Consider the following 42,417-nt stretch of genomic DNA (forward strand, 5'->3'; position numbering starts at 1 on the left):
CCGGCAGCGCCGCAGGCGTCGGCGGAGCGGCCGGCGTGGGCGCAGGCGCAGGTCCCTGCGCCGGCGCCTTGGCCGCCACCAGCGGCGCGCCGCTGGCGACCGCCACGGCCTGCGTGACCTCGCCTTCGGCCATGGCGACGATCTCGACGCCCTCGGGAATCGCACGGTGGTTCAGCACGATGGCCTCGGCACCCAAGGCCTCGCGGACCCGGCGCAAGGCTTCTCGGCTGGTCGCCGCAACGAATTTGCGGGCCGTGGTCCGCACGTCTGTAGACATGTTCAAACTCTTCCTCCGATAGTGGCGGTGATCTTGATGTTGCGAGAGTCAGGGATCTCCGCATGGGAGAGCACCTTGAGTTGCGGCAGGCTGCGGCGCAGGAAGCGCGACAGCAGCACGCGCAATCCATGCTGGACGACCAGCACCGGTGCCAGCCCCATCTGTTCCTGCCGCACGATCGCGGCTTGCGCCTGCCGCAGCAGGTTGTCGGCCAGGCCGGGCTCGATGCCGCTGCTGCTGGTCATGGCCTGCTGCAGCACGCTGTCGAGCGAGCCGTCGAGTCCGATCACCTGCAGCTCGGTATTGCCCGGGAACAGCTGCTGGGTGATCGCGCGGCCGAGGGCCAGCCGAACCAGCGTCGTGAGTTCGATGGCGTCCTTGACCGACGGCGCGTGCTCGGCCAGCACGTCGAGGATGGTGCGCATGTCGCGGATCGGCACTTCCTCCTCGAGCAGGTTCTGCAGCACCTTGTGCAGCGTGCTCAGCGAGATCAGCTTCGGCACCAGGTCCTCGGTCAGCTTCGGCGCCGTCTTGGCGATCTGGTCGAGCAGCTGCTGCACTTCCTGGCGGCCCAGCAGCTCCGCCGCGTGGGTCTGGATCAAATGGTTCAGGTGGGTCGCCATCACGGTGCAGGCATCGACCACCGTGTAGCCGTGGATCTGCGCCTGCTGGCGCAGGCTGCCGTCGATCCACACCGCCGGCAGCCCGAAGGCCGGGTCCTGCGTCGGCGTGCCGGGCAGGCTGCCCGTGACCTGGCCCGGATTGATCGCCATCCACTGGTTCGGGAAGGCCTCGCCGCGGCCGATCTCGACGCCCTTCAGGCTGATGACATAGGTGTTCGGCTTGATCTCGAGGTTGTCGCGGATGTGGACCACCGGCACCAGGAAGCCGATCTCCTGCGCGATCTTCTTGCGGATGCTCTTGATGCGGCCCAGCAGCTCGCCCTGCTGCGACTGGTCCACCAGCGGGATCAGCCGGTAGCCGACCTCCATGCCGAGCGGATCGACCAGCGCGATGTCGTCCCAGCTGGCTTCGGCGGTCTCGGCTGCCGGCGGCAGCGAGGCCTGGGCGGCGGCGGCCTGCGCCGCCGCCTGCTGCGGCTTGCGCTTGAGCAGCCCGCGACCGAGCCATGCCAAGCCGCCCGCGACCAGCAGGAAGGCCACATTCGGCATGCCCGGGATCATGCCCATCAGGCCGACGATGCCGGCGGTCAGGAACAGCACCTGGGGATTCGAGAACAGCTGGCCGGTGAGCTGCCGGCCGACATCCTCGTCGGTCGCCACGCGCGAGACGATCACGCCGGCGGCGGTGGAGATCACCAGCGCCGGGATCTGCGCCACCAGGCCGTCGCCGATGGCCAGCAGCGTGTAGGTGGTGCCCGCGGTCTTGAAGTCGAGCCCGTGCTGCACCACGCCGACCACCAGGCCGCCGATGATGTTGATGACCATGATCAGCAGGCCCGCCACCGCGTCGCCGCGCACGAACTTGCTGGCACCGTCCATCGAGCCGTAGAAGTCGGCTTCCTGCGCGACTTCGGTGCGGCGCTTGCGGGCCACGTCCTCGCCGATCAGGCCGGCATTGAGGTCGGCGTCGATCGCCATCTGCTTGCCGGGCATGGCATCGAGCATGAAGCGCGCGCCGACCTCGGCGATGCGCCCCGCACCCTTGGTGATCACCATGAAGTTGATCAGCACCAGGATGATGAAGACCATCACGCCGACCGCGAAGTTGCCGCCGACCAGGAAGTGGCCGAAGGCCTCGATCACCTTGCCCGCGGCATCGGGCCCGGTGTGGCCGTGCATCAGCACCACGCGGGTGGAGGCCACGTTGAGCGACAGCCGCAGCAGGGTCGAGAACAGCAGCACCGCCGGGAAGGCCGCGAAGTCGAGCGCCTTCATGGTGTACATGCTGACCAGCAGCACCATCACCGACAGCGCGATGTTGAAGGTGAACAGCAGGTCGAGCAGGAAGGGCGGCAGCGGCAGCACCATCATGCTCAGGATCATGATGATGAGGATCGGGCCGGCCAGTCCCTTGAACTGGCTGCCGGAGAAGAACTGCGTCGGCAGACGCATCAGGTGGGTCATCGCGTTCACAGGAGTACCTTCGTGCTGCGCGCTGCGCTCATGCGGCCACGGTGTATTGAAGTTCTTCGGGCACGGCGACGTCGGTCGGCGTGCGCGGCGCCTCGCCGCCTTCGGACTTCCAGCGCTTGAGCTGGTAGACCCAGGCCAGCACCTCCGCCACGGCGGTGTAGAGGCCCGAGGGAATCTCGTCGCCGAGGCGCGTGTGCTTGTAGAGCGCCCGGGTGAGCGGCGGCGCCTCCAGGATCGCGACCTTGTGGGCGGCCGCGATCTCGCGGATGCGCTCGGCCACCAGGTCCGTGCCCTTGGCCACCACGCGCGGCGCACGCATGTCGCCGTCGATGTACTTGAGGGCCACCGCGAAGTGCGTCGGGTTGGTCACCACGATGTCGGCCTTGGGCACCTCGGCCATCATCCGGCGCTTGGCGATCGCCTGCTGCTGGCGACGGATCTGCGCCTTGATGTGCGGATCGCCCTCGCTCTCCTTGTGCTCCTGGCGAACGTCCTCGCGCGACATGCGCAGCTTCTTGTAATACGTCCACAGCTGCCAGGGCACGTCGACCAGCGCCACCAGCAGCAGCGCGGCCGCGATCAGCGCACAGCTGCGTGCCACCAGCATGATGGTGTGGGGCAAGGCGGTCGATTCGGGCTGGCCCATCAGCGCCATCACGGCCTCGAGCTCGTCCGTGATCACCAGGTAGGCGACGCCGCCGATCAGCAGCGACTTGGCCAGCGCCTTGAACAGCTCGGCCAGCGACTGGGTCGAGAACATGCGGGCGATGCCGGCCAGCGGATCGAGCTTGCCGAAGTTCGGAGAGACCGCCTTGCCCGACAGCAGCCAGCCGCCGAGCATCATGGGCGCCGCCACGGCGGCCAGCACCATCATCGCGAACAGCGGCGCCATGGCGAGCAGGGCCTCCAGCGCCATCCACCCGGTGCGCGCCAGCATCTGCGAGGGTTCGAAGGCGATGCCGCGCTCGAACTGCAGGCCGCGGCGCATGGCGGCGCTCAGGGTGCCGCCGAGCGACCCGGCGGTGAACCAGAGGCCGCCGATGGCCGTGCCCAGCATCACCAGCGTGGTCAGCTCGCGGGAGCGGGCCACATTGCCTTCCTCGCGCGCCTTCTCGAGGCGCCGCTCGGAGGCGGGTTCCGTTTTTTCGAGATCGCTTTCCTCAGCCATTCATGCTCCTGGAGCAGCAGGCGAGGAACGCCTGCACATGACTGATTATTCGATTCGAAGGGCCGGAACAATCGCCCGATCAAGAGCGCTATCGCCCTCCTTCTCGCTGAATCGGAGCCTCAGAAGCCCAGGCTCTCCAGCAGGTCGTCCACCTGCGACTGGTCGGCCAACGCATCCGGGTTCCCGGCCACGATCTGCGGACCGTTCTGCAGGCTGTTGTTGACGATTTCCTGCCGCTTCTCGAGCGGCGTGTTGTCGATCAGGACCTGGAGCAGCTCGGTCTCCATGTCGTTGACCACTTCCATCATCTTCTTGATGACCTGCCCGGTCAGGTCCTGGAAGTCCTGCGCCATCAGGATCTCCATGAGCTGGGTGTTGATCGCGTTGGCTTTCTGCGGCACCTGCTGCAGATAGCCGCGCGTGTCCATCACGAGCGCGCGCGCATGGTCGAGCTCGACCGGATTCTCGAACCATTCGTCCCAGCGCTTGCTCAGGCCCTTGGCGTCGCTGGCCAGCTCTTCCTGCAGCGGCTGCGCGACATCGATGGCGTTGAGCGCGCGGTGTGCCGCCCGCTCGGTGGTTGCGGCCACGTAGGCCAGCCGGTCGCGGGCGTCGGGAATCGCCTGCGCGGCCTTGGCGACCTCCTTGTCGAGGCCCAGTTCGCGAAGGCCTTCGCGCAACTGACGCGTCAACTGCCCGATGCGGCCCAGCAACTCTTCAGCGGTGTTCCCCTGTTCGGCGTCGAACGCGTTCTTGCTCATGGCGCCTCACCCCTTCGCGAGTTTCTCGAAGATCTTGGTGATCTTCTCTTCGAGGGTGGCCGCCGTGAAGGGCTTGACCACATAGCCGTTCGCGCCGGCCTGGGCCGCCGCGACGATGTTCTCCTTCTTGGCCTCGGCCGTGACCATCAGCACCGGCAGCTTGCCGAGCTCGGGGTCGGCGCGGATGGTCTGCAGCATGGTCAGGCCGTCCATGTTGGGCATGTTCCAGTCCGACACCACGAAGCCGAAGTTGCCGCCGCGCAGCTTCTCGATGCCGGCGGCACCGTCCTCCGCCTCGTCGACGTTGAGGAACTCGAGCTCCTTCAACAGGTTGCGCACGATGCGGCGCATGGTCGGAAAATCGTCCACGACCAGGATCTTGATGCTCTTGTCAATCACGTTTCTCTCCACTCAAACAGTTCGTTGTCAAACCCGATTCGTGCGCGCACCGAAGGTGCGCAGGTGCGCCAGCACACGGCGCGCCATTTCTCCCAGCGGCGCCACCTCGTCGGCCGCGCCGAGCGCGATGGCCTCCTTCGGCATGCCGAAGACCACGCAGCTCGCCTCGTCCTGGGCCAGGGTGTGGGCGCCGGCGCGCTTCATGCGCAGCAGGCCCTCGGCGCCGTCCTTGCCCATGCCCGTGAGGATCATTCCGATCGCGTTCTTGCCGGCGTGCTTGGCCGCCGAATCGAACAGCACGTCGATCGAGGGGCGGTGCCGGTTCACCGGCGGCTCCTGGTCGAGATGGGCCACGTAGTTGGCGCCGCTGCGCGCCAGCGACAGGTGGAAGCCGCCCGGCGCGATGTAGGCGTAGCCCGGCAGCACGCGTTCGCCGTGCTCGGCCTCCTTGACGGTGATGCGGCACAGGCCGTCGAGCCGCTGCGCGAAGGAGCGCGTGAAGCCGGCCGGCATGTGCTGCGCGATCAGGATCCCCGGCGAGTCCGGCGGCAGCGGCTGCAGCACCTCGCGGATCGCCTCGGTGCCGCCGGTGGAGGCGCCGATGATGATCAGCTTCTCGGTGCTCAGCAGCGGGCTGCGCAGCAGCGCCTCCGGCGCACCATCGCCTGCCGGCCGGGCCGATGCGGCATGCTTCGACGGCAGCAGCCGCGCGCTGGCGGCGGTGCGGATCTTGGAGGCGATCAGCTCGGTGTAGTTGAGCAGGCCGTCGCGCACGCCCAGTCGCGGCTTGGTCACGAAGTCGATCGCGCCGAGTTCCAGCGCGCGCAGCGCGATCTCCGAGCCGCGCTCGGTCAGCGAGGACACCATGACCACCGGCATCGGCCGCAGCCGCATCAGTTTCTCGAGGAACTCGAGGCCGTCCATGCGCGGCATCTCGACGTCCAGCGTCAGCACGTCCGGATTGGTGACCTTGATGAGGTCGCGCCCCACCAGCGGATCGGCCGCCGTGCCGACGACGGTCATGTCGGGCTGGCTGTTGATGATTTCGGTCATCACGCTGCGTATCAGTGCCGAGTCGTCGACGCACAGCACCTTGATCTTGTTTGCGCTCACCAGCTTCCTTTGCTTTTTGCCAGCAGCTGGGTCGCGCCCGCTGGACTGTTGGATTTGCGCAGGCCGAACGCCGGGCGCTGGGCGGCCAGCGTGCGCAGCAACTCGCCCTCCTCGCGCTGGATCGCCTGCACGTCGTTCTGTCCCCGCAGCTTGCGAACCACGGCCTTGCCGCTCGCGGGCATGAAGCAGACGCGGCGCGCGTGCTGGCCGCGCAGGTCCTGGGCCGCCACACTGATGCCCTCGGCCTTCAGGTAGCGCAGCACGAAATCGGAGTTGCGGTCGCCGATGTTGAGCGTGGTCATGTTGGCCAGCACCGCGGCGCCACCGAACACCTTGGCCTGCAGCCGCTCGCGCCGCGCACCGGCACGGATCAGCTCGCGGATCAGGACGTCCATCGCGTAGGCGCCGTAGCGCATCGACTCGGCGGCGTCCCGGTCGACCGAATCGCCCTCATCGGGCAGCATGAAGTGGTTCATGCCGGCGACGCCGTTGTCGGTGTCGAGCATGCAGGCCGACACGCAGGAGCCCAGCACCGTGGTCAGCACGGTGTCGGTGGTGGTCACGAAATACTCGGAAGGCAGCAGCTTGACCGCCATGCTGCCGACGTCGCGGTCGAAATAGTGATGGCTCGCCAGCGACCCCGGCACCCCTGCGCTCATGAGGATCCCGCCTTGCCTTTCACCCGTGCCAGTTCATACACCGTCTGGCCGAGCGGCTTGAAGGTCTGGTTGACCAGCGAGGCGTTCTCCGAATGGCCTGCGAACAGCAGCCCGTTGGTCTTCAGCAGCGGCGCGAAGCGGTCGAGCACCTTCTTCTGGGTCGGCTTGTCGAAATAGATCATCACGTTGCGGCAGAAGATCGCATCCACCGGCTCCTTGACCGACCAGGAGGGATCGAGCAGGTTGAGGCGCGAGAACTTCACCAGTTGCGCGACCTCCGGCCGGATGCGCACCTTGCCGGCATTCGATCCGGTTCCCTTGTTGAAGAAGCGCCGCAGCCGCTCGGGCGACAGCCGCCCGACCTGCTCGGCGGTGAAGACCCCCGCCTGGGCCTTGGCCAGCACGGCAGTGTCGATGTCGGTCGAGATCACGCGCGCCGCGTTGGCCTTGTCGCCGAGCGCCTCGATCAGCGTGATCGCGATCGAATACGGCTCCTCGCCGGTCGAGGCCGCCGAGCACCAGATCGTGACCGGCTCGCGCGCCTTGCGCACGTGCTCGGCCAGCACCGGGAAGTGATGGGCCTCGCGGAAGAAGGAGGTCAGGTTGGTGGTCAGCGAGTTGATGAAGGACTGCCACTCTTCGCCGTCCTGGCGAGATTCCAGCAGTTCGAGGTACGAGGAGAACTCCGGCAGCCGCAGCTCGCGCAGCCGGCGCGACAGCCGGCTGTAGACCATCTGCCGCTTCTGCTCGCCCAGCGCGATGCCGGCGCGCCGATGGATCAGCGCGCGGACCTTCGAGAAGTCGTTGTCGGTAAATAGGAATTCGGTGTTCACGGCGGGCTTCGGTGCGAGCGTCTCAATGTACATAGCGAGCCTCTTCTCCAATGGTTCGATCAACGGGACAAATACCTTGCTGCTCGCGCCTCATTCAGCTTCCGCCTTCGTGGACGTCGACTTCCTGCGACCAGACCATCGCCGCGAGATGCGCCGCGTTGACCTGACCGGCGCTCACGAAGAGCGCTTCCGACAAGCGCGCCGCCTCGGCGCCGTCGGTCTCGCAGGCCTCGGCCAGGGCCAGGAACGGCGCATAGACCCCTTCGCGGCGCAGGATCGCCTGCTGGACCGCTCCCGGCAACTGCACCTTGGCGAGCACCTGCTCCATCGGCACGCCGAGCAGCTGGTCGATCAGCGAGAACATGCCGACCACGAACAGGTTGTCGGCCTCGCCCGGCGGCAGCATCCGCTGCCCCATCAGCTCGACGAAACGGCCGCGCGTGATCGCCTTCTTGGTCATGAACGGCGCGCTGGCCCGGTTGCTCGTGGCCAGCAGCAGCGACAGCCAGCGGAACAAGGGCGCATAGCCGAGCATCGCCACCGCGTGGCGCAGCGAGTGGATCTCGACGCCGGCGCCGATGGCGGGCGAGTTGATGTGACGCAACAGCCGGTAGGTCAGCGCGGCATCGCGCTTGAGCGCCGATTCGATGCTGCGCACGTTCTCGTTGCGCTGGATCATGTGCATCAGGCGCACGATCAGCACCGACTCGGGCTGCAGCGCATCGGCGCCCTCTCGCACCGGCGGATTCCTGAGCGCGCCATCGACGAACAGGTCCACGCGAAGATCGGCACAGGCCGCGGCCTGCTGCCAGCTGTCGACGCGGGTCGCCACCAGTTGCAGCGGCGCAAGACCCGGTTCCTGACGCCCGCGCACGCGCAACACGCGCTGCGCGTCGCCGTCGCCGATGTCGAGATGGGTGATGATCTCCCGCAGCTCGGGATCGGCCGGCAGCGCGTCGGCGCCCTTCAGCATGAAGCCGAAACCCTGCTCGCGCAGGAAGAGCAGCATCGAACGCGTATCGGCGTCGCTGAGATCGGACATGCCCATGCACAGCACCACGTTCTCCGGCGGCAGCGACTGCAGCGCCGGCTGGAACAGCGCATCGACCGTGACGTCGAGGAACAGCACCAGGCGACCGAGCCGCCAGCCGGTGCGCGGCGGATTCAGGTGCCTGCAGATGTTGTCGAGCAGCGCGTCGAACTGGCTCGACGCGTCGGGCACCGGCTCGGCGCCGGGCGTTGCGAGCCAGGCCATGCGATAGCCCCTGACGCGTTGCTGGGCGTCGAGCTGAAGGGCATAGCGCACATAGCCGCAGGCTTCCTGCGACGCCGAAAGCCCCTCCTCCGGCTCGCCGGCATCGCTGGCGTCGGCTCGCCTGCCGTCGTTGGCGGCGCTGGCCGCGGAACCCGCATCGGGGCGTCGAAAGAAATCAAAGCGCATTGCAAATGTCTCCGTCTGAAGCTTGGATCAAGCGTTCCTGACTACAGGATGTCCGGGCATTGCATGGGCGGGCTCAGGCGGCGGTCGTCGCCGGCCGGGCCGCGCCCGCCAGCACGGCGCTGCTCGCGGCCTGCGCGCGCTGGATGCGCGGCATGGCGGCGACGTCGATGATGAACGCCACGCTGCCGTCGCCCAGGATCGTCGCCGCCGAGATGCCGGGCACCTTGCGGTAGTTGGTCTCGAGGTTCTTCACCACCACCTGGTGCTGTCCCAGGAGCTCGTCCACCAGCAGCGCGAAGCGCGCATCGTCGGCCTGCACGATGACCAGGATGCCCTGGGTCGGGTTCACCTGCGCACCGGAAACGTCGAACACGCGATGCAGTTCGATCAGCGGCAGGTATTCGCCGCGGACCTTGATGACATGGCCTTCGCTGGTGATCGAATGCAGGTGCTCCGCAAGCGGCTGAAGCGACTCGATCACGTAGCTCAGCGGCAGGATGTAGGCCTCGCTGCCGACCTTGACCGACATGCCGTTGAGGATCGCCAGGGTCAGCGGCAGCACGATCCGAGTGGTGGTGCCGCGCCCGCCGCGCGACTGGATCTCGACGTGGCCGCCCATCTCCTGGATGTTGCGCTTGACCACGTCCATGCCGACGCCGCGGCCCGAGATGTCGGTGACCTGGTCGGCGGTCGAGAAGCCCGGCGCGAAGATCAGTTGCCAGACTTCCTCGTCCGGCATCGTCTCGCTCACCGGCAGGTCCTGCTGCAGGGCCTTGGCCAGGATCTTCTCGCGGTTCAGGCCGGCGCCGTCGTCGCTGACCTCGATCACGATGTTGCCGCCATGGTGCTGCGCCGACAGCAGGAGCTGGCCGGTGGCTTCCTTGCCTTTCGCGAGCCGGATGTCGGGCGTCTCGATGCCGTGGTCGAGGCTGTTGCGCACCAGGTGCGTGAGCGGGTCGATGATCCGCTCGATCAGTCCCTTGTCGAGCTCGGTCTCCTTGCCGAAGGTGTCCAGCCGGACCTGCTTGCCGAGCTTGGCGCTGACGTCGCGGATCACGCGCGGGAAGCGGCTGAAAACGTAGTCCATGGGCATCATGCGGATCGACATCACCGACTCCTGCATGTCGCGCGCGTTGCGCTCCAGGTGGCCCAGGCCGCTCAGGAAGCGCTCGTAGATGACCGGGTCGAGCATCGTGGCGGCCTGGGTCAGCATCGACTGCGTGATGACCAGCTCGCCCACGAGGTTGATCAATTGGTCGACCTTCTCGACGTCGACGCGGATCGAGCTCGATTCCTTAGCGGCGGCTGCAGGCTGGGCCGCGGCCGCCGGCGCCGCCGAGTTCGGCTTGGCACTGGCCTCGGCGGCCGGCGCCGGCGCGGCGACGGGCGCAGCCGACGGTGGCGCCACGGCGGCGTCGGCCGCTTCGCGCGAGATGTCGATCTGCGACTCGTCGATCACGAAGCAGCAGACGGCGATGATGTCCTCCGGTTCGCAGGTGGTCTCCAGCATCACGGTGAGCTGGTCGTTGCTGCGGGTGCGCGAGGCGACGTTGCCGAGATTGCCGAGTTCGCCGACGAGCAGTTCGCATTCGCTGTCCGACAGGCGGGCGAAGCGAATGCGCAGTGCGCCGGAGGGCGAGGATGCGGCGGCAGGCGCGGGTGCAGGTGCGGCGGCCGCGACCGGCGCCGCAGCGGGTGCCGGCGACGCTGCGCCCTCGCCGCTCTCGCGCGCCAGCTGCTGCAGCACGGCGCAGATCTGCGCGACGCGTTCGGCTTCAGGCTCTTTGCCCGCCTGGTAGGCAGTGAGTTGTTCTTGCAARGCGTCCTTCGTTTCCAAAAAGGCATCGATCATCGGACCGCTCAGTCGCAACTGGCCATGGCGTGCCCGGTCCAAAAGGGTCTCCAGTACGTGCGTCGTCTCCGTCAGCGCGGTGAAGCCGAAGGTGGCGGCTCCGCCCTTGATCGAATGCGCCGCACGGAAGATCGCGTTGAGCTGCTCGCTGTCCGGCGACGCGACGTCGATTTCGAGGAGCAGCTGCTCCATCTGTGCGAGAAGCTCGATCGCTTCGACAAAGAAGGCTTGGGAAAACTGGCTGAGGTCCATCTGTGTGTTCCGATGCCGGCGCAGAACGCCGGCGCTGGGTCTGTCGTTGGTTACTGCGTCGGGGCCGCGGGTTTGAATGAGGTCGGCTTCATCTCGCTGCTGCTACCCGATGCGCGAGCCTTCAGCGCGCTGGCGCGCATCGCCGAGCCGTCGCCGCTGTTCTCGCGCTCGATGCGGTCCTGGGTCTGGCGGTTCAGCAGGATGATGCTGATGCGCCGATTGATCGGGTTGCGCGGATCGGCGTTGTCCAGGTGCATGCTGTCGGAGAGGCCGACCACGCGCAGCACCTTGGACTCGGCCATGCCGCCGATCACCAGTTCGCGCCGCGAGGCATTGGCCCGGTCGGCCGAGAGTTCCCAGTTGCCGTAGGCCTTGTCGCCGTTGGTGTAGACGATGGCGTCGGTGTGGCCCGACAGCGTCATCTTGTTCGGCAGCTCGTTGAGCTTCGGCCCGAGTTCGCGCAGGATGGCCCGCATGTGCGGCACCACGCGCGCGCTGGCGAGGTCGAACATCGGCCGGTTCTCGCTGTCGACCAGCTGCAGCCGCAAGCCCTCGGTCGTGATGTCGATCAGGATCTGCGAACGGAACTGCTTGAAGACCGGGCTGTTCTCGATCAGCGTGTCGAGCTTCTGCTTCATGTCGGCGAGCCTTTGCGCGTCCAGCTCTTCCTCGCTCGGGTCGGCCTTTTTGACCTCGCCTTCGGCCTGCATGACGTCGGCGCCGCCGCCCGGGATCACGCTGCTGCTCAGGCTGCTCTTCTCGCCGCCGGAGAGCGCCATCTTGAGCGGCATCCGGAAGTGCTCGGCGATGCCCGCGCGTTGCTTCGGCGTCGAGATCGACAACAGCCACATGACCAGGAAGAAGGCCATCATCGCGGTCATGAAGTCGGCATAGGCGATCTTCCAGGCGCCGCCGTGGTGGCCGCCCCCATGGGCCGCCACCCGCTTGATGACGACGCGGTGCTTCTCTGCGCTCATGGTCGCTGCCCCGGGAACTCAGCGTGCCTTGACTTCCCGAACATGGTCATCCAGTTCGGTGAAGGAAGGACGTTCGGTCGAGAACAGCACCTTGCGGCCGAACTCGACCGCGAGCTGGGGCGCGTAGCCGTTCAGGCTGGCCAGCAGCGTGACCTTGGCGCACTGGTAGACCTTCATCGCCTCTTCGACCTTCTGGCCGATCAGCGAGGCCAGCGGCGCCACGAAGCCGTAGGCCAGCAGCACGCCGAGGAAGGTGCCGACCAGCGCGTGCGCGATCAGGGCGCCCATCACGTCGGGCGGCAGGTTGGCGGAGGCCAGCGCGTGGACCACGCCCATCACCGCGGCCACGATGCCCAGTGCGGGCAGCGCGTCGGCGACACCGGCCAGGCTGTGCTGGGGCACCTCGGCCTCGTGGCGGATGGTCTCGATCTCGTGGTCCATCAGGGCCTCGATCTCGAAAGGGTCGGTGTTGCCGCTGATCACCAGGCGCAGGTAGTCGCAGAGGAACTCCATCAACTCGCTGTCGGCCATCAGCGCCGGGTAGCGCCCGAAGATCTCGCTCTGCGCCGGGTTCTCGACATCGGACTCGAGCTTCATCATGCCGTCCTTGCGCGCCTTGGCGAGCAGCTCGTACAGCAGCGCCAGCAGGTCCATGTAGAGCTGGCGGTTGTGCTTGGAGGAACGCAGCAGCAGCGGCAGTTCCTTCATCGTCGCCTTGATCGTCTTGCCGTTGTTGCCCGCGATGAAGGCGCCCAGCGCGGAGCCGCCGATCATCAGCAGTTCGACGGGCTGGAACAGGACGCCGAAATGCCCACCCATCAGGGCGTAGCCGCCGAAAACGGCCCCAATCACTACCAGATATCCAACCAGCACCAGCACGCGCGTCCCCTTTTGCCCGCAGGCATCAAATCAAGATCGAAGAGTTGAAAGAAATTGCCGGTTTCAATGGGCTCCGTTGGCGCTCAGCGCGGTATGCACGCCCAGAGCGGGAGGCGGCGAGACCCGCGGCGCCTGGACGGTTTCGTCGTCGCGTTTCGGGGCGCGCGCCTTGCCGGCCCGGGACGGCGGGCGGCACAGCACGCACACGTAGCCGTGCTTGTGGTCATGCGCATGGGCAACGAAATGGCCGCCGCAGCGGCTGCACGTGCTCAGTTGCAGCATGTCGCTGTCGAAGAACCGGACCATCGTGTAGGCCCGCGTGAAGTCGAGCACGATTTCGCCGCCATGGGCCCCGATCTGCTCCGTGTAGAGGCGATAGGCCTTGATCAGTGCCTGCAAGCCGGTCTCGTTGGCCTCGAGCAGCATGAACCGGTACAGGTTGTAGAACATCGACGAATGGATGTTGGCCAGCCAGGTCATGTACCAGTCGGTAGAAAACGGCAGCAGGCCCTTTGGCGGCGAAACGCCCTTGAGTTCCTTGTAGAGGCGGATGAGCCGCTCGCGGCTCAGTCCGACCTCCGCTTCCAGGAATTGCAGGCGGGCACCGAGCCCGATGAGTTCAACCGCCAGCTGAACCTGGCGGACCTCGCCGAGAACGCTCTTGGCGGTCACCCGGGCACCTTCGCGCGGCAGCGCTTCGGCATTCGCCTTCGGAGCGGCCGGCCGGCTCATTCGATCACCTCCGCGCTGCGCGCTGCGGTATTCGCCTTGGGAGCGGCCCGGCGGCTCATTCGATCACCTCCGCGCTGCGCGCTGCGGTATTCGCCTTGGGAGCGGCCCGGCGGCTCATGCCAGGGCATCCGTGTCACGCGGCTGAAGCTGGCGTGCGGCCATCAGGATCGACATGTGCGCTTGCTGCAGCGAGGTGTCCTTGCCCTCCCCGAACACGGCGAACATGGGGTGGTCATCGAGACGGAAGCTGCAGAGCAGGAAATTGGATGTCGCCAATTTGACAATCTGCGTCAAAGACATGTTGGCCAGCAAATCGGCCAATTCACGCCCGACGCCGAGGCGGTACATTGCCGCGGCACGATCCTGTTTGGCAAGCTTTTGAGCGAGCAGCATATAAGCCAGGTTGATGTCGCCGATCTCTTTCGAGATGTGGCTTGCCGCATCCCCATCAGTATCGATTTCCACTCTGAACTCCAATCAATCAATGTGTATATTAAACACAAAATCTAACAATTTGAAATAATTCTTTTATGGATTCAATGAATTCCGAGCACCATCCACCGCCTCGCAGGCAAATCTCTTGGAGCAATTTCCTGTCGAAAACCGAAATCTTCTCATCTGCGATTCAGACGATTTCGCACCTGAAAAAACAATGTTCCGAGCAAAACCAGCTACAAGGACAGTGCCTCAGACTCCGCAAAAAAATCAATCACTTGAAGATCCACCTTTCGATCGAATTCGCTCCTGCAGCGCCTTCGCCTTCAAGTCTTCAATCGACCGCGACAACCACCTGAAAAGAGAAGCGAAGAATGCAGTTGATTCTTTCGGTGACCACTTTGCGGAGGACCGCCGACATGCATTTCTCCATACCTCATTCCATCAAGTATCCAGTCTATACACAATTTTTAACAACTTCATCAGGCTGTAGAAGAGCGTTTCCAGAAAGTGAGACTTTTCTGACATCCCCCCAAACGACTCGCGCGCTCGAAATCAAAAGTAACCCAAACTGTTTACAGCCCAAATCGGCGCATGAGTTCCATTGAATGCTTAATAAAGTACTAACATTGCCACCGAACTACAAAGTATTCATTTCCTCAAAATCCGATTCAATCCAATGAAGAGTCATTGATATTTAAACGAAAGAGTTCATTCACCATCAGGACGAACGTGACATATTTCATGGCGGGCCCGGCGGCGCCTCGGCGCGGCTTTCGAGACCATGGATCCAACTCATGACTTCCGCCACTGCGAGATAGAGTTGCGGCGGAATCTGCCGGTCGAGGTCGACCTGCATCAGCAACTTGACCAGGCCCGCCGATGCATGGACATAGAGACCGTTGTCCCTCGCCTCGCGCATGATCGATTCGGCCACCACGCCGTAGCCCTTGGCCACGACCACGGGAGCGCGCGTCTTGTCGGCATAGGACAGCGCCACAGCGCTTTGCCGATCGTCCATCGGGGTGCTCACGATGCGCCCTCCCCACCGTCCGCCGGCACCTTCTCCATCGGCGCCACCTGAAGCTCCTGCACCCGAAGGCCGGCGGCTTCCAGCCGCTGCACCAGCGAGCGGCCGTCGGCGTGCAGCACCGACACCGTGCCGGGCTCGCTGGCCGCCAGCCGCGCCTGCAGACCCGGGCCCGCAAGACTCAGGCGAACGTCCACCTGTCCGAGCCGCGGCAGGCTCATCGACACCCGGGTCGACCAGCGTTGCGGGTTGTCCTCGACGGCCGGATCGGCGTCGGGCTCGCCGGCGTCCTTCTCGACCGACCAGTCCATCGGGACCCCCGGCCAAGCCTCGCCGTGCCAGCGGAACACGGCGGTCGCCAGCAGGTCGAGTTGCTGGTGCACCAGGCTCACGGCCTGCGGATGGATGACCTCGGCGGCCGGAGTGGCCGGCCTGGCGACGGCCACGGGATGCGCAGGGCGGACTTCCTCGGCTTTGTCGGAGGCCCCGTCCGCCTCGCTCCCCGTCACCGGGCGCGCGGCCTCGCCGCGTCCGTAGGTGGCTTGCAGCCTGGCGGCATCCGCCGGTGCCGCGGCAGCGGCGGTGCCGATGGACGGCGCCCCATCCGTCCGTGCGGCAGGAGGCGCCACCGGAGAAGCGGCCGCCGCCGGCGACGCGGATTCGCCTCGCCCGGTCGCGGCGGCGGGCACTTCAGTCGCCGGCGCCCCTGCGGCGAGGGCGGGCGCAAGCGGCGACGACGTGGTCGCAGCGCCCGGCGCCGCCGCCGCAGGCGCAAGCGCTTCGACGGCGCGCTGCGCGGCCAGCGGCGTGGCCCACTGCGCCTGCGGCTCCTGCATCAGTTGCGCCAGCGGCCGGCTGCCGGATGCGAATTCGACCAGATGGGACTCGTAAAACAGGCCGCTGTGATCGACGGTCTGCGCCAGCGCGCGCGCAAGCTCGGGCACCGAAGGTGCCTGCCGCGACGGCCAGGCGGGCGCAACGCCGCGCACCGGTCCGGGATCGGATTCGAGATCGGCCAGCACCGCGCTGATGACGCGCGCCGCCACCGACAGTTCGGCCTCCCGCTCCAGAGGCTGCTGCGGCGCCGCTGCGGCCGGCAGGCTCGTCGGCCCTCCGGGCAGCACGCGGTCGAGGGCGGCCTTCGACGGCAGGCGGACGTCGTTCTCGACCTTCAGCACTTGCGCCACCGCACCAGGCGAGCCGATCTCGGCTTCGGCCTTGATCGCGAGCACGTCCAGCCGCGGCGAAGCCTTGACGGCAAGCAGCGCATCGATCAGTCCGGTGAGTCCACTCATGGGCAGCTCCTGGGCTTCAGTGCGGCGGCCCGTAGGCCTTGCCCAGGCTGCGCTGCTGTTGCAGGTGGCCCATGTGGGCGATCAACCGCTCGATCTGCGGCTTGACCAGCCCGCAGACCTCGTCCTGGTCGGCGCGGATCCGCTCGATCAGGCGCAGCGCTTCCTCGAACTGGCTCGCATCCAGTGCCTCCAGCGGCACCAGCACCTTGAGCCGCTCGACGATCGCCGCGCATTGCTCCTCCAGCGCGGGAAGGCGGCCCCACTCCTTGGAGCGGGCCAGTTCCGCCATGCGTGCGACGCCCGAGGCCAGTTGCCCGTAGCAATGCACGACTTCACTCCTGGTCGCCATGGTGTCCCCTGTGTTGGTCGGCGGCCGCGTCAAGCGCGCCCCGGGCCGGCGTCGATCCCGCGCCAGGCCGATGCAATGTCTTCGAGAAGGCCATCGGCTTCGTCGAGCGCCCGCGTGTCGTTGCGCAGGTTGGCATGGAGAAGCCTCTGGATGATGTAGCCGTAGAGCGCCGACAGGTTGGCCACCAGGGCCTCGCCTTCGGGGCCCGCGGCCTTGGCGTCGAGTGCGGCCTTGAGGCCGTTGTCGACGATGTCGATCGCCTTGGAGATGGCGTTTCCCTTGGGCCCGATGTCGCCGTTCGACATGTGGTGGCGGGCCATGCCGATGGTCGATTTGGCGCCATCGAACAGCATGCAGATGAGCTGGTGCGGCGAGGCGCTCATGGCGCCGATCTCCACGCCGACGCGGGCATAGGCGCCGGCGCCGGTCCTGGCAGTGTGCGGGGTGTACATCGGCATCTTTCGGTGGGTTGCGTCAGTTGCTGCTGGCATTCATCGCGTCGAACTGCTGCGTAAGGTAGGTCATGGTGCTCTTCATGCTGTTGATCAGCACGTCGAGCTGGTTGAACTGCTTGCGGTAGCGGTCCACGGTGTCGTTGACCCGGGTTTGCATCGCGTTGTACTGATCGTCGAGCTCCTTGATCGTCGAAGTCACGCCGTCGGTGGCCACCTTGAGGGAGCCGCCGGTCTTGGTGAGATCGTCGACGAGGGCATCCAGCTGCTTGCCGTAGCCCGCCGTGCTTCCGGTCGCGCTCGCGAAGAGCTTCGAGACCCCTTCCAGGTTGGTGTCGAGCGCCTTGTCCAGCTTGGTCGTGTCCACCGCCAGCGTGCCGTCCTTCTGGAACCCGACACCGATCTCGGTCAGCACCTTGAAGTCGTTGGCGCCGCCGGCCTGCGGCGTCGTGAGCGCCTGGCGGATCCGGGTCTGCAGGTTGCGCAAGGTCGAGTCGCCCATCAGCGCGGCACCGGTCTTGGTGTCGGCGTCGTAGGCGGTCAGGCTGCTCGCGGTGCTCTGGAGGCTGTTGTAGGCCTTGACGAAATCATTGATGGCGGTCTTCACCGAGGCCGTGTTGGCCTTCATCGAGAGACCGGTCGTGCCGGTTTGAACCAGCGTCAGCGTCGTGCCCTGGATCGCTTCCTTGACCGTGTTGCTCGCACTGGTGATCGCAATGCCGTTGACGCTGAGCTTGGCGTTCTGCGCCGCGATGGTCTGCTGCAGGTTCTGCGTGCCGGCCGGATCGTTGTTCAGCAGGCTCTGCAGCGCAGGGTCGCCATCGACCGAGATCCGCATGCTCGAGGTCTCGCCGGTTTGCGTCGAGACCAGCACCAGGCGATTCGGCGTGCCGCTGCCGTCGTTGACGATGCTGGCCGTGACGCCGGCATCGGCCGCGTTGATCGCATCGCGGATGCCACCCAGCGTGTTGTTGGTGGGATCGATGGTGATCGACTTCGCGGCGCGCGACGCATCGGGAGCAAAAGCCGCGCCGCTGTACTTGCCGGTGGCCGCGTCCAGCGTCCCCCCGCTGATGGTGCCGAAGTCGATCGTGATCTTGCCGTTGCCGATCGCGGTGGTGGTGCTGGCCTGCCCCGCCGTGATCGCCGACTGCGCCTGGGCCAGCTGCGACACGGTGATGCTGTAGTTGCCGGCGGCGCTGGCATCGGTCGACGAGGCGGCCAGGATGCCGCTCACCGTGGGCGTTCCCGTGACGGTCTGGAACAGCGCCGGGTCGCCCAACTTCTTGGCGGCGGTCTGCAGGACACCCAGCGCGCTTTGCAGCGTTCCGTAGGCGGACAGCTTGCTGGTATAGCTCTTCGCCTTGGCATCCAGGGCCACCAGGGGCTGGCTTTCCGCCGTCTGGAGCTGGGTCAGGAGCGTCGCCAGATCGAGGTTGGAACCGACGCCCAGGCTGCTGATCGTTGCCATCTTGTTGCTTTCTTGAATTGCGTAGGGAAAGAGGTGGGTGCTTCAGGCCTGATGGCTCACCAGCAGCCCGGGCACCTTGCCCATGACCTTCGCGATGCGGACCACTTCCTCGGTCGGAATCTGGCGGATCACCTCGCCATTGGTCTGGTCGACCACCTTCACGATGACCTTGTCGGTGTCCTTGTCGATCTCGAACTGCAGGCTGATCGAACGGCTCTCGAGCGAGGCGTTGACTTCGCGCACCGCCGTCTCGATCTGCGCAGGCGTCGCCTGCTCCACCGCGCCCGCGGCCGTCTCGGCCGCCGCGGCCGTGGTACCCGCGACGGGACCGGCGAGCAGTTGCGTCCATGGCGTTTCTTTCGCGGGAATGGCTGGCAGCGGGTTCGACATGATTTCAATCTTGGTTGCGGGGTTCGCTGTGCTCTGCGGCCTCGCCATGAGGCATGGCCGCAGAGGACAACGCAGGCGGCGGGGCCTGCGGTGGCCAGGCCCTCCCTTGCAGGAGGGGCCCGGCATTCCTTTCCTTTTCTGTTCTCTTCTGATTAACGCAGGAGGGACAGCACGCCTTGCGTGGTCTGGTTGGCCTGGGCCAGCACCGAGGTGCCGGCTTGCTGCAGGATCTGGGCGCGCGTCATGTTCGACACTTCCACCGCGTAGTCCGCGTCTTCGATGCGCGAGCGCGACGAGGACAGGTTGGTGACGGTGGTGCCGAGGTTGGCGATCGTCGAGTCGAAACGGTTCTGCACCGCACCCAGCGAACTGCGCAGCTTGTCGACCTTCGACAGGGCGGCGTCGATGGCGGCGAGCGGATCGACCGTCTTCGTCGAGTTGCTGACGGCTTGCGTCGTGACCTTGCCCGGATTGGCGGAGTCCGCATAGACCACGCTGCCGGCCGAATCGGTGACCACGCCGTTGGCGTTCAGGTTGACGTTCTCGGCTGCGACAGTGGTCAGGCCGGCGACGCCCATGAAGGCACCCGTCACCGCACCGCCGGCGGCTGCCACCGCGTAGGCCACCGTGGCGCCTGCGCCGTCGATGTCGATCGAACCGGCACCGGCGTTGATCAGGGCCGAGACCTGGCCCGCCGTTGCACCTTCGTTGGCCACCGTGAAGGTGTTCGCGCCTGCGGCCGCGCCCGTCGCGTTGGCCGTGTACTTGGCGCCGGTGCTGGCGATCGTGATCGAGTCGCCCGCGGTCGTCATGCCGTTGGTCGAATCGAGCAGGTTGGTCAGCGTGGCCGCCACCGTGGCGCCGCTGCCGGTCTTGGTCAGGTTGTTCGAGGCATCGAGGTACAGCGTGGAACCATCGGCCGCATCGGTCAGGTTGCCGTTGCTGTCGATCTTGACGTCCGTCGAGTAGCTGCCGAGCTTGACCGTCGCGGTCACGCTGGTACCGGCGGCCGGCGTCAGCGAAGTCAGGGTGTTCGCCTGGGTGCGTGCGGCTTCAGCGGCCGTGTAGCTCTTGGTCGACGCGTTGTAGGTGTAGGTCGCCGCGCCGGTGATGCTCACGGTGCCAGTGTCCTGCATCTTCGCCAGCACGTCGTCCGCCATGGCGCCGTTGGCCGCCGCGGTCAGGGTGCGCGAGTAGGCAGTGACGCCGTTCGTCGTCGCGCCAGCCGCGAAACCCGCCACCAGCAGGTCGCTTGCACCGGCCTGCTTGTTCTTCGAACCGGTGCCATCGACGTTGAAGCCATCGAGACCCAGGGTCTTCGCGCTGATTTCCTGCAGGTCGATGTCGATCGTCTCGCCGTCATTGGCACCGACCTGGACGGTCAGCTTGCCGGCGTCGGCCGAGAGGACCTTCACGCCGTTGAACTGGGTCTGTTCCGAGACGCGGTTGATTTCGTCGAGGCGCTGGGTGATTTCAGCCTGGATCGAGGACAGGTCGCTGTCCGAGTTCGTGCCGTTGGCGGCTTGCACCGACAGTTCGCGAACGCGCTGCAGGTTGTTGTTGACTTCGGTCAGAGCGCCTTCGGTCGTCTGAGCGATCGAGATGCCGTCGTTGGCGTTGCGGGTCGCTTGCGTCAGGCCCTTGATGTTGGCCGTGAAACGGTTCGCGATGGCCTGGCCGGCGGCGTCGTCCTTGGCGCTGTTGATGCGCATACCGGAAGACAGGCGCTCGATCGCGGTGTTCAGCGACGATTGCGACTTGTTGAGGTTGTTCTGCGTGAGCAGCGAGAGACTGTTGGTATTGATGACTTGCGCCATGCTCGACTCCTGTTTGACAAAGGTTGTGGACTTCCGGCCTCTGGCCGTAACGCTGGACCTGCTCTCGCCGTGAGACTCAGGCCACCGTTGGATCAGTTATCGGCACACCCCTTGAAACCTTTAGGGTGGCATTGAAAAACCCCCAGGTTGGCTCACTTCGTGTAGCCGCCCACCCCCTTTCAGGGGGCGCAGCCAGCGGCCCGGCAAAGCCGGTTCCGCGGCTGCCCACGAAGGGGCGCGCTGCGCGCAGCCGCTGACGAGCCACGTCCTTCCCTCGGCCGGCGCAGCCAGGCCCGTTGGTGAAACACCGCGGAACCGGCTTCGCCGGGCCGCTGGTGTTGCCCCCGGCAGGGGGTGGGCGCCCGGACACGAAGTGCCGGGCAACCTGGGGGCGAGCCACAGTCAAGCCGGCAGGCTCATGACCTCTTGATATGCGGAGACCAGCCGGTTGCGTACCTGCAGCCCGGTCTGGAACGCCACGTTGGCCTTCTGCAGGTCGACCATGACGTCGTTCAGCGCGATGCCCGGCTTGCCGAGCTCGAAGGACTCGGCCTGGCCGTAGGCCTTGGTCTGCGCGCCGCTGATGTTGTCCAGCGAGCGCTTGAGCTCGGCGGCGAAGCCACCGGTCTCGGTGGGTGCGGCGGCGGCGGGCGAGAAGCCGGCCTGCACGGCGGTGGCCCGCATCTGTTGCAGGACGGATTCGATGGCGGTGATCGACATTGGCTTTCCTCTGTTTACTTTGGTGTTGCTATAGAAGCGCCCAGGCGCTCCGTCGTCCTTTCAGCGTAGCAAGGGAAGACCCCGATACAAGCCGCCAACAGACGGCAAAAGCCCCCGCTGTTCGGTCTATCGAATTTGTTACGGCTGCTCACAATCAACCGCGAAACGACAAGCCCGCTGACGACTTCAACGGCCTACGGCATGACCTCTGAACAACAACCTCACTCCCTCCGCATGACGACGCACCTGCCCGGCGCACCGGCCATGGCGAGGATCCGCGCATGAGTTCGACGGCACCGGCGATCGCTGCGCCCGCGGCGTCCTCGCTCCCCCCGCTGCTCGAGCGCCTGCGGGCCCAGCCGAAGCTGCCGATCGTCATCGGCGCCGCGGCGCTGGTGACCGCCGTGGCCGCGTTCACGCTGATGAACCGCGGGCCCGACTACAAGGTGCTCTACACCAACGTCTCGGACCGCGACGGCGGCGCGATCATCGCCTCGCTGCAGCAGATGAACGTGCCCTACAAGTTCGCCGAAGGCGGCGGCGCGATCCTGATCGCCGGCGACAAGGTGCCCGAGGTGCGGCTCAAGCTCGCCGCCCAGGGCCTGCCGAAAGCCGGCGGCGTCGGCTTCGAACTGATGGACAACCAGAAGTTCGGCACCAGCCAGTTCGCCGAGCAGGTCAACTACCAGCGCGCGCTCGAGGGCGAGTTGGCGCGCTCGATCGAATCGGTCGGCACGATCGAGTCGGCGCGGGTGCACCTCGCGCTGCCGAAGCCCTCGCTGTTCGTGCGCGAGCAGAAGAAGCCCTCGGCCTCGGTGGTGCTGACCCTGCAGCGCGGCCGCAGCATCGACGAAGGCCAGGTCAGCGCCATCGTCCACATGATCTCCAGCAGCGTGCCGGAGCTCGACCCGAAGGCGGTCACGGTGGTCGACCAGCGCGGCAACCTGCTGTCGGCGGCCAACAGCGGCGCCCGCGGCCTGGACGTGAGCCAGCTCAAGTACGCGCAGGAAATCGAGCAGGGCTACATCCGCCGCATCGAGGCGATCCTGCAGCCGATCGTCGGCGCCAACAACGTGCGCGCCCAGGTCGCGGCCGACATCGACTTCTCGGTGATGGAACACACCGACGAGAAGTACAAGCCCAACCAGGAGCCCGGCAAGGCCGCGATGCGCAGCCAGCAGTCGAGCGAATCGCTCCAGCAGGGCGGCACGCCGCCCGGCGGCGTGCCCGGCGCCCTGTCGAACCAGCCGCCCGGCACCCCGAGCGCGCCGATCGCGACCGCGCCACGGCCCGGCACGCCCGGTGCCCCGGCCGCTCCCGGCGCCGCGAACGGCGCCACGGTGGCGAGCAGCACGCAGTCGAGCGGACCCAGCAACTCGCGCAAGGACGTGACGACCAACTACGAGCTCGATCGCTCGATCCGCCACGTACAGCAGGGTGCCGGCGGCATCAAGCGGCTGTCGGTGGCGGTGGTCGTGAACTACAAGGATGCGACCGACAGCACCGGCAAGAGCAGCCCGCGGGCCCTGACGCCGGTCGAGATCGAGCAGATCCGCAACCTGGCGCGCGAGGCGATGGGCTTCAGCCAGGAACGCGGCGATTCGCTCAACGTGGTGAACAGCGCCTTCGCCGACGACAACAAGGAGCCGAGCGCGGCCGTGGTCCCGTTCTGGCGCGATCACGACAAGCTCGAACTCGGCAAGACCTTCGGCCAGTACCTGCTGCTCGCCTTCCTCGCGCTCTTCGCCTGGTTCGCGGTGCTGCGGCCTCTGCTGCGCAAGCACCTGGCGCCGCCGCCGGCCCCGGCACCGACCGCGGCCGAACCGGGCGCCTCCGGCGATGCCGCCGGCGACGCGCCGCAACAGCCGGATGAACCGGCGATCTCGGCCGAAGAAGCCCTGCGCCAGCGCGAGGCCCTGCGCCAGAAGGCCGACCTGGACTACGCCCATCAACTCGCCGAACAGGATCCCAAGCTGGTCGCCACGCTGATCCAGCACTGGATGAACAAACATGATCAGTGAAGCAGGTACCCGCAAGAGCGCCATCCTGTTGATGGCCCTCGGTGAAGACCGCGCCGCCGCGGCGCTGGCCCACCTCGCCACCAGCGAAGTGCAGACCCTCGGCCTCGCGATGGCGAAGCTCGTCTCGGTCTCGAAGGACGAGCTGAACGCGGTGCTGTCCGAGTTCCGCCACGAGACCGAGCAGCTCTCGGCGCTGCACCTGGGCTCGAGCAGCTACATCCGGGCGGTGCTCAAGAAGGCGCTCGGCGACGATCGCGCCAGCAACCTGCTGGAGGACATCCTGCAGGCCGACGAGCCGCACAGCGGCATCGAGCGCCTGAACCAGCTCGAGGCCAGCGAAGTGGCCGAGCTGATCCGCGACGAGCATCCGCAGATCCTGGCGACCGTGCTGATCCACCTGGATCGCATGAAGGCCTCGGAGGTGCTCGAGAAGCTGCCGACCCGCCTGCGCCACGACGTCATCATGCGCGTGGCCACCTTCGGCGGCGTGCAGCCCTCGGCGCTCATGGAGCTGACCGATGTGCTGACCGAGATGCTCTCGGGCCAGGGCCTGAAGCGCAGCCGCCTGGGCGGCGTGCGCACCGCGGCGGAAATCGTCAACCTGATGAACAGCGCGCAGGAAGAAGAAGCCATCGCCCACGTGCGCGAACACGACGAGGGGCTGGCGCAGCGGATCATCGACGAGATGTTCGTGTTCGAGAACCTGCTGAGCCTGGAGGACCGCAGCATCCAGCGCCTGCTCAAGGACATCGAATCCGACTCGCTCATCACCGCGCTCAAGGGCGCGCCGCAGGAGCTGCGCGACAAGTTCCTGGCCAACATGTCGCAGCGCGCCGCCGAGACGCTGCGCGAGGACATCGAGTTGCGCGGTCCGGTGCGCGTCTCGCAGGTCGAGGCCGAACAGAAGGCGATCCTGCAGGTCGCACGCCGCCTCGCCGAAGCCGGCGAGATCGTGATTGCTGCGCCAGGCACCGATGACTACGTCTAAGTACCCCGCGCCTTCGCCCTTCGGCGCCCGGGCGCGCGCGGCCACGGCCTATGCGCCGCCGCGCGCCGCCGCCGCCTCGAAGCCCGACAAGCCGGTGCTGTCCGCCTGGCAGCGCTGGGAGATGGACACGCTGGACGAGCCCGCGCGGCGCGCCCCGGCCCCCAGCGGCCACGGGACGTCCGTCCCGCCGGTCGAAGCCCCGCCCTCGGTGGCACTGCTGCATGCCGCCGAACTGGTGAGCCTGCGCCGCGAGGCCCGCAGCGCCGGCGAGGCCGAAGGCAGGCGCGAGGGCCATGCCAAAGGCCATGCCGAAGGCTATGCGCAGGGCCGCACCGAAGGACTGGCCGCCGGCCTGGCCGCCGCCAGCGCGCATGCCGAGCAACTGCGCGCGCTGGCCGCCAGCCTGCCCGAGGCGCTGCGCCGCGCCGACAGCGAACTGGCCGACGCGGTGCTGACCCTGGCACTCGACGTGGCGCGCCAGGTGGTCCATCGCACCTTGCGTGCCGAGCCTGAATGGGTGCTGCCGCTGGTGCAGGATCTGCTGCAGGCCGAGCCGGCGCTGCAGGGCGAGCCGCGCCTGCTGCTGCATCCGGACGACGTCGCGCTGGTGAAGAACAGCCTCGGCAACGAACTGCAGGCCGCCGGCTGGCAGGTGCGCCCCGACGAAACAATGAGCCGCGGCAGCTGCCGCGTGCAGTCGGCCACCGGCGAGATGGATGCGAGCCTCGAGACGCGCTGGAAAAGCGTCACCGCGGCCTTGCGCCGCGACATCGACGCCTGAAATGACACACCCCCCGAAGCGCCTGCGGCGCCTCCCCCTCAAGGGGGGCGATACCAGCGGCCCGGCAAAGCCGGTTCCGCGGTATCTCTGGCACTTGGCTGCGCCAGTTTCATGGGTCGTGGGTCGCGCACCGCGCGATGGAGCAACTAGGATGTCCCCCCTTCTGCAAGACGATGCCCCCGCGGCCGCCAATCCCCACCTGAAATCCTGGCTGGCCACGCTCGCGCAAGCCCGCAGCGATGTCGGCCAGTGCGCGATGACCGCCCATTCGGGCCGCCTGACCCGCGCCGTCGGCCTGGTGCTGGAAGCCGTCGGCCTGCAGCTGCCGGTCGGCAGCGACTGCCTGATCGAGCTGCCACCCGGCCATCCGCAGCGCCACGCCGAGGCCGAGGTGGTCGGATTCGCCGGCGACAAGCTGTTCCTGATGCCGCAGACCGAAGTGGCCGGGTTGGTGCCCGGCGCGCGGGTCTTCCCGCGTACCGGCGCCCCCGGCTCGGGCCTGGTCGGCGACGCCCACACCAAGCGGCTACCGGTGGGCATCGGCATGCTCGGCCGGGTGGTCGATGCCGTGGGCCGGCCGCTCGACGGCCTCGGCCCGCTGGACGTCAGCCGCAAGGTGCCGCTGTCGTCGCCGCCGATCAATCCGCTCACGCGGGCGCCGATCGACTCGGTGCTGGACGTCGGCGTGCGCGCCATCAACGCCATGCTCACGGTCGGCCGCGGCCAGCGCATGGGCCTGTTCGCCGGCTCGGGCGTCGGCAAGAGCGTGCTGCTCGGGATGATGGCGCGCTACACCAGCGCCGAAGTGATCGTGGTCGGCCTGATCGGCGAGCGCGGCCGCGAGGTCAAGGACTTCATCGAGAACACGCTCGGCGAGGAAGGCCTGGCGCGCGCCGTCGTGGTGGCCGCGCCGGCCGACAACTCGCCGCTGCTGCGGCTGCAGGGCGCGGCCTATGCCACCTGCCTGGCCGAGCACTTTCGCGACCTCGGCAAGGACGTGCTGCTGATCATGGACTCGCTGACCCGCTACGCGATGGCCCAGCGCGAAATCGCGCTCGCGGTCGGCGAGCCGCCGGCCACCAAGGGCTACCCGCCCTCGGTGTTCGCGAAGCTGCCGGCCCTGGTGGAGCGGGCCGGCAACGGCGCCCGCGATGCCGAAGGCCGCGGCGGCTCGATCACGGCCTTCTACACGGTGCTGTCGGAAGGCGACGACCAGCAGGACCCGATCGCCGACTCGGCGCGCGCCATCCTCGACGGCCACGTGGTTCTGTCGCGCACCCTGGCCGAGGCCGGGCACTACCCGGCGATCGACATCGAGGCCTCGATCAGCCGGGCGATGACCGCCCTGATCCCGTCGCCGCAGTTCGACACGGTGCGCCGCTTCAAGCAGATGCTGTCGCGCTACCAGCGCAACCGCGACCTGATCAGCGTCGGCGCCTACGCGCCCGGCCACGACCTGCAGCTGGACCAGGCGATCGCGATGTATCCGCGCATCGAGGCCTTCCTGCAGCAACCGATGGACGAGCGCACCGACTACCCGGCGTCGATCGCACGCATGAGCAAGCTGTTCGAACCCGCCTGAAGAAGGAAGCAAGACCGATGGCCAGCAAACTCCCGCTCGACACCCTGACCGACCTGGCGCGCACCCGGACCGACGATGCCGCCCGGCGCCTCGGCGCCCTGCAAAGCGCGCAGCTGGGTGCCAACCAGAAGCTCGACCTGCTGCTGCAGTACCGCCAGGACTACTACGACCAGCTGCACCTGCTGATGAACAAGGGCCTGTCGACCGCGCAGTGGCGCAACTTCCAGGCCTTCCTGGGCACGCTCGACGGCGCCATCGAACAGCAGCGCGCGATCGTGGCCCAGGCCGCCAGCCGGCTGGACCACGGCCGCACCGACTGGCAGCAGCACAAGCGCCGGCTCAACTCCTTCGACACCCTGGCCGAGCGCGTGCGCCGCCAGGAAATGCTGGCGCAGGCCAAGCGCGAGCAGCGCGACAGCGACGAACGCTCGGCCCGGAAGTTCTTCGACCGCGCCGCCCATCCGACTCCCTGAAGTCTTCCCAGGATTGCCCATGTCCACCCTCATTTCGCCTTCCGTCAATCTTTCCGGCCCGCAGGTCTCGCAGGCCGGCCCGCGCGGCCGCGGTGCCGAACAGCCCGAGGGCCGCGGCTTCGGCGCAGCGCTGGAGCGCTCGCGCGCCGCCCGCGGCGAGCAAAGCCCGGACGCTTCCGATGCCGCACCGGACACCGCGGCAGTGCGGCGGCCGGTCCGCGACGGCGAGCGCAAGAGCGAGCTCAGCGCCGCCGACGTGCTGGCCTTGCTGGCACCGCTCGCGGCGCCGGTCGCGGCACCGGTGGTGGCCGACCCGGCCCATGCCGGCCCGGGCACGGATGCGGCACTGTCCGCCGCCAAGGGCACGGCCGGCGTCCTGCCGGACGGCAGTGCACGGGACAGCGCTGCGAATGCGCTTCCCGAAGCGGACGCCGCAACCGCCGCGGCCTCGCAGTCAGGCGCAGCCGAAGAGGCTTCCGAGACCGTGGCACAGGATGCAGCGGCGGACACCGCGCACGCGGCCAAGCCGGCCGGCGCGATCGACGCAACGATCAAGACCGCCCTGGCACCGGCGGCTGCGGCCGGGACGGCCACCGCACCCGCAAGCGCCTCGTCCCCGGTGGCCACGGCCGCGCCCGCAGCGGCCATGCCCTTGCCTGCCGCCAAGGACGCCCTGAAGTCCGCCAGCGAAGCCGGCGGCGCCGCGGCCACCGCTGCGACCGACGCACCGAAGACCGCCGCGGTCCAGGCCGCCGGCGCGGCGAACGGCATCGTCGCCGTCCCCGAAACGAAGCGCAGCGAGGCGATCGACGCGGGCAGCGCCTCGAGCCCGCAGACCCTGCCGCAGCTGGCCTCGGCCCTGCCGGCGGCCGATCGCACCAATGCCGGCCGCGACGCCACGCCGGTGCTGTCGGTCGCGCCGCCGGTGGGCAGCCACGAATGGGGGCCCGCCATCGGCCAGCAGATGATCCGCATGAGTGCCAGCGGCCACCAGGTGGCCGAGCTGAACCTCAACCCGGCCGGCCTCGGCCCGCTCAAGGTGACGCTGACGATGGGAGACAACCAGGCCCAGGCGATGTTCGTCTCGGCCCATGAAGGCGTGCGCCGCGCGGTCGAGGCCGCCCTGCCGCAATTRCGCACCACCCTCGCCGACCAGGGCATCAGCCTGGGCCACACCTCGGTCGGTGCCGAGACCCGCCAGCCCTCGCAACAGGGCGGCTTCGCCGACCAGAACCCGGGGCGCTCGTCCGGCCAGCCGGCGTATCCCGGCGCCGGCCGCGGCGCCGACAGCGCCACGGCAGCGCAGCCAGCGCCACTGGCCCCTGTCGCACGGGCGGCCAATGCCGGCCTGGACACCTTTGCCTGAGACCTTGCGGGACAGACCAAGAAACTGCGCAGCAGTTTTTGCTCTGTCCTCAGACGGCAATGAACGGATCTGACGCGCTTTTCCACCCCTGATCGGCCGTTCGCCAAGCCTTCAGTTCGCAAAGAATAGACCGAACAAGTCAATCGAGCTTCACCATGGCCACCTCACCCAACGCTTCCTCCGCCGCGCCTCGTTCCTCGAAGCTGCTGATCGGCCTCCTGATCGGGATCAGCCTGCTGGCCGCCGGCGCGGTCGCCTATGTGTTCCTCGGCCCCAAGGCCGCGCAGGCCGAGGCCGCCAAGCCGGCGCCCGAGAAACCGATCTTCGTGACCCTGGAGCCCTTCACCGTGAACCTGCAGGGCGAAGGCCGCGCCAAATTCCTGCATGTCGGCATGGCGCTCAAGGTGCGCGGCGAGCCGTCGAAGGCGCAGATCGTCGAGTTCATGCCCGAGCTGCGCAGCCGGGCCCTGATGCTGCTGTCGAACCGGACCGCCGATTCGCTGGTCTCGCCCGAGGACAAGAGCAAGCTGGCCGAGGAGATCCGCACCGAGCTGAACCGGCCGCTCAACGGCGATCTGCCCGAGCAGGGCATCGCCAGCGTCGCCTTCAACACCTTCGTGGTGCAGTGACCCCCACCAGGCAAGCCACCCATGGCCTATGAACAAGTCCTCTCGCAGGACGAGGTCGATGCCCTGCTGCAAGGCGTCACCGGCGGCAGCGTCGACCAGACATCCACGCCGCCTGCGCCCGCCGACGGGCTGCCGGCCTACGACCTCGGCGCGCCCGACCGGGTCGTGCGCAGCCGCATGCACACGCTGGAGGTCATCAACGACCGCTTTGCGCGCGGCCTGCGCGGCGCGCTGCTGAACTTCATGCGCCGCAGCCCCGACATCTCGGTCGGGCCGGTACAGATCCAGCAGTACGGCGAGTTCGTGCGCCACCTGCCGGTGCCCGCCAACATCAACATGATGCACATGAAGCCGCTGCGCGGCACGGCGCTCTTCGTGTTCGATCCGAAGCTGGTGTTCCTGGTGGTCGACAACCTGTTCGGCAGCGACGGCCGCTACCACGTGCGCGTGGAAGGCCGCGACTTCACGCGCACCGAGCAGCGCATCATCAAGCGCCTCCTCGACCTCTCGCTGCAATGCTACGGCGAGGCCTGGCAGCCGGTGTACCCGCTCGAATTCGACTACGTGCGCGCCGAGATGCACGGCAAGCTGGCCAACATCGTGGCGCCCAACGAGGTGGTGATCAACACCACGCTGCAGATCGAGTTCGGCCCCATCGGCGGCTTCCTGCACGTGTGCATCCCCTATTCGATGATCGAGCCGATCCGCGACCTGCTGTCGAACCCGATCCAGGACGAGGTCGAGATCGACAAGCGCTGGGTCAAGCAGATGTCCAGGCAGATGCAGGCCGCCGACGTCGAGCTCACGGCCGACTTCGTGACGATGTCCTCGACCATCGGCGAGGTCCTCAAGCTCCAGGTCGGCGACGTGCTGCCGATCGAACTGCCCTCCACCGTCATCGCCCGGGTCGATGGCGTGCCCGTGATGGAGTGCGGCTTCGGCACCTCGAACGAGCGCTACGCCCTGCGCGTGCAAAAAATGATCTCCCACCAAGACAGCGATGTGAAGAACGACCATGACTGACAACAACGCCACCGCCAGCGACGCGGACGACTGGGCCAGCGCGCTGGCCGAGCAGACCGCTGCAACGCCTCCCGCGCCGGCCGCCGAGCCGGTGCCGGCGCCCGCCACCGCACAGGTCTTCCAGCAGATCCAGGAACCGGCCTCGACCGCCGCGGTCTCGGCGGTCGACATCGCGCGGGTGATGGACGTGCCGGTCCAGCTCACCGCCGAGATCGGCCGCACCCGCATCACCATCAAGAGCCTGCTGCAGCTGTCGCAGGGCTCGGTGGTCGAGCTCGACGGCCTGGCCGGCCAGCCGCTCGACGTGCTGATCAACGGCTACCTGATCGCCCAGGGCGAGGTGGTGGTGGTGAACGACAAGTACGGCATCCGGCTGACCGACATCATCACGCCGTCGGAGCGGATGCAGAAGCTGGCGCGTTCATGAGCCGCACGGCCGCTCCGAAGGCGAATACCGCAGCGCGCAGCGCGGAGGTCTCTCCATGAGCCTTCCTACCGTGCCCTCCCACGCCGTCGAGGTGGCGCCGGTGGTCGGTGCCTCGGGCCTGCTGCAGGCCGGCCTCGGCATGCTGATGGTGCTGGGCCTGATCTTCGCGTGCGCCTGGCTGGCGCGCCGCTTCGGGTTGCAGCGCTTCGGCGGCAGCGGCCAGGTGGTGAAGGTGGTCTCCAACGCCAGCATCGGCCAGCGCGAGCGCGTGGTGGTGGTCGAGGTCGCCGGGACCTGGCTGGTGCTGGGCGTGACCTCGAACCAGATCAACACCTTGCATTCCCTGCCGGCGCAAGCCGTGGCCGGCACCCCGGCGGCTGCCGATGCGGGTGCGCGCAGCCCGGTCGACCTGTTCGCCCGCAAGCTGCGCGAGTCCCTGACCGGCAAGGCAAGCCCCGCGCCATGGTGAACACGCCTCTTCGCCGGAGCCTGAAGGCCGGCCTGGCGCTGCTCGCGGCGGCGCTGCCGATGGCCGCCTGGACCCAGGGCATGCCCGGCCTGATCAGCACGCCCGGGCCCGGCGGCAGCCAGACCTGGTCGCTCAGCGTGCAGACGCTGGTGCTGCTGACCTCGCTGTCCTTCCTGCCGGCACTGCTGCTGTGCATGACCAGCTTCACGCGCATCCTGATCGTGCTGGGGCTGTTGCGCACCGCGATCGGCACGCAGTCCTCGCCGCCGAACCAGATCCTGGTCGGTCTGTCGCTGTTCCTGACCTTCTTCGTCATGGCGCCGGTGTTCGACAAGGTGTATGCCGAGGCCTACAAGCCCTTCTCCGAGAACAAGATCAGCGCCGACCGCGCGCTCGAGCGCGGCATCGAGCCCTTCAAGGCCTTCATGCTTCGGCAGACCCGCGAGAACGACCTGGCGCTGTTCGCCAAGCTGGCCAAGGTGCCCGACATGCAGGGGCCGGAAGAGGTGCCGCTGCGCATCCTGCTGCCCTCCTTCGTGATCAGCGAACTGAAGACCGCCTTCCAGATCGGCTTCACGATCTTCATTCCCTTCCTGATCATCGACCTGGTGGTGGCCAGCGTGCTGATGTCGATGGGCATGATGATGGTGCCGCCGGCCAGCATTGCGCTGCCCTTCAAGCTGATGCTGTTCGTGCTGGCGGACGGCTGGCAGCTGCTCATCGGCGCCCTCGCCCAGAGTTTCTATACCTGAGCTCGCCCCCAGGTTGGGCTCACTGCGTGTAGCCCGCCCACCCCCTGCCGGGGGCAACACCAGCGGCCCGGCAAAGCCGGTTGCGCGGTGTTTCACGAACACCCCGGAGACGGGAACGACCATGGATCGGAAGGAAGGAAACAGGATGACTCCAGAAACCATCATGTCGATGGGCAACCAGGCGATCCAGGTGTCGCTGGCGCTCGGTGCGCCGCTGCTGCTGGTGGCGCTGGTCGTCGGCCTGATCATCAGCATCTTCCAGGCCGCGACGCAGATCAACGAAGCCACGCTGTCCTTCATCCCGAAGCTGCTGGCGGTGTTCGCGACCCTGGTGATCGCCGGCCCCTGGATGCTCGGCCAGATGCTGGACTACATCCGCGCGCTGTTCATGAGCATTCCGCAGATCGTGGGGTGAATATGGCCCCCACGCTCCCCCACTGCGTGTGGGTCGCTGCCCCCCGAGGGGGCCGCAGGCCGCCTTGGGGCGGCCCGGCGGCGGCCTGGGCCCCCACGCTCCCCCGCTTCGTGTGGGTCGCTGCCCCCCGAGGGGGGCGCAGGCCGCCTTGGGGCGGCCCGGCGGCGGCCTGGCTGGCCCCCACGCTCCTCACTTCGTGGGTCGCTGCCCCCCGAGGGGGCCGCAGGCCGCCTTGGGGCGGCCCGGCGGCGGCCTGATGCCGCCCGTCTTCGAGGTCACGTCGGCGCAGCTCACCGCATGGATGGTGGGCTTCCTGTGGCCCTTCGTCCGGATGCTGGCGCTGGTGAGCACCGCGCCCATCTTCGGCGAGACCTGGGTCTCGCGCCGGGTCAAGGTCGCGATCGCCGCGATGCTCGCGCTGGTGCTGGCCCCCACGCTGGGGCCGATGCCCGACGTCCCGGTGGTCTCGGCCGGCGGCGTCTGGATCATCATCCAGCAGGTGCTTGTCGGCGCCGCGATGGGCTTCACGATGCGCATGGTGTTCACCGCCGTGCTGGCGGCGGGCGAGTACATCGGCCTGCAGATGGGCCTGTCCTTCGCCTCCTTCTTCGACCCCATGAACGGCGGCGCCACGATGGTGGTGGCGCGCCTGCTGAACATGCTGGCGACGCTGATCTTCATCGCCGTCGACGGCCACCTGCTGATGATCACCGCGCTGGCGCGCAGCTTCGAGGCGCTGCCGATCGCCGATGCGCCGCTGGCCGCGCAGGGCTGGATGTTCCTGGTCTCGGGCGCAAGCCAGATCTTCGCCAGCGGCATGATGCTCTCGCTGCCGCTGGTGGCCGCGCTGTTGATCCTCAACCTCGCGATGGGCATCCTGAATCGCGCATCGCCGCAGTTCAGCATCTTCGCGGTCGGCTTCCCGCTGACCTTGCTGGCCGGCATCGGCATGATGCAGCTGCTGATCCCGCACCTGGCGGTGTTCCTGGAGCCGCGCTTCGCGGCCGGGATCGATGCCATGCTGCGCTTCGCCGGCGCCTTGCGGCGCTGAGCGCGGCGGCCGGCGAGCGCAAAGGCTTGCCGGACGGGCCCATCGGCCGCCCGGCAAGGTAACCTGTCGCCATGGACTCCCTGATCGCCGCCTCCGCGCGCGCCCTGGCCGCCGGCGACGCGCTCGGTGCCCTCAAGCGGGTTGCCCTGCGTGACGACCCGCCGGCGCTGGCCATGCGCGGCATCGCCATGGCCCAGCTCGGCGAACATCCGCGCGCCCGCGAGCTGCTGCGGCGTGCCGCCCGCGGCTTCGGCACCCACGAGGAACTGGCGCGCGCCCGCTGCATCGTCGCCGAGGCCGAAGTGGCGCTGGCCATGCGCGATCTCGGCGGTTCGCCGCGCTCGCTGGCGGCAGCCGCGGCCACGCTGGAGGCCCGCGCCGATCGCGCCAATGCGCTGCAGGCCCGGCTGATCGCGGCGCGCCGCCTGCTGCTGCTCGGCCGCCTCGAGGAGGCCGCGGCCACGCTGGCGCGTCTCGATGCGGGCGGACTGCCGCCGTCGCTGGCGGCGGTGGCCGAGCTGACCGCGGCCGAACTCGCGCTGCGCTCGCTGCGCACCGGCCCGGCGCTGGCGGCACTTGACCGGGCGCACGAGGCGGCCGTTCGCGCACGCGTGCCGGCCCTGCTGGCCGAGGTGGCGGAGGCACGGGCCGCGCTCGATCGTCCCGCGGCCCGGCGCCTGGACGCCGGCGGCGAGCAGGCGCTGCGCCTCGGCGAGGTCGCCGCCCTGCTGGACTCGGGCACGCTGGTGGTCGACGCCTGCCGTCGCGGGCTGCGCGCGGGTGCCGCGTGGCGGCCGCTCGCGCGCCGGCCGGTGCTGTTCGCGCTGGCGCGGGCACTCGCCGAGGCATGGCCCGGCGATGTCGATCGGGAGGCCTTGATCGCGTGCGCGTTCGGTACCCGCCGCCCCGACGAGACGCACCGGGCGCGGCTGCGGGTCGAGATCGGCCGTCTGCGCGCGCTGGTCGCCACGCTGGCGTCGATCGAGGCCACGCCGCGCGGCTTCGTGCTCGGGCCCCGCGACGGGCGCGATGTCGCCGTCCTGGCGCCGCCGATCGACGGCGAACAGGCATCGCTGGTGGCGCTGCTCTCGGACGGCGCCGCCTGGTCGACCTCGGCCCTGTCGCTGGCCCTCGGGGCCAGTCAACGCACCGTCCAGCGCGCGCTCGCCGAGCTCGAGGCGGCCGGCCGGGTGCGCTCCATCGGGCAGACCCGGGCGCGCCGCTGGCTGTCGCCGCCGCTGGCCGGTTTCACGACGATATTGTTACTCCCCGCTGCGCTCCCGATTGAATAGAGTTGTCTCACCGCGCCGATCCGAGGCGCGACACAAGGAGCCGACGATGACCCGAAAGACAAGCAAGGACAGACCTCAGGCCACGGTGCGCGCGGCCGAGATCGTGCGCGAATACGGCCCCTTCGCCGGCGCCGAGCGCGTCCACGGCGTGACCCATGACGGCCAGCGCGTCTGGGCCGCCACCGGCGACAGGCTGGTGGCCTTCGATCCCGAAAGCGGAGCGCCCACGCGCACGCTCGACCGCGCCTGCGACGCCGGCACCGCCTACGACGGCAGGTACCTGTACCAGATCGCCGAGGAACGCATCGACAAGATCGACCCCGCCAGCGGCAACGTGGTGGCGTCGATTCCGACGCCCGGCCACGGGAGCGACTCGGGGCTCACCTGGGCCGAGGGCAGTCTGTGGGTCGGACAGTACCGCGACCGCAAGATCCACCAGATCGACCCCGAGACCGGCGCGGTCAGGCGGACCATCGAATCCAACCGTTTCGTCACCGGCGTCACCTGGGTCGACGGCGAACTGTGGCACGGGACCTGGGAGGGAGACGAGAGCGAGATCCGCCGCATCGACCCGGACGACGGTACCGTGCTCGAACGGCTCGAGATGCCGCCCGGCATCGGCGTCAGCGGGCTCGAGTCCGACGGTGCGGATCTCTTCTATTGCGGCGGCGGTGGGAGCGGAAAGGTCCGCGCCGTGCGTCRCCCGAAAAGCGCCACGCCGTGATCGCACGCCGCAAGCCTGCCAAGGAGCACATCATGAACACCGCCATTTCCGAAACGAGCACCGTGAATCATTCCGTCGAGTCCAGGGACCGATGGATCGCCGAGCGAAAGACCTTGCTGGCGCGCGAGAAGGAGCTGACGCGCCTGCGCGACCAGCTCGCCCGCGAGCGCCGCAACCTGCCCTGGGTGCGTATCGACAAGGACTACGTCTTCGACGGGCCCGAGGGCCGGCGCACGCTCGCCGACCTTTTCGAAGGCCGCCACCAACTGGTGGTGCAGCACTTCATGTTCGGCCCGGGGTGGGAGGAAGGCTGCAAGAGCTGCTCCTTCATGGCCGACCACATCGACGGGATCTCCGTGCACCTGGCCCAGCGCGACCTCACGCTGGTGGTCGTCTCGCGCGCGCCGCTGGCCGAAATCGAGCGCTTTCGCCAGCGCATGGGCTGGCAGTTCAAGTGGGTATCCTCGCACGGCAGCGACTTCAATCACGACTTCGGCGTCAGCTTCACGCCGGAGGAACGCGCCACCGGCCAGGTCAACTACAACTATGCGCTGCAGCCCTTCCCGCAGGAGGAAGCCCCCGGCATCAGCGTGTTCTACAAGGATGACGCGGGCGAGGTCTTCCATACCTACTCGACCTACGGGCGCGGCGTGGAATTGATGATGGGCGCCTATGCGTTCCTGGACCTCGTTCCCAAGGGACGCGACGAGGCGCAGTTGAGCTACGGGATGGAATGGCTGCGGCATCACGACCGCTACGCGTCGGCACCGGTCGCAACGGCAGCGCCGACGGCCAGCGCCTGCTGCCAGGCGCAGGCCTGAGCCTGCCGCGCATCGCCGGGATGACTGCGCCATGACCCACCTCTGGCCCTGGCTGGCCATCGCCGGACTCGGCGCCTTGCACGGATTGAGCCCGGCCAGCGGCTGGATGTTCGCAGCCGCCTGCGGCGTCCGGACTCGGGACGGCGCGCAGGCGCGGCGTGCCCTGCTGCCCATCGCCATCGGGCACGCCGCATCGGTGGCGGTCGTGGCCTGGGCCTTTGCGCGGGGCCTGTCGATGGACCGCACGCTGGTCCAGGGTCTCGCCGGCGCGCTGCTGGTCGGCGCGGCGGCGTTCCGCTTGCTGCACCGCGCTGGCCCGCACAGGCCCCTCGGCATGCGCGCCGGCCATGTCGGCATCGCCCTCTGGTCCTTCCTGATGGCCACTGCGCACGGGTCCGGCCTGATGCTGGTCCCGGCGCTGGTGCCGCTGTGCCTGGCCGACATTCCCGCGCGCGAGATCACCGCATCGGGCTCGCTGGTCCTTGCGCTGGCGGCCGTCGGCGTTCACACGGCGGCCATGCTGGCCACGACCGGCGCGATCGCCGGCGGCGTGTGCCGCGGCGTCGCCCTGCACCCGCGCCTGCTCAGCGGCCCGCTGCCGCGGCAGGCCTGGAACGGGGCGCTGGCGGTCACCGGCCTGCTGTTGATGGTGCTTCGCTAGCTAGCTCACAGATAGTTGAACAGCGAGATCGACGCCAGCTTCGCAAAAGTCATCTGGGTCGCCTGCAGCGAAGTCTGGCGCTGGTAGAACTCCGAGATCGCACTGGCCGGATCCAGGTCCTGGACCGCCGAGAGGTAGCTCTTGTCCATCAGGTCGCGCGCGGCGCCACCGCTGTCGAGGGCATCGACCTCGTTCATGCGCGAACCCACCGACGACAGGATGGTGAGCACGTTGTCGTGGGCGTTCGTGACCTTCACATTGGCCGTGCTCAATGCGTTCTGCAGCTTGGCCTGCGCCGCCGCGCCGCCACCGGTCAGCGGGGTGCGCAGCGCCGTGACCAGTTCGCCGATGGTCGCGAAGATGTCGGTGCCGGCATTCTTGGCGGTGCTGACGTCGAAGCTGTCGCCGTCCGCCGGCGTGCCGGTGAAGCTGAGCTGCAAGCCGCCGAAGGCGATCGGCGAGCCGGCCGTGAAGGCGCCGGTCGCGGCGACCACCGGCGGCGTGTCCTGGGTCGACACGGTGTAGTTGCCGCCCGTGAAGCTGACCGTGAAGTCCTTGCCGTAGTTGACCGCGGTGGCGTCGACCACGCTGATCGCGCTGAAGACGCCCGTCCCCAGGTTGCCCGCCGCGCCCGAGGTGACATAGCCCGCACCGCCCTGCACCGACTGGAACACGCTGCGGCCGTCGTCCGACGTCGACAGCTGGCGCGCCACGTCGACCTGCATCAGGCGCTGGCCCTGGTCGCCCACGTACTGCACCCCGCCGCCGGCCTGCGCCGCGAAAGGCGGGTTGGCGCTCTTGAAGCCCGCAAACAGGAACTGGCCGTTGCCGTCGTCGGAATTCGCAAGGCCCACCAGCTGGTCCAGGTTGCTCTGGATGGTGGTGGCCAATGCGGCACGGTCGGCGTCCGACAAGGTGCCGTTGCCCGCCTGCACGGTCAGGGTCTTGATGTTCTGCAGCAGCACGGTCGTGCTGTCGAGCGCGGTCTCCTCGCGCTTGAGCGCCAGTGTCGCGCGCTCGCGGCTGGACGCGTACTGCGAGGATTCGGCCAGCGTCTCGCTGACGCCGAGCGCGCGTGCCGCACCCACCGGGTCGTCGCCGGCGGTCAGGAACTTGGTGCCCGCGGACAGGCGTTGCTGCACGTTGAAGAGGTTCTGCTGCTGCTGCCCCATCGCGAGGGTGTTCAGCTCGAAGAATGAACTGGTGCTGATGCGCATCACGGCTCCTTGATTCTGTTCTGGGATCGCGTCGATCAGCTGCGGATGCCGAGGATCGCGTCGAAGATCGTCGAGGCGGTCTGGATCACCTTCGCGTTGGCCTGGTACATCTGCTGGTACATCAGCAGGTTGGCGGTTTCCTCGTCCTGGTTGACGCCCGAAATGGATTGCTGGCTGGCCTTGATCTGGCTGGTCACGCTCTCCTGGGTCTTGGTCGCGACCTTGATTTCCATCGCCTTGTTGCCGACCTCGCTGACCAGCGACGAATAGGCACCGTTGAAGGTGGTCGTGCCGTTGCCCATCGTGGCCTGGCGCTGCAGCGCGCCGAGCAGCAGGGCATTGCTGCCATCCGAAACGCCGGCGCTGTTCTTTCCGATGGTGAAGGTATCGCCGTCCGCCGGCGCGCCCGCCATCGTCGTGCTGATGCCGTCGAAGCGCATCGTGGCGCCCGCCGTGAATGGAACGGCGGTACCGGCCGGGTACAGGGTGGAGCTGCCGTTGGCCAGCGTGACGGTGACGGCAGAGGTCGCGGGGAAGCCCGACAGCGTGCCGGTCGCGGCGTCGTAGCTCAGCGTCACGTTGGCAGCCAGCGGCGTGCCGGGATAGCTGGCGTCGACGGTCGCCGCGCCGAGCTTGCCGCTGCCCTGGTTGCCGGCGCTGTTGCCGGTGATGACCGGCGAGGCTGCCGCCACCTTTGCCGGGTCCAGCACCAGCACGTCCATGTCGCGCGCGCCGGTCCGGGTGGGCTGGACCAGGAAGGAGTCGCCGTTCTGCGCGGTGCCGCTCGCCGGGGTCAGGCTCACGCCGTCGAAGCTGATCGGGAAGGTGGTGAAAGTACCCATCGACTGCTTGTCCGAGAGCCGGGTCACCGCGTAGTTCAGCGTGCCCGCGACATCGGTGACCTGCACCGAATAGTCGCTGGTGCTGAGTTTGCTGGTGTCGGTCACCGCTGCGGCCAGCACCAGGTTGCCGCTGTTCTTCGCATTCGTGAAGACGCCGGGCGTGGCGCTGCTGAAGAAGTCCGTCCCGAGTGCGCCATTGAGGTCGACGCCCAGGTTGTGCTGGTCGTTGAACGCACCCGACACCGCCATCGCGAGCCGGCCGATGGCATTCTGCGTGGAGGTGAGGGTCTGGCTGCGGAAGGACATCAATCCGCCCAGCGAACCGCCGGTGATGACGTCCTCGCCGAGCTCCGAGACGTTGCCGGCGATTCCGACCAGCGCCACCGCGATGCGGGTCGGATCGGCGGCCGACTGCACCGCCTTGACGCTCATGGCCTGGTCACCCGTCACCAGCGACTGGCCGTTGCCCATGAAGACGTTGTACTTGCCGTTGTCCTGCTGGAGCACCTTGACGTCGACGATCTGGCTCAGGTCGCTCACCAGTTGGTCGCGCTGGTCCAGCAGGTCGTTCGGCGGCTGGCCGCCGGCCACCGCGCTCATCATGCTGATCTGCTGGTTGAGGCTGGCGATCTGGCTCGAATAGGTGTTGATCTGCGAGACGCTGCCCGTGATCTGGTCGTTGACCGAATCGTTGAGGTCGCTCATGTACTGGTCGGTGGAGCGGAACTTGTTCGACAGCGACTGCGCCGAGCTGATCAGCTGCTGGCGTGCGGCCGAGTCGGCCGGCGTGTTGGCGACGCCCTGCACCGCCGTGAAGAAGCCCTGCATGAGCACGCTGATGCCGGAGGTCTTGTCGGCCAGCAGCGAGTCGATGCGATCGATCTCGGTGCCGTAGGAATTCAACGCGGCCGAGGACGATTGGGCCGACGCGAGCTGGGCGGTCAGGTAGCGGTCGTAGCTGCGGCTGATCGTGGTGACGTTGGCGCCGGTGCCGATGTAGCCTGAGCCGGTGCCGACCGCGGCGTTGGCGGCAACCTCGGCGACCTGCCGGCTGTAGCCCGTGGTGTAGACGTTGGCGGTGTTGTGGGCCGTGGTCATCAGCGCGGTTCGCGCGACGTTGAGACCGCTCAGGCCCGTAAAGAACAAACTTCCTGACATGGGGGATTACCTGGTTGGCTGTAGGTTGGGTGTTGCATGCGGCATCGTCGCTGCAATGCCTTCGGGTTCTATATCGGCAACACTAGGCAAGACTTGAAGGCCGCACCGCGTCATCCTGAGCCCGCAGCCTGAAGACGCCCACCACCTGCGACAGGTCGCCGGCCTGCCCCTGGAGCGACTGCGCGGCCGCCGAGGCTTCTTCCACCAGCGCCGCGTTCTGCTGCGTCACCTGGTCCATCTGCGTGATCGCCTGGTTGATCTGCTCGATCCCCGAGGTCTGCTCCTGGCTCGCCGCCGTGATCTCGCCCATGATGTCGGTCACCCGCTTSACGCTGCCGACGATCTCTTCCATCGTCTTGCCGGCCTCGGCCACCAGCGCGCTGCCCGCGCCCACCTTGCCCACCGAGTCGTCGATCAGCCCCTTGATCTCCTTGGCCGCCGCCGCCGAGCGCTGCGCCAGGCTGCGCACCTCCGCCGCCACCACCGCGAAGCCGCGGCCCTGCTCGCCCGCGCGCGCGGCTTCCACCGCCGCGTTCAGCGCCAGGATGTTGGTCTGGAAGGCGATGCCATCGATCACGCCGATGATGTCCACGATCTTCTTCGACGAGGCGTTGATCGAGGCCATCGTGTCCACCACCTGGCTCACCACCTCGCCGCCCTTGACCGCCACCTCGGAGGCCGAGGCCGCCAGCTGGTCGGCCTGGCGCGCGTTGTCGGCGTTCTGCTTGACCGTGCTGGTGAGTTCTTCCATCGACGCCGCCGTCTGCTCCAGCGAGCTGGCCTGCGCCTCGGTACGCGAGGACAGGTCCTGGTTGCCCGCGGCGATCTGGTTCGACGCCGTGGCAATCGTGTCGCTCGAGACCTTGATCTTCCCGACCACTTGGGTCAGCTCGATCTGCATCAGCCGGATCGAGTGCAGCAGACTCCCGGCCCGCGCCGAGCCGGTGTCCACTTCCACCGCCAGGTCGCCGCTCGCGATGCGTCCGACAACCTCGGCCGCGTAGGCGGGCTCGCCACCCAGCTGCCGCCCGAGCGAGCGCGCGACCATCATGCCCATGCCCACGCTGGCCAGCAGTCCTGCCCCGGCGATCAGCAGCATCATCCAGCGCGAGCTGCCATAGGTCGCGGCGGCGTGCTCCGCACTGGCCTTGGCGAGCATGTTGCTGTGGGCCACCATGGCTTCGAGCACCTCCTCGAGCGCACGGGAATCCTTCAGCAACTGCGCGCTGTCGTCCCCCACGCGGCCGTCGAACTGGGAGCTGTCCAGCGACTGCTTGGCCACCAGCGCGACGAACTCGGCCATGCGCTGCTTGAGCGGCGAGATCAATGCCTCGTACTGCCGATAGAGCTTCGCACCCGCCTCGCTCTCCTCGAACAGCGGCTTGGCCTCGGCGGCGCGGGCCTCCAGGTCTTCGAGCGATTTGCGGATGGCGGTGGCGCCCGCATTGCGCTCGCCGCGCGTGGCCGCCGACAGCAGCGTCATCTGGGACCGGCTGGCGTAGAGCAGCGCGATATTGGCCTGCTGCACCGCCTGCAAGGCGCTCAGCTCATGGCTGTAGAGCCTTTCGGTCGACGCGCTGATGCGCGCCATGTGGAAGATGCCGAGCGCACCGACCACGGTGCCGAGTGCCGCGACCACGAGAAAGCTCAAGACCAGCTTGACCGTCACGCGCAGATGTTGAAACCACTGCATTTCTTTTCCTTTGGTGGCGGCCACTGGCGCGGCCGGATTCAGAATTCGGTCCAGTCGCCGGACGAGGAAGCGAGCTTCGGCTCCGAGCGCACCGACTCCGTCGGCTTCCTGGGTGCCGGCACAGCGGATGCGGCACCGGCCTGCTTGCGCGCTGCCTGCGGCGCCTGGGCTTTCGATTTCGCCCGTGCGATCACGCGCGCGGCTTCACCGTCGCTCGCCATCTTGAACACGCTGACCGCCTGCACCAGGCTGCCGGCCTGCTCCTGCAGCGACTGCGCGGCCGCCGAGGCCTCTTCGACCAGCGCCGCGTTCTGCTGCGTCACCTGGTCCATCTGCGTGATCGCCTGGTTGATCTGCTCGATCCCCGAGGTCTGCTCCTGGCTGGCCGCCGTGATCTCGCCCATGATGTCGGTCACCCGCTTGACGCTGTCGACGATCTCCTCCATCGTCTTGCCGGCCTCCGCCACCTGCTTGCTGCCTTCCTCGACCTTCTCCACCGAGTCGCCGATCAGCGTCTTGATCTCCTTGGCCGCCGCCGCCGAGCGCTGCGCCAGGCTGCGCACCTCCGAGGCCACCACCGCGAAGCCGCGGCCCTGCTCGCCGGCGCGCGCGGCTTCCACCGCCGCGTTCAGCG

At 68.0% G+C, this 42,417-nt stretch carries 42 protein-coding genes and 1 pseudogene; 17 read left to right on the plus strand and 26 right to left on the minus strand.

The window, feature by feature from the left end; translation table 11 throughout:
- The 22 genes and pseudogenes from AC1D2E_RS19060 to fliE form a co-directional block, all read right to left on the minus strand.
- Positions 1 to 277, minus strand: a pseudogene (locus AC1D2E_RS19060) (flagellar biosynthesis protein FlhF); the annotation flags it as partial.
- A gap of 2 nt (positions 278 to 279) precedes the next feature.
- Positions 280 to 2,364, minus strand: a complete 2,085-nt coding sequence (gene flhA, locus AC1D2E_RS19065) for a flagellar biosynthesis protein FlhA (protein ID WP_478198875.1) — start codon at positions 2,362 to 2,364, stop codon at positions 280 to 282.
- Between the two features lie 37 nt (positions 2,365 to 2,401).
- Positions 2,402 to 3,541 (minus strand): flagellar biosynthesis protein FlhB, encoded by a 1,140-nt coding sequence (gene flhB, locus AC1D2E_RS19070; RefSeq protein WP_478198841.1) that lies wholly within the window; start codon positions 3,539 to 3,541, stop codon positions 2,402 to 2,404.
- A gap of 119 nt (positions 3,542 to 3,660) precedes the next feature.
- On the minus strand, positions 3,661 to 4,302 hold the full coding sequence (gene cheZ / locus AC1D2E_RS19075) for a protein phosphatase CheZ (RefSeq protein WP_478198842.1): 642 nt from the start codon (positions 4,300 to 4,302) through the stop codon (positions 3,661 to 3,663).
- 6 nt (positions 4,303 to 4,308) lie between these two features.
- Positions 4,309 to 4,698 carry a chemotaxis response regulator CheY gene (gene cheY / locus AC1D2E_RS19080; RefSeq protein ID WP_478177152.1) on the minus strand — a complete coding sequence of 130 codons (390 nt, stop codon included), beginning with the start codon at positions 4,696 to 4,698 and terminating at the stop codon, positions 4,309 to 4,311.
- Between the two features lie 30 nt (positions 4,699 to 4,728).
- Positions 4,729 to 5,754: a protein-glutamate methylesterase/protein-glutamine glutaminase gene (locus AC1D2E_RS19085; RefSeq protein ID WP_478198876.1), complete on the minus strand. Its 1,026-nt coding sequence runs from the start codon at positions 5,752 to 5,754 to the stop codon at positions 4,729 to 4,731.
- Positions 5,755 to 5,810: 56 nt separating this feature from the next.
- Entirely contained in the window at positions 5,811 to 6,473 is a 663-nt protein-coding gene (gene cheD / locus AC1D2E_RS19090) for a chemoreceptor glutamine deamidase CheD (RefSeq protein ID WP_478198843.1), read from the minus strand.
- Entirely contained in the window at positions 6,470 to 7,306 is an 837-nt protein-coding gene (locus tag AC1D2E_RS19095) for a CheR family methyltransferase (RefSeq protein ID WP_478198844.1), read from the minus strand. The genes cheD and AC1D2E_RS19095 overlap by 4 nt, the downstream gene beginning before the upstream one ends.
- 94 nt (positions 7,307 to 7,400) lie before the next feature.
- The gene (locus AC1D2E_RS19100; RefSeq protein WP_478198845.1) at positions 7,401 to 8,747 is read right to left on the minus strand and encodes an EAL and HDOD domain-containing protein; all 1,347 of its coding nucleotides are present in this window, start codon (positions 8,745 to 8,747) and stop codon (positions 7,401 to 7,403) included.
- Between the two features lie 73 nt (positions 8,748 to 8,820).
- Complete coding sequence (gene cheA / locus AC1D2E_RS19105) at positions 8,821 to 10,851, minus strand: chemotaxis protein CheA (RefSeq protein ID WP_478198846.1); 2,031 nt, start codon at positions 10,849 to 10,851, stop codon at positions 8,821 to 8,823.
- 50 nt (positions 10,852 to 10,901) lie between these two features.
- Positions 10,902 to 11,828, minus strand: a complete 927-nt coding sequence (motB, locus tag AC1D2E_RS19110) for a flagellar motor protein MotB (protein WP_478198847.1) — start codon at positions 11,826 to 11,828, stop codon at positions 10,902 to 10,904.
- 18 nt (positions 11,829 to 11,846) lie between these two features.
- Entirely contained in the window at positions 11,847 to 12,707 is an 861-nt protein-coding gene (gene motA, locus AC1D2E_RS19115) for a flagellar motor stator protein MotA (RefSeq protein WP_478198848.1), read from the minus strand.
- Positions 12,708 to 12,770: 63 nt separating this feature from the next.
- Positions 12,771 to 13,379, minus strand: a complete 609-nt coding sequence (gene flhC, locus AC1D2E_RS19120) for a flagellar transcriptional regulator FlhC (protein WP_478198877.1) — start codon at positions 13,377 to 13,379, stop codon at positions 12,771 to 12,773.
- A 174-nt stretch (positions 13,380 to 13,553) separates the two neighbouring features.
- A complete protein-coding gene (flhD, locus tag AC1D2E_RS19125; protein WP_478177124.1) occupies positions 13,554 to 13,904 on the minus strand; it encodes a flagellar transcriptional regulator FlhD in 351 nt (116 codons plus the stop codon).
- Positions 13,905 to 14,616: 712 nt separating this feature from the next.
- Positions 14,617 to 14,895 carry an EscU/YscU/HrcU family type III secretion system export apparatus switch protein gene (locus tag AC1D2E_RS19130; protein WP_478198878.1) on the minus strand — a complete coding sequence of 93 codons (279 nt, stop codon included), beginning with the start codon at positions 14,893 to 14,895 and terminating at the stop codon, positions 14,617 to 14,619.
- Positions 14,896 to 14,903: 8 nt separating this feature from the next.
- The gene (gene fliK, locus AC1D2E_RS19135; protein WP_478198849.1) at positions 14,904 to 16,199 is read right to left on the minus strand and encodes a flagellar hook-length control protein FliK; all 1,296 of its coding nucleotides are present in this window, start codon (positions 16,197 to 16,199) and stop codon (positions 14,904 to 14,906) included.
- 16 nt (positions 16,200 to 16,215) lie between these two features.
- On the minus strand, positions 16,216 to 16,548 hold the full coding sequence (locus AC1D2E_RS19140) for a flagellar protein FliT (protein ID WP_478198850.1): 333 nt from the start codon (positions 16,546 to 16,548) through the stop codon (positions 16,216 to 16,218).
- 29 nt (positions 16,549 to 16,577) lie between these two features.
- Positions 16,578 to 17,000: a flagellar export chaperone FliS gene (gene fliS / locus AC1D2E_RS19145; protein ID WP_478198851.1), complete on the minus strand. Its 423-nt coding sequence runs from the start codon at positions 16,998 to 17,000 to the stop codon at positions 16,578 to 16,580.
- 22 nt (positions 17,001 to 17,022) lie between these two features.
- The gene (gene fliD, locus AC1D2E_RS19150) at positions 17,023 to 18,471 is read right to left on the minus strand and encodes a flagellar filament capping protein FliD (protein WP_478198852.1); all 1,449 of its coding nucleotides are present in this window, start codon (positions 18,469 to 18,471) and stop codon (positions 17,023 to 17,025) included.
- Positions 18,472 to 18,513: 42 nt separating this feature from the next.
- Positions 18,514 to 18,861 carry a flagellar protein FlaG gene (locus AC1D2E_RS19155; protein WP_478198853.1) on the minus strand — a complete coding sequence of 116 codons (348 nt, stop codon included), beginning with the start codon at positions 18,859 to 18,861 and terminating at the stop codon, positions 18,514 to 18,516.
- 152 nt (positions 18,862 to 19,013) lie between these two features.
- The gene (locus AC1D2E_RS19160; RefSeq protein WP_478198854.1) at positions 19,014 to 20,678 is read right to left on the minus strand and encodes a flagellin N-terminal helical domain-containing protein; all 1,665 of its coding nucleotides are present in this window, start codon (positions 20,676 to 20,678) and stop codon (positions 19,014 to 19,016) included.
- A 402-nt stretch (positions 20,679 to 21,080) separates the two neighbouring features.
- Entirely contained in the window at positions 21,081 to 21,398 is a 318-nt protein-coding gene (gene fliE, locus AC1D2E_RS19165; RefSeq protein ID WP_478198855.1) for a flagellar hook-basal body complex protein FliE, read from the minus strand.
- Between the two features lie 281 nt (positions 21,399 to 21,679).
- Between fliE and fliF the strand changes: the two genes are divergently transcribed.
- The 17 genes from fliF to AC1D2E_RS19250 all read left to right on the plus strand — a co-directional run bounded on the left by fliF (position 21,680) and on the right by AC1D2E_RS19250 (position 36,873).
- Entirely contained in the window at positions 21,680 to 23,419 is a 1,740-nt protein-coding gene (fliF, locus tag AC1D2E_RS19170; RefSeq protein WP_478198856.1) for a flagellar basal-body MS-ring/collar protein FliF, read from the plus strand.
- The gene (gene fliG / locus AC1D2E_RS19175) at positions 23,409 to 24,407 is read left to right on the plus strand and encodes a flagellar motor switch protein FliG (RefSeq protein WP_478198857.1); all 999 of its coding nucleotides are present in this window, start codon (positions 23,409 to 23,411) and stop codon (positions 24,405 to 24,407) included. Before fliF ends, fliG begins: the two co-directional genes overlap by 11 nt.
- On the plus strand, positions 24,394 to 25,188 hold the full coding sequence (gene fliH, locus AC1D2E_RS19180) for a flagellar assembly protein FliH (protein WP_478198858.1): 795 nt from the start codon (positions 24,394 to 24,396) through the stop codon (positions 25,186 to 25,188). The genes fliG and fliH overlap by 14 nt, the downstream gene beginning before the upstream one ends.
- Before the next feature lie 151 nt (positions 25,189 to 25,339).
- The gene (gene fliI / locus AC1D2E_RS19185) at positions 25,340 to 26,770 is read left to right on the plus strand and encodes a flagellar protein export ATPase FliI (protein WP_478198859.1); all 1,431 of its coding nucleotides are present in this window, start codon (positions 25,340 to 25,342) and stop codon (positions 26,768 to 26,770) included.
- Between the two features lie 17 nt (positions 26,771 to 26,787).
- Complete coding sequence (fliJ, locus tag AC1D2E_RS19190) at positions 26,788 to 27,243, plus strand: flagellar export protein FliJ (protein WP_478198860.1); 456 nt, start codon at positions 26,788 to 26,790, stop codon at positions 27,241 to 27,243.
- 19 nt (positions 27,244 to 27,262) lie between these two features.
- Positions 27,263 to 28,609, plus strand: coding sequence for a flagellar hook-length control protein FliK (locus tag AC1D2E_RS19195; protein ID WP_478198861.1), 1,347 nt, complete (start codon positions 27,263 to 27,265; stop codon positions 28,607 to 28,609).
- A gap of 155 nt (positions 28,610 to 28,764) precedes the next feature.
- Complete coding sequence (locus AC1D2E_RS19200; RefSeq protein ID WP_478198862.1) at positions 28,765 to 29,238, plus strand: flagellar basal body-associated FliL family protein; 474 nt, start codon at positions 28,765 to 28,767, stop codon at positions 29,236 to 29,238.
- Between the two features lie 21 nt (positions 29,239 to 29,259).
- The gene (gene fliM, locus AC1D2E_RS19205) at positions 29,260 to 30,261 is read left to right on the plus strand and encodes a flagellar motor switch protein FliM (protein WP_478198863.1); all 1,002 of its coding nucleotides are present in this window, start codon (positions 29,260 to 29,262) and stop codon (positions 30,259 to 30,261) included.
- Complete coding sequence (fliN, locus tag AC1D2E_RS19210) at positions 30,254 to 30,688, plus strand: flagellar motor switch protein FliN (protein WP_478198864.1); 435 nt, start codon at positions 30,254 to 30,256, stop codon at positions 30,686 to 30,688. The genes fliM and fliN overlap by 8 nt, the downstream gene beginning before the upstream one ends.
- 55 nt (positions 30,689 to 30,743) lie before the next feature.
- A complete protein-coding gene (fliO, locus tag AC1D2E_RS19215) occupies positions 30,744 to 31,157 on the plus strand; it encodes a flagellar biosynthetic protein FliO (protein WP_478198865.1) in 414 nt (137 codons plus the stop codon).
- Positions 31,151 to 31,909, plus strand: a complete 759-nt coding sequence (gene fliP, locus AC1D2E_RS19220) for a flagellar type III secretion system pore protein FliP (RefSeq protein WP_478177142.1) — start codon at positions 31,151 to 31,153, stop codon at positions 31,907 to 31,909. The genes fliO and fliP overlap by 7 nt, the downstream gene beginning before the upstream one ends.
- Before the next feature lie 145 nt (positions 31,910 to 32,054).
- Positions 32,055 to 32,324, plus strand: a complete 270-nt coding sequence (fliQ, locus tag AC1D2E_RS19225) for a flagellar biosynthesis protein FliQ (RefSeq protein ID WP_478177143.1) — start codon at positions 32,055 to 32,057, stop codon at positions 32,322 to 32,324.
- 256 nt (positions 32,325 to 32,580) lie between these two features.
- Complete coding sequence (gene fliR / locus AC1D2E_RS19230; protein ID WP_478198866.1) at positions 32,581 to 33,375, plus strand: flagellar biosynthetic protein FliR; 795 nt, start codon at positions 32,581 to 32,583, stop codon at positions 33,373 to 33,375.
- Positions 33,376 to 33,446: 71 nt separating this feature from the next.
- Positions 33,447 to 34,667: a helix-turn-helix domain-containing protein gene (locus AC1D2E_RS19235; RefSeq protein WP_478198867.1), complete on the plus strand. Its 1,221-nt coding sequence runs from the start codon at positions 33,447 to 33,449 to the stop codon at positions 34,665 to 34,667.
- A 46-nt stretch (positions 34,668 to 34,713) separates the two neighbouring features.
- Complete coding sequence (locus AC1D2E_RS19240) at positions 34,714 to 35,391, plus strand: Vgb family protein (protein WP_478198868.1); 678 nt, start codon at positions 34,714 to 34,716, stop codon at positions 35,389 to 35,391.
- 32 nt (positions 35,392 to 35,423) lie between these two features.
- The gene (locus AC1D2E_RS19245) at positions 35,424 to 36,212 is read left to right on the plus strand and encodes a DUF899 domain-containing protein (RefSeq protein WP_478198869.1); all 789 of its coding nucleotides are present in this window, start codon (positions 35,424 to 35,426) and stop codon (positions 36,210 to 36,212) included.
- A 31-nt stretch (positions 36,213 to 36,243) separates the two neighbouring features.
- The gene (locus AC1D2E_RS19250; protein WP_478198870.1) at positions 36,244 to 36,873 is read left to right on the plus strand and encodes a hypothetical protein; all 630 of its coding nucleotides are present in this window, start codon (positions 36,244 to 36,246) and stop codon (positions 36,871 to 36,873) included.
- Positions 36,874 to 36,878: 5 nt separating this feature from the next.
- Here AC1D2E_RS19250 and flgL read toward each other — a convergent pair whose 3' ends face one another.
- The 4 genes from flgL to AC1D2E_RS19270 all read right to left on the minus strand — a co-directional run.
- Positions 36,879 to 38,090, minus strand: coding sequence for a flagellar hook-associated protein FlgL (flgL, locus tag AC1D2E_RS19255; protein ID WP_478198871.1), 1,212 nt, complete (start codon positions 38,088 to 38,090; stop codon positions 36,879 to 36,881).
- Between the two features lie 35 nt (positions 38,091 to 38,125).
- On the minus strand, positions 38,126 to 40,090 hold the full coding sequence (gene flgK / locus AC1D2E_RS19260) for a flagellar hook-associated protein FlgK (protein WP_478198872.1): 1,965 nt from the start codon (positions 40,088 to 40,090) through the stop codon (positions 38,126 to 38,128).
- 82 nt (positions 40,091 to 40,172) lie between these two features.
- On the minus strand, positions 40,173 to 41,783 hold the full coding sequence (locus AC1D2E_RS19265) for a methyl-accepting chemotaxis protein (RefSeq protein WP_478198873.1): 1,611 nt from the start codon (positions 41,781 to 41,783) through the stop codon (positions 40,173 to 40,175).
- A 38-nt stretch (positions 41,784 to 41,821) separates the two neighbouring features.
- The coding region (locus tag AC1D2E_RS19270; protein WP_478198874.1) for a methyl-accepting chemotaxis protein at positions 41,822 to 42,417 on the minus strand (596 nt) is incomplete at its 5' end.

The sequence above is a fragment of the Variovorax sp. P1_H2 genome (assembly GCF_056405295.1).

Excerpts from the sequence above, each read along its gene's own strand:
- flhA (WP_478198875.1), bottom strand. The coding sequence starts at position 2,364 with ATGACCCACCTGATGCGTCTGCCGACGCAGTTCTTCTCCGGCAGCCAG.
- flhB (WP_478198841.1), bottom strand. The coding sequence starts at position 3,541 with ATGGCTGAGGAAAGCGATCTCGAAAAAACGGAACCCGCCTCCGAGCGG.
- cheZ (WP_478198842.1), bottom strand. The coding sequence starts at position 4,302 with ATGAGCAAGAACGCGTTCGACGCCGAACAGGGGAACACCGCTGAAGAG.
- AC1D2E_RS19085 (WP_478198876.1), bottom strand. The coding sequence starts at position 5,754 with ATGACCGAAATCATCAACAGCCAGCCCGACATGACCGTCGTCGGCACG.
- cheD (WP_478198843.1), bottom strand. The coding sequence starts at position 6,473 with ATGAGCGCAGGGGTGCCGGGGTCGCTGGCGAGCCATCACTATTTCGAC.
- AC1D2E_RS19100 (WP_478198845.1), bottom strand. The coding sequence starts at position 8,747 with ATGCGCTTTGATTTCTTTCGACGCCCCGATGCGGGTTCCGCGGCCAGC.
- motB (WP_478198847.1), bottom strand. The coding sequence starts at position 11,828 with ATGAGCGCAGAGAAGCACCGCGTCGTCATCAAGCGGGTGGCGGCCCAT.
- AC1D2E_RS19130 (WP_478198878.1), bottom strand. The coding sequence starts at position 14,895 with ATGGACGATCGGCAAAGCGCTGTGGCGCTGTCCTATGCCGACAAGACG.
- fliK (WP_478198849.1), bottom strand. The coding sequence starts at position 16,199 with ATGAGTGGACTCACCGGACTGATCGATGCGCTGCTTGCCGTCAAGGCT.
- AC1D2E_RS19140 (WP_478198850.1), bottom strand. The coding sequence starts at position 16,548 with ATGGCGACCAGGAGTGAAGTCGTGCATTGCTACGGGCAACTGGCCTCG.
- fliS (WP_478198851.1), bottom strand. The coding sequence starts at position 17,000 with ATGTACACCCCGCACACTGCCAGGACCGGCGCCGGCGCCTATGCCCGC.
- fliD (WP_478198852.1), bottom strand. The coding sequence starts at position 18,471 with ATGGCAACGATCAGCAGCCTGGGCGTCGGTTCCAACCTCGATCTGGCG.
- AC1D2E_RS19155 (WP_478198853.1), bottom strand. The coding sequence starts at position 18,861 with ATGTCGAACCCGCTGCCAGCCATTCCCGCGAAAGAAACGCCATGGACG.
- AC1D2E_RS19160 (WP_478198854.1), bottom strand. The coding sequence starts at position 20,678 with ATGGCGCAAGTCATCAATACCAACAGTCTCTCGCTGCTCACGCAGAAC.
- fliE (WP_478198855.1), bottom strand. The coding sequence starts at position 21,398 with ATGTCGATCACCGCCATCGAATCCGTCCTGCAACAGATGCGGGCCACC.
- fliF (WP_478198856.1), top strand. The coding sequence starts at position 21,680 with ATGAGTTCGACGGCACCGGCGATCGCTGCGCCCGCGGCGTCCTCGCTC.
- fliG (WP_478198857.1), top strand. The coding sequence starts at position 23,409 with ATGATCAGTGAAGCAGGTACCCGCAAGAGCGCCATCCTGTTGATGGCC.
- fliH (WP_478198858.1), top strand. The coding sequence starts at position 24,394 with ATGACTACGTCTAAGTACCCCGCGCCTTCGCCCTTCGGCGCCCGGGCG.
- fliI (WP_478198859.1), top strand. The coding sequence starts at position 25,340 with ATGTCCCCCCTTCTGCAAGACGATGCCCCCGCGGCCGCCAATCCCCAC.
- fliJ (WP_478198860.1), top strand. The coding sequence starts at position 26,788 with ATGGCCAGCAAACTCCCGCTCGACACCCTGACCGACCTGGCGCGCACC.
- AC1D2E_RS19200 (WP_478198862.1), top strand. The coding sequence starts at position 28,765 with ATGGCCACCTCACCCAACGCTTCCTCCGCCGCGCCTCGTTCCTCGAAG.
- fliM (WP_478198863.1), top strand. The coding sequence starts at position 29,260 with ATGGCCTATGAACAAGTCCTCTCGCAGGACGAGGTCGATGCCCTGCTG.
- fliN (WP_478198864.1), top strand. The coding sequence starts at position 30,254 with ATGACTGACAACAACGCCACCGCCAGCGACGCGGACGACTGGGCCAGC.
- fliO (WP_478198865.1), top strand. The coding sequence starts at position 30,744 with ATGAGCCTTCCTACCGTGCCCTCCCACGCCGTCGAGGTGGCGCCGGTG.
- fliP (WP_478177142.1), top strand. The coding sequence starts at position 31,151 with ATGGTGAACACGCCTCTTCGCCGGAGCCTGAAGGCCGGCCTGGCGCTG.
- fliQ (WP_478177143.1), top strand. The coding sequence starts at position 32,055 with ATGACTCCAGAAACCATCATGTCGATGGGCAACCAGGCGATCCAGGTG.
- fliR (WP_478198866.1), top strand. The coding sequence starts at position 32,581 with ATGCCGCCCGTCTTCGAGGTCACGTCGGCGCAGCTCACCGCATGGATG.
- AC1D2E_RS19235 (WP_478198867.1), top strand. The coding sequence starts at position 33,447 with ATGGACTCCCTGATCGCCGCCTCCGCGCGCGCCCTGGCCGCCGGCGAC.
- AC1D2E_RS19245 (WP_478198869.1), top strand. The coding sequence starts at position 35,424 with ATGAACACCGCCATTTCCGAAACGAGCACCGTGAATCATTCCGTCGAG.
- AC1D2E_RS19250 (WP_478198870.1), top strand. The coding sequence starts at position 36,244 with ATGACCCACCTCTGGCCCTGGCTGGCCATCGCCGGACTCGGCGCCTTG.
- flgL (WP_478198871.1), bottom strand. The coding sequence starts at position 38,090 with ATGCGCATCAGCACCAGTTCATTCTTCGAGCTGAACACCCTCGCGATG.
- flgK (WP_478198872.1), bottom strand. The coding sequence starts at position 40,090 with ATGTCAGGAAGTTTGTTCTTTACGGGCCTGAGCGGTCTCAACGTCGCG.